This is a genomic window from Rhizobium leguminosarum bv. viciae USDA 2370 (assembly GCF_002008365.1).
Lineage (GTDB): Bacteria > Pseudomonadota > Alphaproteobacteria > Rhizobiales > Rhizobiaceae > Rhizobium > Rhizobium leguminosarum.
The window spans coordinates 518,107-574,650 of record NZ_MRDL01000059.1 but is presented as its reverse complement, the minus strand read 5'-3'; the positions used below and the strand labels follow the sequence as shown (position 1 = coordinate 574,650).

At 60.8% G+C, this 56,544-nt stretch carries 57 protein-coding genes (2 of these 57 cut by a window edge); 42 read left to right on the top strand and 15 right to left on the bottom strand.

Going from position 1 to position 56,544, the window contains the following annotated elements; genetic code table 11:
* The 3 genes from treZ to BS629_RS39450 form a co-directional block, all read left to right on the top strand.
* Window positions 1–552: the end of a malto-oligosyltrehalose trehalohydrolase gene (gene treZ, locus BS629_RS36790; protein ID WP_245268283.1), read on the top strand. The gene continues 1,209 nt to the left of window position 1, outside the view; 552 of the gene's 1,761 nt are visible here — the last part of the coding sequence; its start codon lies beyond the left edge, outside the window; its stop codon occupies window positions 550–552.
* Between the two features lie 29 nt (window positions 553–581).
* Window positions 582–2,435, top strand: coding sequence for a 4-alpha-glucanotransferase (malQ, locus tag BS629_RS36785; RefSeq protein WP_018245884.1), 1,854 nt, complete (start codon window positions 582–584; stop codon window positions 2,433–2,435).
* Between the two features lie 193 nt (window positions 2,436–2,628).
* On the top strand, window positions 2,629–2,790 hold the full coding sequence (locus BS629_RS39450; protein WP_012755472.1) for a hypothetical protein: 162 nt from the start codon (window positions 2,629–2,631) through the stop codon (window positions 2,788–2,790).
* 94 nt (window positions 2,791–2,884) lie between these two features.
* Here BS629_RS39450 and BS629_RS36780 read toward each other — a convergent pair whose 3' ends face one another.
* The 3 genes from BS629_RS36780 to BS629_RS36770 form a co-directional block, all read right to left on the bottom strand.
* Window positions 2,885–4,072, bottom strand: coding sequence for a hypothetical protein (locus tag BS629_RS36780; protein ID WP_018245882.1), 1,188 nt, complete (start codon window positions 4,070–4,072; stop codon window positions 2,885–2,887).
* Between the two features lie 393 nt (window positions 4,073–4,465).
* Window positions 4,466–4,822 carry a hypothetical protein gene (locus tag BS629_RS36775; protein ID WP_020493437.1) on the bottom strand — a complete coding sequence of 119 codons (357 nt, stop codon included), beginning with the start codon at window positions 4,820–4,822 and terminating at the stop codon, window positions 4,466–4,468.
* A 146-nt stretch (window positions 4,823–4,968) separates the two neighbouring features.
* Window positions 4,969–5,304: a DUF5086 family protein gene (locus tag BS629_RS36770; protein ID WP_245268278.1), complete on the bottom strand. Its 336-nt coding sequence runs from the start codon at window positions 5,302–5,304 to the stop codon at window positions 4,969–4,971.
* A gap of 149 nt (window positions 5,305–5,453) precedes the next feature.
* On the opposite strand from BS629_RS36770, the gene BS629_RS36765 reads away from it, so the two are divergent.
* The 6 genes from BS629_RS36765 (at window position 5,454) to BS629_RS36740 (ending at window position 7,762) form a co-directional block, all read left to right on the top strand.
* Window positions 5,454–5,744 (top strand): hypothetical protein, encoded by a 291-nt coding sequence (locus BS629_RS36765; protein ID WP_026188716.1) that lies wholly within the window; start codon window positions 5,454–5,456, stop codon window positions 5,742–5,744.
* A 124-nt stretch (window positions 5,745–5,868) separates the two neighbouring features.
* The gene (locus BS629_RS36760) at window positions 5,869–6,276 is read left to right on the top strand and encodes a hypothetical protein (protein ID WP_026188715.1); all 408 of its coding nucleotides are present in this window, start codon (window positions 5,869–5,871) and stop codon (window positions 6,274–6,276) included.
* 67 nt (window positions 6,277–6,343) lie between these two features.
* Window positions 6,344–6,592: a hypothetical protein gene (locus tag BS629_RS36755; protein WP_018245879.1), complete on the top strand. Its 249-nt coding sequence runs from the start codon at window positions 6,344–6,346 to the stop codon at window positions 6,590–6,592.
* Between the two features lie 124 nt (window positions 6,593–6,716).
* Window positions 6,717–6,947, top strand: a complete 231-nt coding sequence (locus BS629_RS40415; protein WP_026188714.1) for a hypothetical protein — start codon at window positions 6,717–6,719, stop codon at window positions 6,945–6,947.
* A gap of 132 nt (window positions 6,948–7,079) precedes the next feature.
* The gene (locus BS629_RS36745; protein ID WP_018245877.1) at window positions 7,080–7,340 is read left to right on the top strand and encodes a hypothetical protein; all 261 of its coding nucleotides are present in this window, start codon (window positions 7,080–7,082) and stop codon (window positions 7,338–7,340) included.
* A 71-nt stretch (window positions 7,341–7,411) separates the two neighbouring features.
* Window positions 7,412–7,762, top strand: a complete 351-nt coding sequence (locus BS629_RS36740) for a hypothetical protein (protein WP_018517832.1) — start codon at window positions 7,412–7,414, stop codon at window positions 7,760–7,762.
* A 148-nt stretch (window positions 7,763–7,910) separates the two neighbouring features.
* On the opposite strand, the gene BS629_RS36735 is transcribed toward BS629_RS36740, so the two are convergent.
* Together BS629_RS36735 and BS629_RS36730 are read right to left on the bottom strand one after the other, a co-directional pair.
* On the bottom strand, window positions 7,911–9,014 hold the full coding sequence (locus tag BS629_RS36735; RefSeq protein ID WP_018245875.1) for a LuxR C-terminal-related transcriptional regulator: 1,104 nt from the start codon (window positions 9,012–9,014) through the stop codon (window positions 7,911–7,913).
* 176 nt (window positions 9,015–9,190) lie between these two features.
* On the bottom strand, window positions 9,191–10,261 hold the full coding sequence (locus BS629_RS36730) for a LacI family DNA-binding transcriptional regulator (RefSeq protein ID WP_018245874.1): 1,071 nt from the start codon (window positions 10,259–10,261) through the stop codon (window positions 9,191–9,193).
* 182 nt (window positions 10,262–10,443) lie between these two features.
* Between BS629_RS36730 and BS629_RS36725 the strand changes: the two genes are divergently transcribed.
* The 3 genes from BS629_RS36725 to BS629_RS36715 all read left to right on the top strand — a co-directional run bounded on the left by BS629_RS36725 (window position 10,444) and on the right by BS629_RS36715 (window position 14,132).
* A complete protein-coding gene (locus BS629_RS36725; protein WP_018245873.1) occupies window positions 10,444–11,271 on the top strand; it encodes an ABC transporter substrate-binding protein in 828 nt (275 codons plus the stop codon).
* 90 nt (window positions 11,272–11,361) lie between these two features.
* Window positions 11,362–12,900, top strand: coding sequence for an amino acid ABC transporter permease/ATP-binding protein (locus tag BS629_RS40275; protein ID WP_018245872.1), 1,539 nt, complete (start codon window positions 11,362–11,364; stop codon window positions 12,898–12,900).
* Window positions 12,901–12,995: 95 nt separating this feature from the next.
* A complete protein-coding gene (locus BS629_RS36715) occupies window positions 12,996–14,132 on the top strand; it encodes an NAD(P)/FAD-dependent oxidoreductase (RefSeq protein ID WP_018245871.1) in 1,137 nt (378 codons plus the stop codon).
* A gap of 47 nt (window positions 14,133–14,179) precedes the next feature.
* On the opposite strand, the gene BS629_RS36710 is transcribed toward BS629_RS36715, so the two are convergent.
* Window positions 14,180–16,687: a methyl-accepting chemotaxis protein gene (locus tag BS629_RS36710; RefSeq protein ID WP_018245870.1), complete on the bottom strand. Its 2,508-nt coding sequence runs from the start codon at window positions 16,685–16,687 to the stop codon at window positions 14,180–14,182.
* Between the two features lie 420 nt (window positions 16,688–17,107).
* Here BS629_RS36710 and BS629_RS36705 point away from each other — a divergent pair, with 420 nt between their 5' ends.
* The gene (locus BS629_RS36705) at window positions 17,108–17,614 is read left to right on the top strand and encodes a hypothetical protein (RefSeq protein WP_018245869.1); all 507 of its coding nucleotides are present in this window, start codon (window positions 17,108–17,110) and stop codon (window positions 17,612–17,614) included.
* 23 nt (window positions 17,615–17,637) lie between these two features.
* Here BS629_RS36705 and BS629_RS36700 read toward each other — a convergent pair whose 3' ends face one another.
* Window positions 17,638–18,366 (bottom strand): endonuclease/exonuclease/phosphatase family protein, encoded by a 729-nt coding sequence (locus tag BS629_RS36700; RefSeq protein ID WP_018245868.1) that lies wholly within the window; start codon window positions 18,364–18,366, stop codon window positions 17,638–17,640.
* Window positions 18,367–18,488: 122 nt separating this feature from the next.
* Between BS629_RS36700 and BS629_RS36695 the strand changes: the two genes are divergently transcribed.
* Window positions 18,489–19,451, top strand: a complete 963-nt coding sequence (locus BS629_RS36695; RefSeq protein ID WP_026188713.1) for a lysylphosphatidylglycerol synthase domain-containing protein — start codon at window positions 18,489–18,491, stop codon at window positions 19,449–19,451.
* Here the strand turns inward: BS629_RS36695 and BS629_RS36690 are convergent.
* Window positions 19,398–20,924: a phospholipase D-like domain-containing protein gene (locus tag BS629_RS36690; RefSeq protein WP_018245866.1), complete on the bottom strand. Its 1,527-nt coding sequence runs from the start codon at window positions 20,922–20,924 to the stop codon at window positions 19,398–19,400. The two genes, BS629_RS36695 and BS629_RS36690, sit on opposite strands and share 54 nt — an antisense overlap.
* 104 nt (window positions 20,925–21,028) lie before the next feature.
* Here BS629_RS36690 and BS629_RS36685 point away from each other — a divergent pair, with 104 nt between their 5' ends.
* Window positions 21,029–22,273 carry a DUF763 domain-containing protein gene (locus tag BS629_RS36685; RefSeq protein ID WP_018245865.1) on the top strand — a complete coding sequence of 415 codons (1,245 nt, stop codon included), beginning with the start codon at window positions 21,029–21,031 and terminating at the stop codon, window positions 22,271–22,273.
* A 21-nt stretch (window positions 22,274–22,294) separates the two neighbouring features.
* Here the strand turns inward: BS629_RS36685 and BS629_RS36680 are convergent, their stop codons facing one another.
* From BS629_RS36680 to BS629_RS36665, 4 genes are all read right to left on the bottom strand, one after another.
* A complete protein-coding gene (locus tag BS629_RS36680; protein WP_018245864.1) occupies window positions 22,295–22,744 on the bottom strand; it encodes a pyridoxamine 5'-phosphate oxidase family protein in 450 nt (149 codons plus the stop codon).
* Between the two features lie 98 nt (window positions 22,745–22,842).
* Entirely contained in the window at window positions 22,843–23,760 is a 918-nt protein-coding gene (locus BS629_RS36675; protein ID WP_018245863.1) for a DMT family transporter, read from the bottom strand.
* A gap of 183 nt (window positions 23,761–23,943) precedes the next feature.
* Window positions 23,944–25,245: an MFS transporter gene (locus BS629_RS36670; protein ID WP_018245862.1), complete on the bottom strand. Its 1,302-nt coding sequence runs from the start codon at window positions 25,243–25,245 to the stop codon at window positions 23,944–23,946.
* Window positions 25,246–25,427: 182 nt separating this feature from the next.
* Window positions 25,428–25,880, bottom strand: coding sequence for a MarR family winged helix-turn-helix transcriptional regulator (locus BS629_RS36665; protein ID WP_018245861.1), 453 nt, complete (start codon window positions 25,878–25,880; stop codon window positions 25,428–25,430).
* Between the two features lie 201 nt (window positions 25,881–26,081).
* Here BS629_RS36665 and BS629_RS36660 point away from each other — a divergent pair, with 201 nt between their 5' ends.
* The 15 genes from BS629_RS36660 (at window position 26,082) to BS629_RS36585 (ending at window position 42,942) form a co-directional block, all read left to right on the top strand.
* The gene (locus BS629_RS36660; RefSeq protein WP_018245860.1) at window positions 26,082–26,621 is read left to right on the top strand and encodes a flavin reductase family protein; all 540 of its coding nucleotides are present in this window, start codon (window positions 26,082–26,084) and stop codon (window positions 26,619–26,621) included.
* 10 nt (window positions 26,622–26,631) lie between these two features.
* Window positions 26,632–27,864 (top strand): flavin-dependent monooxygenase, encoded by a 1,233-nt coding sequence (locus BS629_RS36655; RefSeq protein ID WP_018245859.1) that lies wholly within the window; start codon window positions 26,632–26,634, stop codon window positions 27,862–27,864.
* A 47-nt stretch (window positions 27,865–27,911) separates the two neighbouring features.
* Window positions 27,912–28,892 carry a gamma-resorcylate decarboxylase gene (gene tsdA / locus BS629_RS36650; RefSeq protein ID WP_018245858.1) on the top strand — a complete coding sequence of 327 codons (981 nt, stop codon included), beginning with the start codon at window positions 27,912–27,914 and terminating at the stop codon, window positions 28,890–28,892.
* Between the two features lies 1 nt (window position 28,893).
* Window positions 28,894–29,952, top strand: a complete 1,059-nt coding sequence (locus BS629_RS36645) for a maleylacetate reductase (protein WP_018245857.1) — start codon at window positions 28,894–28,896, stop codon at window positions 29,950–29,952.
* 19 nt (window positions 29,953–29,971) lie between these two features.
* Complete coding sequence (locus BS629_RS36640; protein WP_026188712.1) at window positions 29,972–30,820, top strand: dioxygenase family protein; 849 nt, start codon at window positions 29,972–29,974, stop codon at window positions 30,818–30,820.
* Window positions 30,817–31,113, top strand: a complete 297-nt coding sequence (locus BS629_RS36635; protein ID WP_018245855.1) for a YciI family protein — start codon at window positions 30,817–30,819, stop codon at window positions 31,111–31,113. The genes BS629_RS36640 and BS629_RS36635 overlap by 4 nt, the downstream gene beginning before the upstream one ends.
* 414 nt (window positions 31,114–31,527) lie before the next feature.
* On the top strand, window positions 31,528–32,556 hold the full coding sequence (locus tag BS629_RS36625; protein ID WP_077988805.1) for a substrate-binding domain-containing protein: 1,029 nt from the start codon (window positions 31,528–31,530) through the stop codon (window positions 32,554–32,556).
* A 69-nt stretch (window positions 32,557–32,625) separates the two neighbouring features.
* A complete protein-coding gene (locus BS629_RS36620; RefSeq protein ID WP_020493436.1) occupies window positions 32,626–34,164 on the top strand; it encodes a sugar ABC transporter ATP-binding protein in 1,539 nt (512 codons plus the stop codon).
* Window positions 34,165–34,192: 28 nt separating this feature from the next.
* On the top strand, window positions 34,193–35,185 hold the full coding sequence (locus BS629_RS36615; RefSeq protein ID WP_077988804.1) for an ABC transporter permease: 993 nt from the start codon (window positions 34,193–34,195) through the stop codon (window positions 35,183–35,185).
* A 1-nt stretch (window position 35,186) separates the two neighbouring features.
* Entirely contained in the window at window positions 35,187–36,191 is a 1,005-nt protein-coding gene (locus BS629_RS36610; protein ID WP_011649510.1) for a sugar-binding transcriptional regulator, read from the top strand.
* Complete coding sequence (locus tag BS629_RS36605) at window positions 36,188–37,183, top strand: aldo/keto reductase (RefSeq protein ID WP_018245850.1); 996 nt, start codon at window positions 36,188–36,190, stop codon at window positions 37,181–37,183. The genes BS629_RS36610 and BS629_RS36605 overlap by 4 nt, the downstream gene beginning before the upstream one ends.
* A 12-nt stretch (window positions 37,184–37,195) precedes the next feature.
* Complete coding sequence (locus tag BS629_RS36600) at window positions 37,196–38,944, top strand: glycerol-3-phosphate dehydrogenase/oxidase (protein WP_018245849.1); 1,749 nt, start codon at window positions 37,196–37,198, stop codon at window positions 38,942–38,944.
* Window positions 38,917–39,759, top strand: coding sequence for a class I fructose-bisphosphate aldolase (locus BS629_RS36595; RefSeq protein ID WP_032981299.1), 843 nt, complete (start codon window positions 38,917–38,919; stop codon window positions 39,757–39,759). Before BS629_RS36600 ends, BS629_RS36595 begins: the two co-directional genes overlap by 28 nt.
* Before the next feature lie 31 nt (window positions 39,760–39,790).
* Entirely contained in the window at window positions 39,791–41,320 is a 1,530-nt protein-coding gene (locus BS629_RS36590) for an FGGY-family carbohydrate kinase (RefSeq protein WP_018245847.1), read from the top strand.
* Window positions 41,317–42,942: a GMC family oxidoreductase gene (locus BS629_RS36585; RefSeq protein WP_026188711.1), complete on the top strand. Its 1,626-nt coding sequence runs from the start codon at window positions 41,317–41,319 to the stop codon at window positions 42,940–42,942. Before BS629_RS36590 ends, BS629_RS36585 begins: the two co-directional genes overlap by 4 nt.
* A gap of 95 nt (window positions 42,943–43,037) precedes the next feature.
* Here BS629_RS36585 and BS629_RS36580 read toward each other — a convergent pair whose 3' ends face one another.
* The 3 genes from BS629_RS36580 to BS629_RS36565 form a co-directional block, all read right to left on the bottom strand.
* Window positions 43,038–43,241, bottom strand: coding sequence for a cold-shock protein (locus tag BS629_RS36580; RefSeq protein ID WP_003550088.1), 204 nt, complete (start codon window positions 43,239–43,241; stop codon window positions 43,038–43,040).
* 112 nt (window positions 43,242–43,353) lie between these two features.
* Window positions 43,354–43,866 carry a hypothetical protein gene (locus BS629_RS36575; RefSeq protein ID WP_018245845.1) on the bottom strand — a complete coding sequence of 171 codons (513 nt, stop codon included), beginning with the start codon at window positions 43,864–43,866 and terminating at the stop codon, window positions 43,354–43,356.
* Window positions 43,867–44,471: 605 nt separating this feature from the next.
* Window positions 44,472–45,395: a LysR family transcriptional regulator gene (locus BS629_RS36565; protein WP_020572889.1), complete on the bottom strand. Its 924-nt coding sequence runs from the start codon at window positions 45,393–45,395 to the stop codon at window positions 44,472–44,474.
* A gap of 100 nt (window positions 45,396–45,495) precedes the next feature.
* On the opposite strand from BS629_RS36565, the gene BS629_RS36560 reads away from it, so the two are divergent.
* The 12 genes from BS629_RS36560 to BS629_RS36505 all read left to right on the top strand — a co-directional run.
* Window positions 45,496–46,521 carry a YeiH family protein gene (locus BS629_RS36560; protein WP_050566319.1) on the top strand — a complete coding sequence of 342 codons (1,026 nt, stop codon included), beginning with the start codon at window positions 45,496–45,498 and terminating at the stop codon, window positions 46,519–46,521.
* 99 nt (window positions 46,522–46,620) lie between these two features.
* Complete coding sequence (locus tag BS629_RS36555) at window positions 46,621–48,171, top strand: acyl CoA:acetate/3-ketoacid CoA transferase (RefSeq protein WP_018245842.1); 1,551 nt, start codon at window positions 46,621–46,623, stop codon at window positions 48,169–48,171.
* The gene (locus BS629_RS36550) at window positions 48,168–48,974 is read left to right on the top strand and encodes an SDR family NAD(P)-dependent oxidoreductase (protein WP_018245841.1); all 807 of its coding nucleotides are present in this window, start codon (window positions 48,168–48,170) and stop codon (window positions 48,972–48,974) included. The genes BS629_RS36555 and BS629_RS36550 overlap by 4 nt, the downstream gene beginning before the upstream one ends.
* Window positions 48,971–49,822, top strand: a complete 852-nt coding sequence (locus BS629_RS36545) for a MaoC family dehydratase (RefSeq protein ID WP_077988803.1) — start codon at window positions 48,971–48,973, stop codon at window positions 49,820–49,822. The genes BS629_RS36550 and BS629_RS36545 overlap by 4 nt, the downstream gene beginning before the upstream one ends.
* On the top strand, window positions 49,819–50,586 hold the full coding sequence (hutC, locus tag BS629_RS36540; RefSeq protein ID WP_018245839.1) for a histidine utilization transcriptional repressor HutC: 768 nt from the start codon (window positions 49,819–49,821) through the stop codon (window positions 50,584–50,586). Before BS629_RS36545 ends, hutC begins: the two co-directional genes overlap by 4 nt.
* Window positions 50,583–52,088: an HAL/PAL/TAL family ammonia-lyase gene (locus BS629_RS36535; protein WP_018245838.1), complete on the top strand. Its 1,506-nt coding sequence runs from the start codon at window positions 50,583–50,585 to the stop codon at window positions 52,086–52,088. Before hutC ends, BS629_RS36535 begins: the two co-directional genes overlap by 4 nt.
* Window positions 52,089–52,158: 70 nt before the next feature.
* Window positions 52,159–53,091 carry a glycine betaine ABC transporter substrate-binding protein gene (locus tag BS629_RS36530; protein WP_018245837.1) on the top strand — a complete coding sequence of 311 codons (933 nt, stop codon included), beginning with the start codon at window positions 52,159–52,161 and terminating at the stop codon, window positions 53,089–53,091.
* A 119-nt stretch (window positions 53,092–53,210) separates the two neighbouring features.
* Window positions 53,211–54,215, top strand: coding sequence for an ornithine cyclodeaminase family protein (locus BS629_RS36525; protein ID WP_026188710.1), 1,005 nt, complete (start codon window positions 53,211–53,213; stop codon window positions 54,213–54,215).
* Window positions 54,216–54,220: 5 nt separating this feature from the next.
* Window positions 54,221–55,039, top strand: coding sequence for a phosphate/phosphite/phosphonate ABC transporter substrate-binding protein (locus BS629_RS36520; RefSeq protein WP_018245835.1), 819 nt, complete (start codon window positions 54,221–54,223; stop codon window positions 55,037–55,039).
* Between the two features lie 37 nt (window positions 55,040–55,076).
* Complete coding sequence (locus BS629_RS36515) at window positions 55,077–55,709, top strand: ABC transporter permease (protein WP_018245834.1); 633 nt, start codon at window positions 55,077–55,079, stop codon at window positions 55,707–55,709.
* Window positions 55,706–56,341, top strand: coding sequence for an ABC transporter permease (locus tag BS629_RS36510; protein ID WP_018245833.1), 636 nt, complete (start codon window positions 55,706–55,708; stop codon window positions 56,339–56,341). Before BS629_RS36515 ends, BS629_RS36510 begins: the two co-directional genes overlap by 4 nt.
* Before the next feature lie 22 nt (window positions 56,342–56,363).
* Window positions 56,364–56,544, top strand: the 5' portion of a protein-coding gene (locus tag BS629_RS36505) for an ABC transporter ATP-binding protein (protein WP_018245832.1). It continues 761 nt past the right edge of the window; the window shows 181 of its 942 coding nt (coding positions 1–181); the start codon lies at window positions 56,364–56,366; the stop codon falls past the right edge of the window.

The window sequence follows — 56,544 nt, the reverse complement described above, 5'->3', positions numbered from 1 at the left end:
GCTGATGTCGTCAAGGCTGTCGCTGCGATCTACCTGCTGGCGCCCGAGATCCCGATGCTGTTCATGGGCGAGGAATGGGGCGCCAGAGAACCTTTCCCCTTCTTCTGCGATTTCGACGAGGACCTGAACGAGAAGGTCAGGAAAGGCCGTCGTGAGGAGCTCTCCCGTCTGCCGGGCTTCGACGCCGACGACCTTCTCGACCCGACGGCGCCATCGACCTTCGCGGCTGCCAAGTTGGACTGGTCGAAACTCGCCTCCTCCGATGTCTTCGATTTTTACAGGACGCTTCTCGACCTCCGACACCGGAGGATCGTGCCATTGCTCAAAGGCGCTGGCGCCGGAAACGCGGTCTATCGCTCGGCGGGAAGCGCACTCGCGGTGGATTGGACCCTGGCGCAAAACCGGCGTCTGCATCTGCGCGCAAACCTCGGTACCGAGGCGGCGACGCTCGCCTCGCAGCAGGACGACGGCGAGACGATCTTCCGTCTCGGCGGTAGCGATGGCGGCAATCTCGCGCCCTGGACGGTGATCTGGAAAATCAGCGAGGCGTGACGGCTTGCTGACAGGAAGGCGATCGGACGATGAAATCTGCTGAGCTCGACAAGCTCGCCCGCCGGCACGGCATCAGCCCGACCAGGCCCAGTCCCGACGATCGGGAGGTGGCGATATCAGGCGAGACCAAGCGCAAGATCCTCTCGGCATTGAAGATCGACTTGCCGGGAGCGGCCGATCACGAGACCGGCGCGATGCGGCGGGAGCCTAAGCCGGCGGCTAAGAAGATCGCCAGGTCATTTCTGCCGGAGTTCTTTTCCAGCACGCGGGTCTGGGGTGTGAGCCTGCAGCTTTACGAACTCCGTTCGGGACGCAACTGGGGCATAGGAGACTTCGAGGATCTGGCCGATATGGCGGATCTCCTGGGATCGCTGGGCGGTGATTTCATCGGCCTCACCCCGCTTCACGCACCGTTTCTCGCCGATCCCGAGCGTTGCAGCCCCTATGAGCCATCGAACCGCCAGCATCTCAATCCGCTCTATATCGCGGTTGACCGGCTACCGGGTTTTGCCTGTAGTCCGGAACTCGAACGGCAATTGGCACGCCTTCGCCAAACCGATCTCGTCGATTACGCCGGCGTCGCACAGATCAAGCTTAGGGTCCTGCGCGATCTCTGGCCGGCCTGGCGACAGTGCGATACCTATGATCCGGCCGATTTCGACGCTTTTATCGCGCAAGGCGGTAACAGCCTGCGGCTGCACGCGCTTTTCGAATGCCTCTCTCTTTCAATGGTCGAGCGCGGGGCAGGCGCCGGCTGGCAACGGTGGCCGGCCGATTTCCAGCGCTTCGACAGCGCCGCTGTCGCCGAATTCGAGCGCGGACACGCGGAGGATGTCCGCTTCCACATGTGGCTGCAGTGGCTCGCCCACCGCCAGCTGATGCAGGCGGCGGACCGGGCCGGGAAGGCCGGCCTGCGGATCGGGCTCTATCTCGATCTTGCCGTCGGGGAGGCCGTCGATGGCTCGGCGACATGGAGTGAGCCGGATATCTATGTCTCCAAGGCCACGATCGGCAGCCCTCCTGATCCCTTCGCCATAGATGGGCAGGACTGGCACCTTGCCGGATACCTGCCTTCCGCGATCGCCGCAGGAGAGATGTCGCCTTTCCGGCGTATGCTAAGTGCTGCCATGCGATATGCCGGCGCCATCCGCATCGACCACGCCGCAGCGCTTCGCCGCCTCTTCCTGGTGCCATTGGGCAGCAGGCCGGACGGCGGCGCCTATGTCCGCTATCCACAGGATCGGTTGCTGCAGATCCTCGCCGACGTATCCGCCGAGCATCGGTGCCTCGTCATCGGAGAAGACCTGGGACTGATCCCCAAGGGATTGCAGGACGACCTGGCCGCGGCCCACATTCTCTCCTACCGCATCCTTTCCTATGAACAGGATGAGAAGGGCTTCAAGCCGGCGGACGTCTATCCAGTCCTGGCTTTGGCCTGCATTTCGACGCACGACCACCAGACCCTTGCCGGCTGGTGGCGCGGCGCCGACATTCAGGCCCGGTGCGAGCACGGCATCGTGCCGCCCGATCTCACCGAGGCACATCTCGAAGACCGCAAGCGCGAGCGGAGGAACCTGAAAGCGGCGCTGAAGGCTGCCGGCCTCGACCTGCCGGCCAGGCTTTCCCAAGCGCGGGCAAGCGAGGAGACGCTGAGGGAATTCACCGTCAGCGCCTATCGCTTCATCGCCAGAACGCCCTCGCTTCTCGCCGCGATCCGTCTCGCCGATCTCACCGACGAAAAAAGGCCAACCAATGTGCCAGGCACCAGCGACAGCTATCCGAACTGGAAGCCGAAGCTATCGGTTTTGCTCGCGGATCTGATGTCGAGCCCGCTGCTGAAGAGCGTGACGGCGGCAATGCGGGAGGAAAGGCCGCGGGAGTGACCGATGCCGGGCGGCCATCAGCTTCGTCATTGTCGTTCGATCGGGCTCGTCGCGCATGTGGAAATCGATCGAGGAGGGAACGAATAGGAAGCCGGCGAATTTTGAAGGAATAGGGACAGGCATTGCCGAGATGAGGACCTGTCCGCTTTCGCCGCTTCAGTTGCGGCGACCAATATTGATGGAAAACAAGACCATGACGAGCGCATTCATTCTTATCGCATTGGCTCTCATCATCATCTACGCCGGTCCGACATTGCTGTTCATCTGCGTCGGATATGCCGATTATATGCTGGAGCGGCGAAGGCATATGGTGGCGTTGAAGCACGCCGTGAAGCGTCGCAGCGACGAGTTTTAGTTGGACGTTGCTCGGCTTTCCCAGGGGTTCCAGAGGCAGGTCGGCAAAACCCGCCTCCGGCAGCCGGCGCTTCGTGAAGCGTCTCTGCTATTCGTTAGTCGTTCGCCGTGACCTTGACGCCGAGCACGGAAGGAATGGTGTTCGGTGCGCCCATGGCCGCGCCGATGATCATCGGGACGGGAACCGGCTTTTCCGGTGCGGCGCTGATTGTCAGGCTTTTCGGTCCGTCGAGATAGGCGTTGACGGCAGCCGACACCTGGTTTTGCAGCTCGGGCATGTTGAGCTGTGCCATCATCATCGGCACGAGACCTTTCAGCGATTGCGCCAGCTGGTCGCCCGTGACGCCCTGCTGCGAGCCGGCATAATCGAGCGCCTTCTTGGTGATCGAGGCATCGTCGAAGCGGATCGAGGCACTGTTGATCGTCAGCTGCTGCATCAGCCCCAACATCGCAAGGCCCACGGCCTGGTTGGCCTCTTCCTTGTTCGGATTGGCCTCGGCGGTCTTCACCGCCTCCTGCAGCGACTTGATGAAGCCCAGCGTGTAACCGGAGAAGTCGACGGCGAAATTCAGCCGGCCGATATTCTTGAAGTCGAAAGCATATTCGTCGACAGCGACCTTGCCGCTTTCGATTTCCCAGATGCCCTTCATCGTCACCGTGCCGTCGAGCGTCGTCAGGCCCAGTTTCTCGATGGCCTCCTTCGCATTCGCATCCTCGACCTGCGACAGGTCGGCCTTGAGACCGGCGACATTGGCGTCATAGGAAAAGCCGCCATCCTGGCGTCCCAGGTTCGACTCGATGCTCTCGATCGCAAGCACGTCCTTGCCCTTGATGTTGAGAGCGATCGGTCCGGTGCTGACCGTTTCATAGAGGAGGATGTCGTTCAGCGTATCGCCCGTCGCATTGGCGGGGATCGTGAGGCCGGTGATCTGGATCTCCTTTGTGGAAAAACGTCCTTCCTCCTGGCTGATATCGATATCCGGGAAGGAGACGGTCTTGGCGTGATAGCCACCGCCTTCGATTTCCTCAACACCCTCGAAGGTGAGATCGCCGATCTTCAAAGTATCGCCGGGCAGGCTCGAAGATCCTACCTGGACACCGGTCGCCGTTACCGTGTCGCCATCGGCTTCCGCCTTCTCGAAGGTGATGACCGTACCGCCGGCACTGGTTGCGGCATTGAGCTTCTTCATCATGTCGGTGCCATCAAGGGCAAGCGCCGGGCCGGCCAACGTCAGAAACGCGGTGCTTGCCATCATCAGGTGGAGATTACGCATATGCTTCATGGAGATGTCCTTATGTAGAAAATAGATGCGAGGATTTCGAAATTCCCAGATGTGCCACCTTCCACTCTCAGATCGGAAAGGCGGGGGACACGAAGAGCGCCGCTGGATATCACGGCTTTCATCTGGTCAGCTAATTTGGGGGTGGTGCAGTTAGGATCAGCCGGAACGCTCGGACTGAAAAAATATAGTCATCCTTCCGCCGGCGACGGGCGGCAGCATTTTCTCTAGCAGGGGTAGCGTTTCGACTCATCCGCTACACAGAAAGTGTATTTCCTCGATTCTTGCAACCCTTCGAATCGGATGCCAAACCGGGAAGTGTTCGACTGGATTTAGTGCGCATTTCGAACGCCCGCGGAAACGGCCAGTCCGGCTGAATGCCACCTTCCAGTGTCCCTATGCCTGCGACACTCGCCCGCGCAACAAATAGGCGAGCGAAAAGATGACCAGGAAGGGGTAGACGAGCACGATCAGCGGCAGACCGGCAGCCAGCGCATCGTCTTGAAGATAGATGTTGAGGACTCCGGCTCCGAGCACCAAAGGATAGAGTGGCGCAAACCTGTCGAACCACATCCTGAAAGGCCCCGCCAGGAGCAGAACGAACGCCGGCAGAATAAAAATGCCGAGATTTCTCGCAACATTCAGGAACTCAGGACCAAACGGTTCAGTGAGGGAATAAAGTCGGCTGACTTGGCGGGCCGCCCACAGAGCAGCGATTGTGGCCCCTACATATCCTGCTGGTCTTGCCAACATGGCCGAACCTCCCTTTTGTTCACACTCCCTCGTCGATGCGGCCCGTTCCTGTGACCATATCCGCGCGCCTACAGCGCCGCGCGTCTTTTCAGTATGCACTGACGTTCATGGGTGCATATTGTCAGCGGCGCCAACGCATTCAAGAATTATCGTGCGGCAAACGCCGGCCTCCTGCCGCATGACAGGTTGCGCGCGCCAGGCCCGTAGGCGATCCGGAATTCGATGTCCTTGTAAAAATAGGTCCTGGCTTTTCGTCTCAGGCGGTTCCTGTCCAACGCGTCTGCCGTTACGACAACGAGCGCGGCAAGCCGTTTGAATTGCCATGGCGGCGAACCTCGCTCCTTCTCGACCACCTCGACATGGTAATAAGGATCGTGATCGGCGGGCTCCGGATGTTTATGGGCGGTGGCCCAACGACGGTCCGTGGTGAGACGGAGAGAATGACGGTGAAAACATCTGGTGGTTCCACCGCTCCGGCACACGCGAAGACCGGTGCGCCCAAAATGGTTGCGACAGCCAGAAGGATAGCTCCAGGACTTATTCGCATGTTCTGGAACAATGTCTGTCGTCCCCTGTTACATTGACGATGAAAACGAGTGCCGCGCGAAAGACGAAGCAGCTGGAGGGCTCGATGAAGCGGAGCATAGGATTTGGGCTGGTTTTTGCCGTTGTGCTGACCGGCTGCACGACCAGCGCAGGCAGTTATTCGTCGGCGGGACTGGCCCCCATTCCCGGCAGCATCACGTATAATGGCCAGCCTCGCACGAAGTTGACGAAATCGCCCGTGGGTTCTTCCTTCCCGCATGATTTCACAGATCAATGGGGACGCCAGGTTGAGGAGATCTACATCATCCGGCCCGACAGGAGCTTGCTGATCGCCGAGCGCCACTACCGGCCGGTCTTCGCCCTCGACGATGACTAGACAGGATGACTTTAGGCCCGGTTGGCTAGTCTGAATCCTGTTTTAAATTCGTTAGTTAGAGCATGATGTCGCCCGAAAATCGCTGACATTTTTCGGCGTCATGCTCTAGGAAGGAGAAATGATCATGCCGCGCCGCAAGAGCACTGAGACGACGACCCTCGATAGCAGAGGAGCCAAGATCGGCGAGCCGGTTCCGAAAGCCGTCATCGATACGAACACAGCCTCCGTCGGCGTTCCCCGGCAGCCTGATCATGACCTGGGCGAAGAACTGAGCGTGCTGCGAAAGCAGATCGGCGCGCTTCAGGATCAAGTCCTCGATGCTGCCCGGTCGGCAAAAGGAAGTGCCGGGAGAGCAATGCGTCAGACGGAAGCGGCGGTGAAGCTCTACCCGGCCTCGACGCTCCTCCTCGTCGCGGTGATCGCCGGCGCGCTCGCATTCGCCGGACGTCGCGCCGCACTACCGCGCCATCGGCCCCAACCCGCACTGCGTGAGTTGAGGGATCTCTACGACATGATCCGAGGCCGCGTCTGACAAGATTTCAGGATTGTCAGCGTCACGATTATGGCCGACGCTTCGTTATCGAAGCGAGGGGACATTCATGTTGGATATCATCATACGCAGCGCTCTTGATGTCGTTGGGCGCACTGAGCGCCTCGTCGAAGCAATGAGGCGACTGCTGCAGAGTGACGACCTCGACGAAGTCGAGGTCTATGAGCTCGATTATGAGATCGAGCGGCTCGGGGACGTGGTTTTCAATGTGGACGAAGCCGTTCGATCGCTGGCGCGCACGGTTGAATGCTGGTCGCAAACCGCTCTCGCACACGAGATCCGTGGGACATTGCATTGACGGCTGATTCTGCGTGTCACGCTGATGTCACGCGACCGTCGCAGCAATATGTGCTTGATTGGCGCAGTTAGGCTCAGACCAGGGCAGGGTCGAGCCAAAATTGCTTTTTCGTTGGGGCATCGCAATGAGCTTGAACACTTCGGGGGAGGAATCTCAACCCCATGAATTCATCTTTCCGGTTCACACCCGGACGATCGCAGAGATCAGATACGATAGTCTGAGCCGCGTCATGACGGTGGTCTATCACGACGGCCACTCTTGCACGACTTCCGGCATACAAGGCCCGGCGATGCTGAGAATCCTCGCCCAGCGTCCGTTGGAGCGCTCTCCGTTTCTGTTGAAAACGGTCATCTGAGGCGGAAAGACGTCGCCAGTCGTAGCCGGTATGGCGGGGCAGGGCATCGGTTTGTTAAATCAGCATGGTCGTGCATCCATTTCCGCTGGGCCGCGTTCATCCACAATAGCCGGACCTATGGAGGGAACGCCGATGACCTTTCCACCGCCGAAGACCGAATCTCCCGCGAAGCGCTTCGAAGAGGCGACCGTAGCCGCGCGCGACGCGTTGGAAAGGCTGATTGCAGCCGCCAATGAAGCCGGATGGGGCACCGAGGAGATAACCGCGGCACTCCTTAAGGCCGCGCAGTTTCTGAGCGATGCCAACAAGAGAGAGCCAGATCCGGCCGACGACCCCTCAATCAGCGATGCGCCTGCCAGGGAGCAGATTGGTCACGGCGAGCTCTATGACTAGTGTAGACGGTGTTCCCAGGCCACGTCTTCGAACGGTTAGTTCACAGACTAGAAACTTGTGAAGTTTCGTAAATGTGGACAATAACTGATCTTATACCGTGGGCGTTTGCGCTGCCTCCCGCTCTTTGGGAATTACGGAATGTGTGGAGACGGCATGGCTGGATTTTGGGAGCCGGTGCAGGCTTAATCGTCTTCGGCGGCATATTCGTCTGGATTTATGTTGTCCAGCAGTCAGTTCACAATATGAACTATGGAGCGCTAGGTGTTGTGCAAGCGCTCGGTTTGCTGCTTGGACCACTAGCTGCCGCAATCGTTATCACCAAAAGGACGAGCTTGGCTGCTGGGTTTTTTGCTGGGGTAGCCGTTGGATTCTGCGTTTACGTCGCCACTGCCACCATTGGAATTGCCATCTACGGCGAGTGAAGCCCAGGCGGTTCTACTGGGCTGCGGGTTCGAGCTTTGCGGTATAGGCCCACGGTAACACTAGCCGTGTTCCAGACTTGCTAGGTCGTATTAACCCGTTCGCAATATGAGCCATGCGGGCGGTAGGAGACGAATTGCAAGTCTATCGTCAGCGCATGAGCAGCGCGACCAAACCAACCCGGGAGTTTACCCCGAGCTTGGAATAGATGTTTCTGAGGTGGGTTCTGACCGTTTCGTAGCTGATGTGATCGGCTATGGCCACCTCCTTTGGAGAATGGCCGGAGGCAATGCTTGAGGCGATCCGAATCTCCGTCGCAGTCAGTTTGTAGGATTCCATTAAGAAGTCTCGCCGCTCATTGAGTGGCGTGGCCACCATCGGCTCGACAATGACGGCCACAGTCGGCCCCTCCAAGAACTCGGTGAATGCATCGGACTGGAGCCGAAGGAGTGTGATCCGATAACTAGCCTTGTCCTTCCCCTTTGCGATCGCCGTATGCGGCCTTGTTTGCACACCCTTTCTTGACGTCAGGAAATCGAGAACGGCAGTCGACTTCTCGCATTGAAGTTCGAGCTTGCCGCTTGGGGCGACATGCATAGGAAAGCCAGCCGCCATTAAGGCTTCTGCGCTCTTATTCCATTGGCGTGCTCGCCCATGCTCCGAAACGTAGATCAGTCCGACGCCGATGCTATCAAACAGCGTTTGCGTTGTCTGTCTTTCCGGGGCGAGCAGATCGCGCTTCCGGATGAAATCGAAAGCCCTTTTCAAATGGGGAGCGAGTATCGTGTAGCGCCCGGCTGCTTCTTTGTTGAAATCGGGGTCTGCTGACGACGTGCAGGTCGATAGGACGAAGGTGCGGGTTTCCTCCCGAATGATGGAGACACCAATGCTCGTCTCGCATTGGGCCTGTCCCTTCAGCCAATCATTGTAGAATTCCGATTTGAGCAAGTCCTTGCGTGGAAAGATTTCGTCTCCGCAGACACCCTGACCGACGGGCACAAAGCTCAATCTCGGAATCCAGGGGTTCACAGCGGCAAAGTGGCTGCTGAACTGGTCGACCTCGGTCCTCGAGAACCCCGATACGTAAGGAACATGGGCCACAGGCGAGGCCAGATCGTGGTAATGGAGGGCGGCCTTTCCATTTGGCGAAGTTTGCGCCACGCGATCCAGAAAATCCTGCCAATCGCACTCACCGAATAGACTTCCATAGATCAAATCTATCAGCTCAGATGAAGCGTCTTTTGACTGGAGCATGATCTTTCTGAAAATCCCACAGCGAGTATTTCCGGTATTAAATAACGTTGCTCAGGCAAAGACAACAGCAGCCCCATGTAATATCAAATCGGCGGCCATGGGCATTCGTGACCAATCGCAATGCGGTACTACTCGCTGCTTCGCAAGCGATGCAGGTATGGCCAACTCCATAGTTCTCACCGGTCGATAGTTGCGACGGAGCCGCGCACGACGAGGCTCGTGCTGACGCGCAGGCGTTCGACGGCAAGCGGGGCGCGTTCGATGCGGGCGATGAGCCGCTCGCCGGCGAGCTTGCCCATCTCATAGACGCGTTGGTCGACGATGGTGATCGGCGGAACGGTAACGCTGGTCCAGTCGGCGTCGAGAAACGAAATCATCGAGACGTCCTTGGGGATCGACAGGCCAAGCGACTGCAGCGACTTGAAGATGCGCAAGCCGACGAGGCTGTCTGAAGCCAGCAGTGCCGTTGGCGGCGATCCCTCCGAGAGCAGGCGTTTGATCACGCTGTCCGTCTGTTGATGGTTCGTGGCGCCGAGCCTGATATAATGAAGAGGGTTCGGCAAACCCGCCTCGGTCAGGACGCTGACAAAACCCTCCACGCGTTCGCGGACGGCGGAATTCGAGATCCGCCCGATATCGGTGAGCCCACCATCCTCGGCATCCATGGCAGAGACGTAGGCGAGGCGGCGATGTCCTTGCGCGATCAGATAGCGGGTCGCGGTGATGGCCGCATCCCGGTCGTCGCCGGTCACGGCGTCGACATCGAGTTCCGGGATGGCCCGGTCGAACAGGACCAGCGGCACGCCGGCGCGGCGGACGTGCCGCAGATGTTCGATGCTGTCGCAGCGGGCTGGAGTGACGATCAGGCCATCGACACGTTTGCCGATCAGGAGGTCGACGGCCGATTTTTCCGCATCGAGCTCTTCGCCCGAATTCGCGATGATGACGTTGAATCCAGCAAGACGGGCCGCGTCGCTGATGCCGCGTACCGCCAGACTGAAGAAAGCGTTCTCGATATCGCCGACCACGACCCCGATGATGCCGGACCTTCCGGTGCTCATGCTCCGGGCGAGCTCGTTCGGGCGGTATTCGAGGGCGGCGGCCGCCGCCATGACCTGATCTGTGATCTTGGCGCTGACCACGCCGTAGCCGCCGAGCACACGGGCGGCCGTCGCCTTCGAAACCTTTGCGGCCTTGGCGACGTCGGCGACCGTAACTGCACGTTTCGAATGAGCGGAATCTTCCATGAGCCGAGGACTACAAGAGTTGTTGACGACCGGTCAATTGACGGATATCAAATATGTTGTGAGACCGGTCTCTTTATACAGGAGACCGGTATCTTGTCCAGAAATCTCTATCGCAATGTGCGGTGGGGCAGGGCGACCCGACGATGCCGACAAGAGCATTCCTTTCAGAGCGGAGAACGAACATGAAACCTTTTGAATCATTCGTGGCCACCCTCGCCCCATTGCGGGCTGGCCTTTTGACATGCCTTCTTGCGATGGGCGCAGGCTCTGCGGCCGCCGCCGACAATCCCTATAACCTCATCGAGCCCGGGGTGATCAGCGTCGGGACGATGGGCGATTCCAAGCCCTATACGTTTGCGACGGCGGACGGCCAGTTCACCGGTTTCGATATCGAGCTGTTTCTCAACGTCGTCTCCCGCCTCGGCTTTCAAAAAGACAAGGTGACGTTCACGGGCCAGGAATTTTCAGCACTCCTGCCGTCGGTCGCAAATGAACGGTTCGACGTTGCCGTTGCGGCGATCGGGACAACCGAAGCCCGCAAGAAGACCGTCGATTTTTCCGACGGCTATCTTGCCGGTTATCTCTCTGTCCTGACCCCGGATGCCGGTATCAAGGATGCCGATGGCCTCAAGGGCAAGCGTCTCGGCGTCGTGCAGGGGACCTTGCAGGAAGTCTATGCAGCCAAGAATTTCGGGGGGACTGATCTGGTGAAATTCCCCGACAACAATTCTGCCGTGGCCGCGCTCAACAACGGAACGGTCGATGCGCATTTTCTCGACTACGAGGCCGCCAAGCAATATGGCGAGCGCTATCCCGCTCTGAAGGTTGCCGTGAATATCCCGTCCTTCGATGCGCCTGCTGGCTTCGTGGTCCGAAAGGGAAATGATGCCTTTCGCACGGCGCTGGACGGCGCGCTTCACGATGCGATGCAGGACGGTACCTGGAAGACCCTTTATGAAAAATGGTTCCCCGGCTCACCGATGCCGGAACAGTATCTTCCCAAGAAGTGACGCCGCAAGCCGCCCGCTCATGGCGGGCGGCTTACCAAGGCTCTGCCGGACGGCGGCGTCTGCGCCGAGCACGAATTCATGGGGATCTGAATGAACTGGCTTGAAAATCTGCGCCGCAGCTTCCTGGACTGGGATGCCATGGCGGAAGTTCTGCCGAGCATGATCAGCGTCGGCCTGAAGAATACGCTGATCCTGGCCGCCGCCTCGACCGTACTCGGTGTCGTCATCGGCATGACTCTCGCCGTGATGGGCATCTCGCAGTCACGCTGGCTGCGGCTGCCGGCACGCATCTACACCGATGTTTTCCGCGGGCTGCCGGCGATCGTCACGATCCTGATCATCGGCCAGGGTTTTGCCCGGATCGGGCGTGAGATCTTCGGTCCATCGCCATTTCCGCTCGGCATCCTGGCGCTCAGCCTGATTGCCGGAGCCTATATCGGCGAAATCTTCCGATCGGGCATTCAAAGCGTCGAGCGCGGCCAGATGGAAGCCTGCCGGGCGCTCAGCATGAGCCACGGGCAGGGCATGCGCCTGATCGTCATCCCGCAAGGCATCAGGCGCGTTCTGCCGGCGCTGGTCAATCAATTCATCGGAAACGTCAAGGATTCCAGCCTTGTCTACTTCCTGGGATTGCTCGCCTCCGAGCGGGAGATATTCCGTGTCGGGCAGGATCAGGCTGTCGTCACGGGCAATCTTTCGCCCTTGTTGCTGGCGGGCGTCTTCTACCTCGTCATCACGGTGCCGCTGACCCACTTCGTCAATTATATCGATGCGAGACTGCGGCTCGGAAAACAAGGTCGCGGCTCGGGTGCTGCGAGCGGATTAATCGAGGTGAGCGAGCTGCAGGCCGCCACCGGCCCAGGTCCCACAGCCAAGGCGGCGGAGGAGAGTACGCCGCGCTTCAAAGGCGGCGCCCTGAACATCCGGGACCTCACCATGGCCTATGGCGATCTCGACGTGCTGAAGGGGGTCGATCTCGACATCGCCGCCGGTACCGTCACCTGCATCATCGGCCCTTCCGGCTCGGGCAAATCGACGCTGCTGCGCTGCATGAACAGGCTTGTCGAACCGAAGGGTGGTGACATCCTGCTCGATGGCGAGAGCATCCTGGCGATGAAGCCGGAGAGGCTGCGCCGGCGGGTGGGGATGGTGTTCCAGCACTTCAACCTGTTTCCCGACCACACGGCACTCGAGAACGTCATGCTTTCGCTGACCAAGATCAAGAAGATGCCGAGGCAGGAGGCGCGGCGCATCGCCGAGGCACGTCTGGCCGATGTCGGTCTTGCAGGGCGTAAGGATCATCGGCCCGCAGGTCTGTCGGGTGGGCAACAACAGCGCGTCGCCATCGCACGCGCGCTGGCCATGGATCCGGAGGTCATGCTGTTTGACGAAGTGACGAGTGCGCTCGATCCCGAACTGGTGAAGGGCGTGCTCGACCTGATGGCCGCCCTCGGCCGCCAGGGCATGACGATGGCCGTGGTGACGCATGAGATGGGATTTGCGCGCAGGGTGGCCGACCAGGTCGTCTTCATGGATGAGGGCCGCATCGTCGAGGCCGGCTGCCCGAAGCAGATCTTCGACAATCCCCGAAGCGAGCGGCTGAAGCGCTTCCTTGCGGAAGTTCTCTGAAGCGCCCGAGGCAACGCATGGTGCCCCGGTCGTCCTCACACCGGCTGCGCCGGATTTCACCCGCTGTAGCAAGAGCAGAAAACAAGGTTATCGACATGAATGCTTCCACCAAACCCTTGAAGGTCGTCGTCATCGGTGGCGGGATCTTTGGCGTCTCGACATCAGTCCATCTGGCGCGGCTCGGGGTCCGCACCGTGCTCATTAACGACGGTCCGCTTGCCAACGGCGCCTCCGGCCGTTCGCTTGCCTGGCTCAACTCGGCGCGTAAACGCGCCGATGCCTATCACCGGCTGCGTCTGGCCGGCATAGATCGGTATCGCACGCTGGCCGCCCGATATCCCAATGCGCCGTGGCTGCGCTTCGACGGCGGCCTGACCTGGGATGCGGACGATGGTAGCAACGAGATCGCCGAGATCTTCGACTATGAGCGCGATCTCGGCTATCACGCGCAATGGCTCGCCCCGGCAAGGATTGCCGCGACGACGCCGGGTGTCGACGCAAGCGCCGTGACGCCGCAAGGCGCGATCTTCAATCCCGGGGAGGGCTGGGTCGATCTTCCGTCCTTGATCGGCACGCTTACGGAAGAATTCCGCACGCTGGGCGGCGAGATCGTCACGGACGCCGGTCGCGCGACGGTCGATATCGAAGGCGGGCGTGCCCGTGGCGTGATCACGGCCGACGGCATGCGCCGCGATGCGGATGCCGTGCTGCTTGCTGCGGGCGGTGACGTTCCCGCGATCGTGGCTGAGGTCGGCCAGCATATCGGCGATGCAACGCCTATTGCGCTTCTCGTCAGGACCAAGCCGCTCCGCCATCCGCTGAAGGCGGTGCTCAACACACCTCGCATTGCCATCCGCCCGACGCCCGGCGGCGGCTTCGCGCTCGATTCCGCCTGGTCCGAGGAAGAGGTGAGCGTGAAGCCCGACGGCAGCTATGATGTCAGGCAATCGACGCTGGAGGGGCTGCTGCGCGAGGCCTCAAGGGTTCTCGAAGGCAATCCGCAACTGGAGATCGAAGATTATGGGGTCGGTCCGAAGCCCATTCCGGGCGATGGTGAGCCGGTCTTCGGCGAGTTGCCGTCAATCCCTGGTTATTTCGTTGCCTTCAGCCATAGCGGTGCCACCCTCGGCCTGATTGCCGGCGAACTGCTGGCGGACGAGATCGCCACCGGACGCCGCCATCCACTGCTGGCGGACTTTCGGCCGGAGCGTTTCAGCGCATCGCGACGGTGAAGGTCGCGATGCGGAAGCTTGAGCCGCTCGCCAAGCGGATGACCGTTCTATGCCGCGGCGGTTCGACGAAGCGCCCCCGTTTGCTCCAATTGGAACTGATCGATCAACTGGAGGAGTATCCTCGTCTCGTCGGCAAGTTCCTTCGTCGCCGCGCTGGTTTCTTCGACCATGGCCGCATTCTGCTGCGTCATCTGATCCATCCGGTTGACGGAAGAATTCACTTCATGGAGGGCGTTGTACTGCTCTCTGCTCGAGCGAGCGATGACGTCCATCTGCTCGGAGGCGGTGACCACTTTCGCCGAAATGCTTTCGAGGACTTCGCTCGTCTCGCGGACGACACGCGCTCCGTTGGTAATCTCCGTCTGCGAACGTCCGATGAGCTGTTTGATCCTTTGGCCGGCCTCCGCGGAGCGTTGAGCCAGATCGCGCACTTCCTGGGCCACGACCGCAAAGCCTTTTCCGGCCTCGCCGGCGCGGGCCGCTTCGATGCCGGCGTTCAGGGCAAGCAGGTTCGTTTGGAACGCGATTTCATCGATGACGCCGATGATTTGAACGATCTCGTCGGATGCCGCTTCGATCTTGCCCATCGCGTCGATGGCGCTTGCAACGACCTGGGATGACGAATCGGCCACCTGTTTGGTGTCCGTGATGATCTGGTGGGCATCATCGGCGCAGGCCGCCGACGAACGAACCGTAGTAGTGATCTCTTCGATAGCTGCGGCTATCTCTTCGAGTGCGACGGCCTGTTGTTCGGTGCGCCGCGCAAGATCGTTCGCGGCAAGATCCATCTGACCGGCGTTCCCTTCGATCATCCGGGTGTTGGTGCGGATCTGGTCGATCGTTTCCTGCAGCCGGAGGAGCGACGAGTTGAAATCGTTACGAAGCTGCTCCAATCGGCCGAAGAAGGGGGTTGCGATCGTCTGAGAAATGTCGCCCCGTGCCAGACGTCCGAGACCTTCCGCCAGCGCCGTAACCGCGAAGTCTATCTGCTCTTCGACCGTGCGTTTTTCTTCATCATTGCGATGCCGCTCCTCCTCGGCCCTCGATCGCTCGACCTCGCTACGCTCCTCGATCTCGACTTTGGCGATGGCATTATTCTTGAATACGCCCAGGGCGCGGGCCATATCGCCGATTTCATCGGCTCGGCTGTCACCGACGATGGATGTTTCGAGTTTGCCGTCCGCCAAGCGCCTCATAGCCGAGGTGATCTGATTGATCGGCCCCTTGAGCGTAACGGTCAGCCCGACGCCTGCGAGGATTGCGATCACCACGCCGAGGATCGTCGTTCCCAGGGACATCGAATTGGCATCCGCGCGTTCCTCAGCAGCATTCTGCCGCTGCACTTCGGCGAATGCAGTCAACTGAGACCACATCCGGTCCACGTCGGCCGCGGCCAAATGGAATTCGTCCTGGCGCTGCGCGCTGATGCGAACGAGGTCGGTGGCAGCCTTCTGCATTTTGTCCAGCGCCGGCAGAAGCTTGGCTTTGAGATTATCGAACTGCGCGACACCGCCGGCATTGGAAATCAGCGTGTCCAGGCCCTTTCTGACAGCCGCGATTTCCTGCGAAAGCCGCTGGAGATTGGCGTCCGTTGGCGCCAAGGTCAGTTTCGCCATAACGATCTGAATCACGTAAGCCGAGGTCGTGAGTTTCTGGCCGTCTCTCTGGCTGGTTTTGGCGCGCTCGACCGTTTTGGCGGTCTCGGCCGCCTTATCCGTAACCGCCTTCACGCGCCGTGAGGCGACCTCCTGCAATTCGGGCAGCCTGCCGACGATATGGCTCGTCGCATTCCTGAGACCGGCTGTACGCTCCTCGGTCTGGCTGGAGGCTTCGACAAGCGGCTTCAACGAAGCAATGGCATCGTCAATCGCCTTTTTGGCTTCCGGTGCCTCGCCGCCGAGCGCCATTCCCACGATGCGCTGCTGCCGGGTGAGTTCCTCCATATCGGGGCCGCCGATAGGGGCGGCGGCTTGAGCCTTGTCGTTTAGCGATTGGGCGAAGGAGGCGAAGTCCGAAATGCGCTGTGCATCGCCCAACGTATTGCGGGCTTCATCTTCCTGCATGTCGGCGGCGCGCTGGAGGACCTTGGAGCCTTCAACGATATCCGTCTGGGACGACACGACGACGCTCTGCGCCTTCTGTAGATCGGTAAAGAGCGCCGACCGAGTTTCCTGAAGTTGCCACAGTGTATCCATGCGGGCCGAAATTCCGTCGATGGAAGACAGCGCTTGCTCCAGCTCCTGCTGACCGCCGCGATCCGCGGTGAGCCTATCGATGCCGGATTTCAGAAGAACGCGCTGATCGGCAAGTTTGCGGGTGACAACATCGCGGTTTTCTTGCGTGGCATTGGCGAGGAATTCGCCCATCGCGGCCGACAAATCGCGAAATCCGCTCAACGACTGCAGAACGGAATTGGAAATATCCATCCGCCCCTGAAGCAAGCTCGACGCATAAAAACCGGTCGCACCCACGGCCATGATGCTGAAGACGAAGGGAACGATGAACACCATCACCTGCGTCTGGATGCGAACACGTGACAACAGCCTTCCCAACATGAGTCCCTCCTCGGCTCACAGTCTCGTTGCGGCGCCTTGGCGCAGGGCTGTTGCAGATCGCCTCCCTTCGAGTGAAATCCTCCTTCCGCCTGAGGCGGCAGCCACGGGTTTGCTCGCAACCAACGGCTGCTCGCCCCTCCTCTTGACCTTCCGAAATTCCTAGATCCGTCGGAAGGAAATGGCTTGAAGCAGACAATCAATCTCGGGTGAAGATACCGGTCCCCTCGAACCGGCTCTGCACATAATCCCTGCCGGACGCATGACGCATCAGTGGAATAAATATTTCATACTGCACAACTCGTGAAATATTCGTTTCAATATTCGCCGAAACCAGCATTTTGTCCAGCCCGAGGGCGGGCAGCCGATGCATCCTTCTGAGCCGTCGGGCGTTCTATCGCCAGGAACAACTGGAGACGCATCATGTTCAAGGACGAACGCGGGGACATCGGCACAGACAAGGGTATGCGCGACGGTGTGGAAACCGCACCGGCCTCCTTCGAAGAGGCGAATATCAACCCTGATCTCATCAGACGTGAGGGTTTTGCCAGCGAGGCCGAGTATCGGGCGTATATTGCCACGCTCGGTGGTCATGCCCCGGTTGAAGGCACCGTCGAGGAACCTCTCCTGGTCTCCGATGGTCATGCCCTCGAAGGCCGGCTGCGAGAACTGAGAGAAGAGATCGAAAACCTTCGCGCTCGCCTTCACGTGATCCAACAACAGGCCGCGACCGTCGTTACAGAGAACGTCCGATGGGCCGATGCAAGCGCTCATGCGCAGCTCGGCAATCAGCCCTGGCTCAAGCTGGCAGCCGCAATGGCGGCGACCTTCGTCGTCACGAGGGGCATCAGGCGACTGCCTCTGGGTGCCGTGGCGACGACGGCGTTGCCGTTGGTGGCGGCGGCGATGAACCGGAAGTTCGCCAGGTGAAAATCGTCAGCAGCGATGACTGATCAGGCGAAACCGATTTCGGCAAACAGAGGGAGGTGGTCAGAGGCAACCCTTGTCAGGCGGTTTTGCAGGACCGCCGCTTGCTTGACGATGAGATCGTCGCTGACGAAGATGTGGTCGAGGCGCATCAGCGGGTAACGGGAGGGAAAGGTCGCTCTCGGCGCGGCGTCGCCTGCGAGCTGGGCGTCCTTCAATGACCGCGTGGCAAGTCGGTAAGTCGCTGATGACGGAATGGCGTTGAAATCGCCGCAGAGAATGGTGGGAAGAGGCTCGTCCGCCGTGCCGCGCAGCCAGCCCGAGTTCAGCAGCGTCGTCATCTGCCGGATGCGCTCGCGGCCGCGAAGGCCGAGATGGGTGTTGATGACCAGCAGTTTTCTGTCGCCGACCAGTATTTCGACGGATAAGGCGCCCCGCTGTTCGCCGATGGACGGCAGCGGGCCGGCCTTGACCGCGCCTGTCGGCAGCGAGGTGATGATCGCATCGCCATACTGCTCCTCGGCAATCGACAGGGCCGGATGGAAATGCGCCTGCATCTTCAGAAGCGAGGCGATCGCGTGGGCCTGGTCGACGCCGCCGGTCCTGCGCCTGAGGACATCGACCTCCTGAAGCGCGACGATATCGGCCTCAGCTTCAGCGATGACGGAAGCGATGCGGCCGGGATCGAGCTTCCGGTCACTGCCGATGCAACTGTGGACGTTATAGGTCAGGAGTCTGATTGATTTATCCGGCATAGGCCCGCTGAAAGCTCGTTCCCCCGGGGAACATAGAACTTGTTCCCCGGGGGAACACGGAACTCGTTTGATCGTTCCAGATGATCGAGCCGTGGCGCTCGCATCTCGGAAATGGACAATCGATGAGCTTGAAAAGCATAATCTGGAATGGACTGCTCGTTGCCGCCCTTTGTCTCGCGGTCTTTCTCCTCTGTCGGATCTTCGAGCAGTATAGTCTGGGAGAGATCGTCCAATCGGTCCGCAGCATACCTCTTTCGACCTTTTGCACAGCACTGCTCTTCGCGGCGGCATCCTATCTGTGCCTCGGCTGTTTCGATCTCCTGGCGATCCGTTCGCTCGGCAAATCCTTGCCCTATTCCAGGATTGCGCTGGCGTCCTTCATCAGCCTCTCGCTCGGCCACAATATCGGCTTTGCCGGGCTGAGCAGCGGCGCCTTCCGTTATCGTTTCTATTCGCGCTGGGGACTGACAGCGGAGGACGTGGCGAAGATCATCCTGTTTTGCGGTGTCACCGTGGGGCTCGGGCTGATCACGCTGGGTGGTCTTGCGATGATCGTCAATCCCGGCGATGCCGGACGCCTGCTGCGCATCGATCCTGCAAGCGTCCGCATCTTCGGTGCGCTGGCGCTGGTCGTGCCGGTCGTCTATTCGGGCCTGGCGTTCTTCATCCGCGGCACGTTGCGGCTGTGGCGCTGGTCATTTCAGCTGCCGCGATTTTCGATCGCGGTCGCGCAGGTCGGGGTCGGGACGGTCAACTTCATGCTCGTGTCCGCCTGTCTGCACCAGATGCTCTCTGCCTTCGGCGACGTCGCCTTCTTCAGGTCGGTGACGGCTTACGTCCTCGCCAATTCGGCTATTCTCGCAACGCATGTTCCAGGCGGTCTGGGCGTCCTCGAGGCAACCGTCTCCTATGCCGTGCCGAAGGAGGCCTCGATCGGCGCGCTGATTGCGTTTCGCTGTGCCTATTTCTTCATTCCGCTGGTGTTCGGCACAACGCTTCTCGTCATCAGCGAGGTGATCTTCCGCTGGAGATCACGCGGGGCGGATGAGGAGGCGGACGAGCGCGCCGAGGCCCAGTCGGTCTAGAGGGGCGAAGGGTCGAACCGGGTCGAAGAGCGCGGTGCCTGAAATCGGCGAAATGCTGCCCGGCAGCTCGACGGTGAATTCCCGCAAGCCCCGAGGGCCATCATTGAGCGCGTCGACCGCCTCGATCAACGAGCCGCTTTGCATAAAGGCTGCGGCAAAGCTTTCCGGGGTGGTTCCGAGATATTCCGAAAGCAGGCGATTGCGCAGATCCGCGATCGCGCGGCGATGCTCGTTGTTGCCGGCCTCGAACAGCATGTCGCATTCGCAATCCAGTCCTTCCGAGCGATTGTTGAGGTTGGAGGAGCCGATGCGGACCAGCTCGTCATCGGCGATCATCAGTTTGGAATGGACGAGCACCTCGACCTCGCCATTCTCTCCAGGCGGGACTGGCTCGGGTACGATTGGCCCGGGCACGACGGCATAATAGACGCGCAGGCGGTCCGCACGATCGGCGCGTTTCAGGCGGCGGATGACCCGGTCGCGATTGCCGCCCATGACAAGCTTTTCGATCAGCCCGTGAGAGCTGCGCGTGCAGATGATGACGACTTCAGGCCCGTCTTCCTCCTGCAGTCGCGCGGCAATGGCGTCGGCGACGCGGAAGGAGGCGAGATATTGCGCCTCGATGTAAAGCTGCCGCCGAACCCGGGCGATGACGTCCAATGTCATGGCGATGCCGTCGCTGATGCCGGGGCGAAGTGCGGTCGACGGCTCCGTCAGCGCGAAGCTGACCGCGATCTCCCTCATCGAAACGGCGAGATCCTCCGGCCAGGCGAAAGGGACGTCTTCGGCCAACGACAGGTGGTTTTCGCCGGTAGCGTTTTCCCAGCGCTGCCTGACGATATCGCCGATCAGCCTTGCGGCGTCGCCGGTGACCATTGCCTGAACGTCATGCAGCGGATCGTAGGAAACGCCCTTGGGGTCACGTCGCAATTTATCCTTGGCGCGGTGGAGCCAGGTGTCCCACCGGCGCGACGTCAGGTCTATGCCGCCGATGAAGGCGACGGCATCGTCGATACAGACGAGTTTCTGATGGTGACAACCGCGCAATGTTGGCTGAGGCTCGAAGCGTAAATCGATCCGCCCATTTCTGGGAAAGTTTTTCTTCCGCAGCACCCGCAGGGACTTGTCAGAATAGACGGGGCCGAGCGCCCAGATGAGGATGCGTATTTCGAGCTCCGGATTTACCGCTGCCAGGGCATGCAACAGGTCGGCCAGCGTTTCGTCGGACTTCTCGGGTTCCAACCGGATGTTCGGATTGAAATCCCACCCGACGATCCAGATGGTGCGCCGCGCCTGCCGCAACGTGCGCGCCAGCTCGGCGAAATAGCTGTTGCCGTTGATCAGGAAGGCCGCCTTGGCAGCACTCCCTTTCAGGCGCAAGGCGCTGCCCTCCTGTTCTTGGCGGTCGCCCGGCCGTTGTGATTTTGTCTGGGGTAAGCTCGGGTTATTGAAGATGGTTTCGAATGTCGTCATGATTGCCTCGGCCTCTAACTGGAGCACAAACGCCCGGAATTTGCCTGGGTTCCCCGATGGCGTCGGACGACGGCCGCCTGCGATGCAGAATGCAAGGAAACGAGATGTCACAACGAGCAGGCAGCGCCGATCTTCCCCTTCACGGGGGACGCGTGCCGCATTGGCTGGGCGACCGGATGACGCGGTTGGGAACACTGATCACCGAGGCGATCGTCCATCACTACGGCCGCGACGAATTCCTGCGCAGGCTCGCGCATCCCTTCTGGTTCCAGTCCTTCGGCGCGGTCATGGGCATGGACTGGCATTCTTCCGGTATCACGACCAGCGTTCTCGGCGCGCTGAAGCGCGGGCTGAAGCCCCGCGCCGGCGAGCTCGGCCTGCATGTCTGCGGTGGTCGTGGCGCGCATTCTCGCAAGACGCCGCAGGAGCTCGTCTCGATCGGCGAGCGTGTCGGCCTTGACGGGGAGGGGCTCGCGACCACGAGCCGTCTCATCGCCAAGGTCGACAGCGCCGCCCTTCAGGACGGGTTCGACCTCTATCTGCACGGGTTCATCGTCGCCGATGACGGCCATTGGGTGGTTGTTCAGCAAGGCATGAACGGCGACAAGCGTCAGGCCCGGCGGTATCACTGGCTGTCCGAAGGGCTGGAGAGCTTCGTCGACTCGCCGCATGCGGCAATCGAGGGACGGAGCCAGGGCGAGATCGTCAATCTTGCCGACAGGCGCGCCGAACGCTCGCGGCGCGGTCAGCTCGATCTGCTGGCGACCCTCGGTCCCGACCGAATCATCCGTGAAGCCGCCGCACTGCTGCGTGCCGAAGCGCCGGCGCCCGAACCCGCCGAACAGCCGATGCTGCCGCACCTGATCATGCCTGCCCATCACGATGTCCGCGAGAGTGACGTCAACATGCGGCGCCTGCACGGAAATCTGGCCGCCGCCGCCGACCGCGGGCCAGCGGATTTCCAAGAGTTGCTGCTCGTTCCCGGCGTCGGTGCCCGCACGGTGAACGCTCTGGCGATGGTGGCGGAAGTCGTGCACGGTGCGCCCTGCCGATTTTCCGATCCGGCGCGCTTCTCGATCGCCCATGGCGGCAAGGATCGCCATCCTTTTCCGGTCCCGCTCAAAGTTTATGACGAGACGATCGCCGTGATGAAATCGGCGGTGCAGAAGGGCAGGCTGGGACGCGAGGAGGAGTTGCAGGCGCTCAAGCGCCTGGACGACCAATCCAGGCAGCTGGAACGCTATGTGACGGGTCCCGACCTCAAGGAAATCATCGCCTGCGAATTTCGCCAATCCGCAGATTTCGGCGGCCGGAGCGTCTTCGGCTGGGAGGAGCCGTCCGCGGAGTAGGGCACCCTTTATGCCATTACCTTAACTCGCTGAGCGAGCCAGGGCGACCTCGCCGTTTTCCTCACCATCCCAGTACCGGATGGAGGACGCTGAAACCTTGATGAGAACGATCCCAGGAGTGTCCACTCCGTCAGGAAACCACCGCTCGAGATCGGGGATCCAATGTTCTTCGAGTGCCGCCTTATCCCGTACCAGCGAAGCGACGCCCTCGACAGCAATGAAAATCCCCGGCTTGCCGAGGAGGCTGGGAGGCGCCGTGAACGTCAGCGAGACGGTGCCGACGCCTTCGATCTCCGTGATTTTTCTGCTGTCTTCATAGGAAAAGAACCAGGAATCCCCATCATATTCGACGTCGCCGTTGTTGCTCATCGGTCGGGCCGAGATGCGGCCCGACCCGGCGTTCGTCGACAGCATGCAGAAATCGATCTTCTTCAGTTGCGAGGATAGGTCTTCGAGGGTCATGGATGCCATTGAAATCTCCCATGTTTGAATGCTCGGGAGTAGCGTGCAAGCGTCCAGATTGTTCCGTGGAAAGTCCACGGAAGCTACAGATACGCAGCGCTATAGCTTCAATGGCCGTCGGGCGGGACGGCCTCAGTCGGAACCGTCTCTTTCAGATTCTTCCGGTGGAAGATGAACAGCCCTGCAACGACGATGATCGCGGCACCGATGATGATCTGCATATCGGGAACATCGTTGAAGAAGAGGTAGCCGAGGACGATTGCCCAGAGCAGCAGCGTATATTGAAGCGGCGCGAGCAGCGATGCCGGTGCGAGCTTCAGCGAGCGCGTGATGAGCAGATGCGCGCAGGAGGCGACGATCCCGAGCAGCAGCATGCCGGACCAATCGACGAGCGTTGCCGGCTGCCAGTGGCCAATGCTCAAGACGATACCGATCGCGAGGGCCGCAATCGTCTGCCATGTCACCAGAGTGGTATCGCTGGTCGAGCGCAGATAGCGGCTCATCACCAGAGACAGCGCAAAGGCAAAGCTGCCTACAAGACCGAAGAGCGATGGAAGCGACAGCATCGCCGTGGATGGACGCAGCGCGATGACGACGCCTGCAAAGCCGATCAGAACAGCCAGCCAACGGCGCCAACCGATCTTTTCTCCGAGAAAGAAATGCGAGAGCGCCGCGATATAGATCGGTCCCGCCATATAGAAGGTCATCACATCTGCGAGCGGCAGATAGGCGACGGCAGCATAAAACAGCGCGACATCGCAAGTCGCCATCAAAACACGTATGAACTGGAGGCCTTTCTGCTCGACGCGAAACAGGGCCATCGGCCCTTGCCGGAGGATCATTGGTCCGAGCACGATGAAAGCGCCGACCGAGCGGATCACCAGCACCTGGCCGACGGCAAAGCTCGCGACCAGCCATTTGCCCATTGCATCGTTCAGTGCAAAGAGCAGATCGCCGAGCAGCATCAGCACGACGCCTGTTATGATCAGGTTTCCGGCGTTGGCGACACCCGTCTGGGTCTTCATCTGTGGCATCCTCGCAAAAACGGCCGCGCATGCGCGGCCGAATGCGGCTTCTGCCTTAACACTGCCGATGTCAATGGTCAGTTTGAAGCGATTGCACTCGAATTGGGCAGCGAGATGTCTCTTTAGGCACTTGTGCCCACTTGTCGGCAGGTTCTGGATGCAGGCCTGCCGACAACCTGGCCGTCAATCAGCCTTTTTTCGATACAGCAACGTCATGAGTGCGAGCATGCATCCCAAGGCTGCTACCGATGCGAAGATGTAGAAGTTCCACTGCGGAGCCAGGCCTGCACCCAGAACCGCACCGCCGATGGCCGGTCCTATCATGCCTCCGATACGGCCGATGCCGAGCGAGAAGCCAAGGCCGGTTCCACGGATTTCGACCGGATAGAGGTTTCCAACGAGAACGTTGGCGAGGATCTGCGTGCCGATCGTTCCCGTACCTGCAAGTGCGACGAGACCATAGACCTGGAGGCCCTGATCCACCTGCGTCAGCAACCAGATCGAGCCGGCTCCGACAAGAAACATCCCTGCAACGACTATCTTGACGTTTCCGCGGTCGGCAATCCTTGCGCCGATCAGGAGGCCGACTGCGGCTCCGAGATTGAGCGTTACCGAGAAGAGCAGGGCAGAACCGAGGTCATAGCCCATCTTGTTCATGATGGTCGGAAGCCAGTTGACCATGCCGAATGTGAGCAGAAGCGAACAGAAGTGGATGCCCCATGCGTTCAATGTCGGCAGCAGGCGACCTTCGGAAAACAGCGACCGGATGCCGACCTGGCGTGACGCAACAGGCCTGGCGACGGGATCGGGCAGCCCGTACTGGTTTGCAATCTGATTGGCTTCGGTCTGGCGGTTCTTCGTTGCCAGCCATTCAGGGGATTCGGGGATGAGGCGGATGAAGAAGGGCAGAAGCAGGATCGGTGCGCCGCCGATGATCATCAGTGGACGCCATCCGTATGTCTGCACCAGCAGCATTCCGAGGATACCCGAGATGATGCCGCCAGCCAGATAACCGAGAAGAGCAATCGAGTAGGCTATTGCCTTCCGCTTCGGCGGAGAAAACTCGATGATTAAAGCGGTTACCGTGGGAAAAAGAGCTCCAAGGCCCAGACCGGCGAGAAAGCGTGTTCCCTCGAAAATGAGAAAGCTCGGCGCAAGACCGCTGCCGATCATCATAACGGAGAAGCTCAGCAGGCTGCCTATGATGACCTTGCGGCGACCTATCCTGTCAGCGAGTGTTCCGGCAACGAGAGCGCCCAGCAGCATACCGAACAGGGTGATGGAGGCAGCGCGTCCCACCAGGCCGGGCGTCAGGCCCCAGCTGGCTTCGCCGAGCAATGCCGGCGCGACGGCGCCGTAGACGATCAGGTCATAGCCGTCGAACAGGATCAGCAGACCGCAAAGAGCGATGATGATATTCGGGCTGCGAACGTGTTCCTTGATAATAGCGAGATCTTGTATGGCCAATTTTCCCTCCCCATACATTTGAGTACAAGAAGTACGCTCCTGCCAGCGGCAGGTCCGCGTCGATCCATGTACAAATCCTCCTGGATCGTTGCCGGCGTGGTTCCTCCCAGCGCCAGACTCGCCCGTGAGAGGGCGATGTCAAGACAACGATGACACGCTATTAAATACTTGCGAATAAAATATTTGCAACTGCAAACTTTTCAGCTCGCAACTTTTCCTTTTCCGGATATTGCCGGCAGGTTGCTGTGCATGCGGCGCAGCGCCTTCTTCAGGGCTGCGACCTCTTCGTCCGACATGTCCTGCACCGCGGTGCGTTCAAGTTCCACGGCAAGCGGCATAAGCCTTTCCGTCATCGCCTCGCCCTGCGGGGTCAGCCTTACGATGACGATACGGCCGTTATCTTCCGGACGTGTTCGCGACACCAGCTTGCGCTTGGCCAATGTACCGACGAGGCGCGAAAGCGTCGAAATCTCGACAGAGACGACGTCGGCGAGATCCCCCAGGGTGCTCTCCCGGCGTTCCTTGAGCATGGCCAGGACCCGGTACATCGCCACGCTGAGATTGTCTTCGGCGATTCTCTGCGCGAATACCTCGGCTATCCGCACGCCGGCGCGATTGAGAAGATAGGGAACGGAATCGGTAAGTTTGTACATGTCTCTGTCTGCTGGCGGGATTCGGCTTGCTGAGGGCTCCCTCCGACATGCACCTAAATTACCGGGATGACAACACGATTGGCTTTCTGCTGCCGAGAACGGCTGGGTAGATCAAGCATTTTCCCGTCTAATTTCTAAATTTGCATTGACAATAGTTGCAAATGCAATAATTTGGACACCAAGGAGACACGGGAGGAAATCATGTCTGCCACTGCTGCCCTCGGCATAGCGCCGGCCCCCGCACCGATCAGCGATGCGTTTCGATCGACCATGCGCCGTTTCCCGGCAACGGTGACGGTCATTTCCGCCTGTCGCAACGGTGCCGATCATGGAATGACGGCTACTGCCGTCACATCACTTTCGATGGATCCGCCATCTCTCATTATCTGCCTGAACAATCGCACCTACCTGCACGACATGCTGCTCGAGGTGCCGGAATTCGCAGTCAGCGTTCTGACCGACAGGCAGGCAGCCGTATCGGAAGGGTTCAGCGGCAAGATTGCGCCTGAGCGTCGCTTCGATGCTGCCGATTGGGTTCGCCATGAGCGCGGCATGATGGTGCTGGGCTCCGCTCATGCCTCGGTTGTCTGCCGCCGTATGGGCGCGGTTCCCTATGGAACGCACACGATCTTCATCGGGCAGGTGGTGGATACACGCCATTCCGACGACACGACCGCGCTGATGTACGAGAACTCGAAATATTGCGCGCCACAGCACGCGCTTCCTGCATCCCAGAACTGAAGGTAGTTCCATGAACAATACAGCTGCCCTGTTTCCCGCCTCGGCGCGGGTTGAGAACGCATGTCTTGCAGATCGTATCGCCCCGGTGTTGGACGAGATCAGTGCCGGCGCGCGCGACACGGAAAAATCCGGCCGCGTGCCGGCACGCAATATTGATCTGCTGCGCTCCGCCGGCTATTTCGATATCGTCAAGCCTGCCCGTTTCGGTGGCGACGAAGGATCGTTTGCCGAGCTTGTCGATGCAAATATCCAACTGTCGTCGGCCTGTGCCTCCACCGGCTGGGTTGCCGGCCTCCTTTCGGCGCATCAATGGCTCCTCGCCATGTTCGATGAAAGGGTTCAGCAGGAAGTGTGGGGCAGCAATCCGGATGCGCTGCTCTGCGGTTCCTATGCGCCGGTCCGCATGGCGGAACGCGTCGACGGTGGCTTCCGGTTAACCGGCGATTGGGCCTTTGCAAGCGGATGCGAAAATGCCCAGTGGGCGCTCTGTGCGGCGATCATTCCGCCAAATGGCGAGGGGGAGCGTCCTGTGCCGGCGTTCCTTCTGGTTCCCGCCAGCGATTATGCCATTGCCGAGACCTGGGACGTTGTCGGCCTCGCGGGCACCGGCTCAAAAAGCCTGATCCTCAAGGATGTCTTCGTTCCGGAATACCGCATGCTGAGCTTTCCGGATGCGACCTCCGGCAGAACGCCGGGCGGACGTGGCTACAAGGGTATCGGCCTTTTCAACATTCCGCTGCTCATGGGGGTTCCGTTCTGCCTCGGCAGCGCAGCCGTCGGTGCGGCGAAGGGCGCATTGGAGAGCTATATCGACCATATGGGGGCCCGTGTGACACGTGGTGCAGTGGCCGGTGGCAACAACAAGATCGCGGAATTTCCGACGATCCAGCTTCGCGTGGCGGAAGCCTCCGCATCCGTGGATGCCGCCCGCGAAATCATTCTGCGCGATATTGCCCGGGCGCAGCAACTGGCCCAGGCCCGCGAGGATGGCACCGGCGAGATCACCGAGGACGATCGGATTCTCGCCCGTCGTAGCCAGTCCTTTGCGGTCAGCCTGGCCCTTCGGGCCGTGGAAGCACTCAATGCATCGACAGGCGGCCTCGGCCTCCAGATGTCCAATCCTGTCCAGCGGGCATGGCGCGATGCAAATGCCGTCGGGCGCCATATTTCCATGAACTGGGATGCCGTGGGCACCATGGTCGGCCAGCAGCTGCTCGGTCTACCGCCCAAGGGACAATTCTGATCCGCCATCCCCATTGTTTCGACTTAAGACAGGAAAGAGAGCATATCGTGCAAGGCAAGATCGCGCTTGAAGAACATTTCGCCATTCCCGAGACGCTACAGGATTCGGCTGGATTCGTGCCGGGCGACTACTGGACGGAACTGTCCGCCCGTCTTCTGGATATCCAGGACAAGCGTTTGCGGCTGATGGATGCCCACGGCATTGAGAAAATGATCCTGTCGCTGAACGCTCCGGCCGTGCAGGCGATCCCAGATAAGGCAAAGGCCCTGGAAATTTCCCGGCGCGCCAACGACTTTCTGGCGGAGCAATGCGTCAAGAACCCGAACCGTTTCCTGGGATTTGCAGCTTTGCCCCTGCAGGATCCAGATGCGGCCGCGCAGGAATTGCAGCGCTGCGTGACAACGCTGGGTTTCGTCGGCGCACTGGTCAATGGCTTCTCGCAGGAAGGCGACGGAACGACGCCGCTCTACTACGACCTGCCGCAATATCGTCCGTTCTGGGCGGAAGTCGAAAAACTCAACGTTCCCTTCTATCTGCATCCGCGCAACCCGTTGCCGCAGGATAGCCGGATCTATGCCGGCCATTCCTGGCTGATGGGTCCGACATGGGCGTTCGCGCAGGAGACCGCTGTTCATGCGTTACGTTTGATGGGATCCGGCCTGTTTGACGAACATCCGGCTTTGCGGATCATCGTTGGTCACATGGGCGAGGGGCTGCCGTACATGATGTGGCGCATCGACAACCGGAATGCGTGGGTCAAGGTGGAAAAGAATTATCCGGCCAAACGCCCGATTGCCGATTATTTCAACGAGAATTTCTACATCACGACGTCGGGGAACTTCCGCACGCAATCGCTTATCGATGCTATGCTGGAAATCGGCGCGGACCGAATTCTGTTCTCGACAGACTGGCCATTCGAGAACGTCGACCATGCTGCAAACTGGTTCGACAGCACGACCATCTCCGAGGCCGACCGTCTGAAGATCGGTCGCACCAACGCGGTTTCGCTATTCAAACTCGATCGATAGCATGGTTGCACCTTTCAGATACACGGCCAGCGCGGCCCAGGTCTTCTTCGGGAGCGGCTCGTTGAACCGTCTCGCCGAGGCGATTGCAGGGCAGGGCGGCAAGCGCGCGCTGATCCTTTCGACCCCGCACCAGAAAGCGGAGGCCGAACGGATCGCTGCTACCCTCGGTCCGCTTGCGGCGGGACTATTCCACGATGCGACGATGCATACGCCGGTCGATGTGACCGAGCGCGCGATTGCGGCATACAACTTGGCCGGCGCCGATTGCGTGGTCGCAATCGGCGGCGGATCTACGATCGGTCTCGGCAAGGCGATCGCCTATCGCAACGACGCGCCACAAATCGTGGTGGCGACGACCTATGCGGGATCGGAGGTTACACCGATCCTCGGCCAGACAGAAAACGGGCAGAAGACGACGGTCCGCGGGCCTGGCATCCTGCCCGAAGTGGTGATCTACGACCCAGAATTGACATTGGGATTGCCGGTCAACATCAGCGTCAGCAGCGGGCTCAATGCAATGGCGCATGCGGTCGAAGGTCTCTATGCACAGGATCGCAATCCAATTTCGTCGATGATGGCGGTCGAGGGCCTGCGCGCGCTGAAGCAGGCTTTACCTCAAATCGTCAATGCCCCTGGGGACATCGAGCCGCGAAGCGAAGCGCTTTACGGTTCCTGGCTGTGCGGCACGGTGCTCGGAGCGGTAGGCATGGCCCTGCATCACAAGCTCTGCCATACGCTAGGCGGTAGCTTCGATCTGCCGCATGCGGAAACCCATGCGGTCATTCTTCCCCATTCTGCCGCCTACAATGCGGAGGCCGCAGCGGATGCGTTAGAACCCGCTACCGATCTTTTTGGCGGCTCGCTGGGCGGCGGTCTTTATGATTTTGCCGCTTCGATCGGCGCCCCCTTGGCGCTGCGCGATCTGGGTATGAAGGAAGCCGATCTGGACCCTGCGGCGGAACTCGCCGCCCAGAACCCCTACTGGAACCCGCGCCCGATCGAACGGGAAGCGATCCGGGTTTTGTTGGAGAGCGCCTGGGAGGGCGCGCGGCCGCGTTAACGCTTTGGAGGATGGCCACGTGCCCGAATATTTCAGCGAAGAGAGATCCGCGGAGGCCGTCAACTCGCGGATGGGGCGGGACATTAATCCGCGTCTGGCCGAAATCATGGCGTCGCTTGTCAGGCACCTGCATGCCTTTGCCAAGGATATCAGCCTGGCCCAGGAGGAATGGGAGTTGGCCATCGGCTTTCTGACCCGAACCGGCCATCTCTGTCATGACGAGCGACAGGAGTTCATCCTGCTCAGCGATACGCTGGGTTTGTCGATGCTGGTGGATGCAATCAACAACCGGCGTCCGCCGGGCGCCACGGAAAATACCGTGTTCGGGCCGTTCCATGTCGACGGCGCGCCCATACGGCAGATGGGTGAAAACATCTCTCTCGACGGCAAGGGCGAGAGCTGTCTCTTCATCGGGCGAGTGCTGGATCTTAACGGCAATCCGATCGAGGGAGCCCAGATCGATGTATGGTCGGATAATTCCGATGGCTTCTACGATGTCCAGCAGCCGGACATCCAGCCGAAGTGGAACAACCGGGGCATCTTCGTCACCAGCGCAGATGGCACCTATAGTTTCGTCGGCATAAAGCCGGTTTCCTATCCGATTCCGGATGACGGCCCGGTCGGCCAGATGCTGACCTCCCTCGGCCGCCATCCCTACCGTCCTGCCCATACCCATTACCTGATCACGGCTTCAGGTTATCGGAAGCTGGTAACCCACACCTTTGTCGGCGACGATCCCTATCTGGGATCCGATACGGTGTTTGGGGTGAAAAACAGCCTGGTTGCGCCTTTCGAGCGTGTCGATCGTGCGACGGTCTGGCGTTCCGATTTCGATTTCGTGCTGACGCCAGTGGAGAGTGGAGAATGATCGTTGCCCGCTATGCGGTATCCGACCCCGGCAAGGCTGCCGAACGTTCCCGATTGATCGACGAACACAAGGCCTATCTGCGAGGCGCGGCGATCCGCATCCTGCTTTCCGGACCCTCTACACCGTCGGCGGAGGGCAAGGGTTCTACCGCCTTGGTGATCGCGGAAGTCGAAACGCTCGCGGAGTTCGAGGCGTTCAGCGCAGGAGATCCCTTCGTCCAATCCGGTGTTTACGGCAGCGTCGATATCTACGAATGGCGGCCTACTTTTGGGGTTCTTCTAGAGAGTCTCTGACCAGCGTTTCGACCTGCCGAAGGCGATGAAATGCAGAACTTGCGGAGCCCAGACAATCGTCCATCAAAGGCTCCGGCGGTCTTAGTCTTTACCCTTCAGATTCTTGCCAAAACGGCTGCGCGTGCGAGGAAGGTCCGCTTCGGCCTTCGAGCGACCGTCTTCAGGCAAATCGATGCAGCGACATCAATGCCGCTTCTCGATGTCTTCGAGCGCCGGAAGGCGGCATCAATCGCCATTCAGAACGTCGATACCTGAAATATATTTCACAGTATGAATTATATTGACAGAGCTCTGCCGTTGCGATTATCTGCCCATACCGGACTTCGAGGAGGAACTCCGGTCTTCAATGGATCATCGGCAGCCGCTGAGGCGCCGCCGGATATTTGGGAGGGGCTTCGGCCTCGAGGAGGAAACTTGCGCAAATTTCTAAGCACGACCGCGTTGGCGGTCCTTGCATCGACGCTTTTGGCCGGCGTGGCCAGCGCGGGCACGGAAAATCCGTTCCGCTGCAAGCCGGGTGAAAAATACGTCATGAACGTCATGGTATCGGGCGTCGAATATTGGTTCCCGGTCTATGAAATGTTCAAGCAGGCCGGTCAGCAGCTCGGCTGCGAGACCGCCTATACCGGCACGCCGGAATATGACGTCAACAAGCAGATCGCCACCTTCGACCAGGCGCTGGCCCAGAACCCGGCCGGTATCCTCGTTCATCCGATGAACTCCGATCCGTTCATCGAGCCGATCAACCGGGCGATCGACCAGGGCACGGCGGTCGTGACCTTCGCGGCCGATGCGCCGCTTTCCAAGCGCATCTCGTTCGTCACCTCGGACAATACCCGCGAAGGCACCTATGCGGCCGACGCGATTGCCGAAAAGATGGGTGGCAAGGGTGAATATGCCGTTCTGGAAAATCCGGGCCAGGACAACCACGACAAGCGTATCGCCGCCTTCATCGCCCGTATGGAGGAAAAATATCCTGATATGAAGCTGGTCGGCCGCGCTGCGTCCAACCAGGACCCGAACAAGGCCTATCAGGGCCTGATGAGCTTGGTGCAGGCCCATCCGAATATTGGGGCCGTCTTCATGCCGGAAGCGAATTCGGCCATCGGCGCTTCGCAGGCCAACAAGGAAAGCGGCGGCAAGATCATCGTGATGTGCGCCGACGTCAATGCCAACATCCTCGACATGATCAAGGCGGGCGAAGTGTTCGGTTCGATCAATCCGAACCAGGGCATGCAGGGTTACATGGGCTTCATGCTTTTGTGGCTTGCCAAGCATCCGGAACTCATCGACCCGATGAACGACGCCAAGCGCGCCGGCTTCAACCCGATGAGCATTCCGTTCGTCGACAACGGCCTGTCGATCGTCACGGCTGATAATGCCGACGATTTCTACTGGGACAAGTATCTGAAGCGGCGGGGCACCAAAGGCATCGAGGAGTAAGCCTTTGTGCCGGCTGTCCGGGGGCAGGAAACTCCGGACAGCCACCGCGAGCGTGAGGAGGAGACGATGATGGCGTCGGTGCCGGTTCTGGAAATCCGCAATGTCAGCAAGCACTTCGGGGCGGTGAAGGCGTTGACGGATGTGAGCTTCAGCCTGGAGAAGGGCGAGGTTCATGCGCTTTGCGGCGAAAACGGCGCGGGCAAGTCGACGCTGATGAACATCATTGCCGGCGTGCTGCAGCCGACCGAGGGCGACGTTCTCGTCGATGGCGCGCCGGTAAAGGTGACGTCGCCGGCCGTGGCGCAATCGCTCGGGCTTGGCCTCGTGCATCAGGAAATCGCGCTCTGCCCCGATGCGACGGTGGCCGAGAACATGTTCATGGCAGCGACCAACCGCCGCCGCTCGCCTTTCATGAATTATGGCCGGCTGGAGCGGGATGCGCAGGTCGTGATGAATCGTCTGGCACCAATCGACGTGCGCCGCAAAGTCGGTGATTTGTCGATTTCCAGCCAGCAGCTTGTCGAGATCGCCAAGGCACTGACGCTCGATTGTCGCGTGCTGATCTTCGACGAACCGACGGCGGCTTTGACGGAATCGGAGACCCAGATCCTGTTCGAAATCATCCGCGACCTCAAGGCGCAGGGTATTTCGATCATCTATATCAGCCACCGCATGGCCGAAATCTTCAGCCTGTGCGACCGGGTCACCGTCTTTCGCGATGGCCGCTATGTCTCGACGGAAATGGTGGCGGAATTGACGCCGGATGATGTGGTGCGCCGCATGGTCGGACGCGAGATCACCCAGCTCTATCCGGAAAAGCAGGCGCTGGCGGAGCGGACCGACGAGATCATTTTGAGCGTCCGCGATCTCGGCGACGGTAGCCGCTTCACGGATGTGAGCTTCGACCTGCGCAAGGGTGAAATTCTCGGCATCGGCGGGCTCATCGGCTCGGGCCGCACCGAGATAGCCGAAGGCATTTGCGGATTGCGGCCGGTAATCGACGGCGAGGTGCAATTGCATGGACAGCGGCTGTGGGCGCACTCCTATGCGCAGGCCGCGCAGGCGGGTGTCGTCTATCTGTCGGAAGATCGGAAAGGCTCCGGCATTTTCCTTGATCTTTCCATCGCCCAGAACATTGCCGTTCTCGATTTGAAATCGCTGACCGGACCGCTGGGACTGTTGAATTCCAAAGCCGAGGCGGATCGGGCCCACGACCTAGTCCGGCGGCTCGGCGTGCGGATGGGTGGCATCGACATGCCGGTCTCGTCGCTGTCGGGCGGAAACCAGCAGAAAGTGGCGATTGCCAAGCAGCTGGCGGTCAATCCCAAGGTCATCCTGATGGACGAGCCAACCCGCGGCATCGATGTCGGCGCCAAATCGGAAATCCATCGGCTGCTGCGCGATCTCGCGGGCTCCGGCATCGGCATCGTCGTCATCTCGTCGGAACTGCCGGAGCTTCTTGGTCTGTGCGACCGGGTGCTGGTCATCCACGAGGGCACGGTTGCAGGCGAGGTCGAGGGCGAGACGATGACGGAAGAAGCGATCATGCGGCTCGCGTCGGGTATCGGCGGTCATAACAATTCGAAGGCATCAGAGCATGCCGCATAAAGAAAACGCAGGGGCAGGAGACAAGGTCATGGCGGACGCTACGTTGGCAGCTGTACATCAGGCACGCACGCCCGGCTGGAAACGGCTGGGAACGATGCGCGAGGCGGGATTGATCGCGATCATCCTGGCGCTCTGCATCGTCATGAGCTTTGCCTCGCCGCATTTTCTGACGCTCGGCAACTTCCGGGCGATGCTGATGTCGTTCTCGGTGGAAGGGATCGTCGTCGTCGGCATGACCATCCTGTTGATCGTCGGCGGCATCGACCTGTCGGTCGGCTCGGTCGTCTGTTTCTCGATGGTGCTGTCGGGCTCGCTGTTCCTGATGGGGCTCGATCCGTGGAGCGCTTCCCTGATCGGGATCATTGCCAGCGGCCTGATCGGCTGTGTCATGGGCTTCTTCGTCACGGTGGTCGGCCTCAACCATTTCATCACCTCGCTTGCGGCGATGGTGATCGTACGCGGTATCTGCCTGATCATCACCAAGGGCACGCCGCTGTCGCTGTTCACCTTGCCACCCTCGTTCAAGGCGGTCGGGCAGGGCACGTTCTACGGCGTTCCCTATGTGATCCTGATTTTTGTCGCGGTCGTCGTGCTGTTCGATTTCCTGCTGCGCCGGGCAACCGCCTTCCGCAAGGTGTTCTACACCGGCAGCAATGAGAAAGCGGCGCTCTATTCCGGGATCAAGACCAACCAGGTGACGTTCTGGGTGACGGTGCTCTGCGCCACGCTGTCCGGTGTTGCCGGTGTGATCTACATGTCCCGCTTCGGTGCCGCGACCCCGACCTTTGGGGTCGGCATGGAGCTCAACATCATCGCAGCCGCGGTGATCGGCGGTGCATCGCTGAATGGCGGCTCCGGCACGATCTTGGGGGCAATTCTCGGCATTGCCCTGCTGTCGGTCGTAACAAGCTCGTTGATCTTGCTCGACGTGTCCGTCTATTGGCAAGACATGATCAAAGGCTGCATTCTGCTTGCCGCCGTCTCGATCGACCATTTCCTGCACAAGCGGAAGGCTGCCTGATATGCCGATAGCCAAACTCAAACCCGCAAACGCGCCGCGCGAGGAAATCGTCATCGCCCGACAGATGCACCAGGCTCTGGTTCTGCATTTCCTCGAGGGACTGACACAGGCGCAGATTGCCGATCAGCTGGGCATCTCGCACGCCACCGTCAACCGCCTGATCAAGCGCGGCCGCCAGCTCGGCCTGGTCGAGATCAAGATCAAGTCGCCGGTCGAGCCGCTGGTCGACATGGAAGAACGGCTACGGGCGCTTGGCGGCATCGGCCGCGCCGTGGTGGTGCCGACCGTGTCCGACAATCCGCAGACGGCGCTCCAGGCCGTCGGCGAAGCGGCAGCAAGGTTGCTGCTGGAAGAGATCACCGACGGCGATACGATCTGCATCACCGGCGGCAAAGGGGTGAGCGCCGTCGTTGCCGGTCTGCAGCCGCCGCGTCGGTTCAATGTCGAGGTCATTCCAGCAACCGGCTGCGTGCAGGGTAAACACTATACCGACGTCAATCATGTCTCGACCTTGATGGCCGACCGGCTTGGGGGACGTTCCTACCAGATCCATGCGCCTCTCTTTGCCGATGATGCCGAGCAGCGGGCGATGCTGATCAACATGCGTTCCGTCGCTGACGTTTTCAAACGGGCGCGCGAGGCGAAGGTGGCGGTGGTCGGCATTGGCTCGATCCTGTCGGACGATTCGAGCTATTACGACCTGCATCCGTCCTCAAGCACCGACCGCGCCGCGATCGAGCGGTCCGGCGCCTCCTGCGAATTGCTGGCGCATCTGCTCGATGATCATGGCCAGGTCTGCGACTACAGCCTCAACCGTTCGCTGGTGTCGCTGACGCTGCCGGAATTCGCCTCGATCCCCACCAAGATCGGTGTGGCGAGCGGGCCGAACAAGGCAGGCCCGATCCTCAGCGTTCTCAGGGGCAATCATCTCGATACGCTGGTGACCGATGAGGCGACGGGTGCGCGGGTGCTGGCACTGGCGAATGGCGAAGGAAAATGGGCATGAGCGGGCAGCAATTGAAACGTGAGATCGGCAAATCCGGCGTTTCCGCCTCGGCGGTGGGACTGGGCACCTGGGCTATCGGCGGCTGGATGTGGGGCGGGACCGATGAGGCCGAATCCATTGCTGCGATCCAGGCATCGCTCGATGCCGGCGTGACGCTGATCGACACGGCGCCAGCCTATGGGCTCGGACGTTCCGAGGAGATCGTCGGCAAGGCACTGGCTGGGCGCCGCGACAAGGCTGTCATCGCCACCAAATGCGGCCTTGTCTGGCATACGCAGAAGGGTCGTCATTTCTTCGATCAAGACGGCAAACCGGTCCACCGTTATCTCGGCCGCGACGCGATCCTGCACGAGGTCGAGGAAAGCCTGAGGCGGCTCGGGACCGACTATATCGATCTCTACATCACCCATTGGCAGGATCCGACGACCTCGGTCGAGGAAACGATGCGGACGCTGGAAGACCTGCGCACATCGGGCAAGATCCGGGCAATCGGCGCAAGCAATGTCAGCCCCGACGACCTCAATGCCTATATCGCTGTCGGTGGTCTCGATGCGATCCAGGAGCGGTTCAGCATGATCGACCGGGAGATCGAGGCGGAGCTTCTGCCACTGACCAAGGCCAACAGCATTGCGACGCTGAGCTACTCGTCGCTGGCGCTGGGGTTGCTGTCCGGCACCATCGGTCCCGACCGTGTGTTTTCCGGCGATGACCAGCGCAAGGACAATCCGCGCTTTTCAGTCGACAACCGCCAGAAGGCGACGGCGCTGGCCAACGCCATCCGGCCGGTCGCAGAAAAACACGGCGCGAGCATCGCCCAAATCGTGATTGCCTGGACGCTGGCGCAGCCGGGCATCACCTTTGCACTTTGCGGGGCGCGCAATCCGGCACAAGCGCTCGACAATGCGCGGGCCGGGACCATCCGGCTGGATGCGGCCGATCTTGCGACCATCGATACGGCCATAGCGGCGAAACTGACTGACATGGACAGGTAGCGGATCGCCATCATGAAACGGCAAGAGATTTTGGACGGGCTCAGCCAGAGCCCGAAGGTGGACGTGTGCGTCATCGGTGGCGGCATCAACGGCATCAGCGTCTTTCGGGAACTGGCGCTGCAGGGACTGAGTGTGCTGCTCGTCGAGAAGCACGACTATTGCTCCGGGGCCAGTTCGGCGCTGTCGCGCATGGTGCATGGCGGGCTTCGCTATCTTGAGAACGGCGAATTCAAGCTGGTGCAGGAATCGCTGGTCGAGCGGGACCGGCTGTTGCGCAACGCGCCCCATTATGTCGCGCCGCTGCCGACGACGGTGCCGGTGTTCGATAACTTTTCCGGCCTCGGCAATGGCATCGTCCGCTTTCTGGGCCTCAGCCGTCGCCCGAGCCGGCGTGGCGCCGTCGCCATCAAGGCGGGCCTGAGCATCTATGATTTCCTGACGCGCAAGCGGGCACTGATGCCGCGCCACCAGTTTCGCGGCCGGCGCACGACGCTTGCCAAATGGCCGGCGCTCAATCCCGACATCAAGAGTTCCGCCACCTATTTCGACGCCTGGGTCAGCCATCCGGAGCGGCTAGGCATCGAGCTTCTGCAGGATGGTCTTTTAGCAAAGTTCGGGGCGATGGCGCTGAACTATGCCGAATTGCAGCGGACAGAGGATGGCCAATATCGTGTCGAAGACCAGATCGGCGGCGCGTCCGTTAGCGTCGAACCGGCGCTGATCATCAACGCCACCGGCGGCTGGATCGACCTTGCCAATCAGACCCTGTTTTCGCCGGAAGCGCGGCCGTCACCGCTGATGGGCGGCACCAAGGGCTCGCATCTCATCATCGACAATGCGGACCTGCGCGATGCGCTCGCGGATCACATGATCTACTACGAGAACGAGGACGGGCGGATCTGCATCCTGTTTCCTTATCTCGGCAAGGTTCTCGTCGGTTCCACCGATATCCGCGTCGATGATCCGGAAACGGTGCGCTGCGAGGCGGACGAGCGGGATTATATCCTGCAGTCGCTCGCCTTCGTGCTGCCGGGCATTCCCATCCGGCCCGAACAAATCGTTTTCCAGTTTTCCGGCGTGCGGCCGCTGCCGGCCAGCACCGACAGTTTTACCGGCCGCATCCCGCGCGATCACTTCTGCACCGTGCTGGAGCCTTCCAAGGGTGGTCCGCCGGTATTCTGCATGATCGGCGGCAAGTGGACGACATTCCGGTCCTTCGGGGAACTGGCGGCCGACATGGCTTTGGCAAGGCTCGGCAGGCGCCGCCGCGTTGCGACAACCGATCGGCCGATCGGCGGCGGGCGGGCATTTCCGGCCAACGCGTTCGCCTGGCTAACGCAGATGGCAGCCAACAAAGGCCTTTCCGGAGGGCGCATGGCTGAGCTGTTTGCCCGATACGGCACGGATGCCGAGGCAATTGCCGGCTTCACCGCGGCAGGCCCCGATGCGGCGCTGCCGCACGCCGGCTACTCGATACGCGAATTGCAGTTCCTGATCCGCGAGGAAGCGGTGGAACATCTCGACGACCTGCTTTTGCGGCGCACGACGCTTGCCGTTTCCGGCGAGCTTACGCTCGACATGATGGATGCCGCACTCGACCTGCTGGCGCAGGAAAAGCGCTGGACGCTCGCGCATCGCGCCCGTGAGCGCGACCGTTTTCTCACCCTTCTCAACCAACGCCACGGCGTCGACGAAGACATGCTTTCCGCAAGGAACGAACCAAGGAGCACAGAATGCGACACAACAGCAAAGTCCGGATGAACCGGCTGTTCGGCGGCGGCCGCTGCCTCGATGTGGCGATCGATCACGGCGTCTGCAACGAACCATCCTTCCTCAACGGGCTGGAGGACATTCAGGCCGTCGTCAAGGCGCTGGTTTCTGCAGGGCCGGACGCGATCCAGATGAATTACGGCCAGGCCGACCTGCTGCAGCATGTGCCCGGCAAGGACAAGCCGGCGCTAGTCATGCGCATCGACATGGGCAATCCCTATAACCGGGTCCGCCACCGCGACATGTGGGCGGTGCTGCAGAACGAGGCCGAACCATTGATCGGCGCGATCGAGATGGATGCAGCCTGCGTCGTCGTCAACCTGTTCATGCTGCCGGACGAGCCGGACCTGTTCCGCCAGTGCGTTGAGAATATTTCCCGCGTCCGGGCCGATTGCGACAAGTATGGCATGCCGCTGATGATCGAGCCGTTGGTGATGCAGCCGGTGACGGAAAAGGGCGGCTACATGGTCGACGGCGATGCCGACAAGATCGTTACGTTGACGCGGCTCGCCCGCGAGATAGGTGCGGATATCGTCAAGGCGGACCCAACCACCAATGCCGAGGATTTCCACAGAGTGGTGGAAGCAGCCCGTTGCCCGGTTCTCGTGCGCGGCGGCGGCAAGGAGGATCTTGGTGCCGTCTTCGACAAATCCGCGGCCTTGATGCGGCAGGGTGCAATGGGCATGGTCTATGGCCGCAACATCTATCAGCACGCCAATCCGAGTGCCGTGGTGCGCGGGCTGATGGCGATCGTGCACGAGGACGCGAGCAGCGAACAGGCCTTTGCGCTCTATCAGCAGGGCTGAGCAGCGATTTCGAATCTCGGGAGGGTTCTGCATGGGAGAGTATCTTTTGGGGCTCGACGCCGGAAACACCGTTATCAAGGCGGTGATTTTCGACCGGCACGGCAACGAGATCGCGGCTGCGTCCGAAGAAGGACACAGCCGCATGCCGAGCCCGGGGCATGTCGAGCGAGGGTTGGACGAACTCTGGACAAATGCACGGCAGGTCATCCGCGCCTGCATCGAAAAGGCAGAGATCCAGCCGGAGGAAATCGCCGCGATCGGTTGCGCCGGGCATGGCAACGGTCTTTATGCGCTTGATCGCGACGGCGCTCCGCTCATCGGCATCCAGTCGCTCGACACGCGGGCGGCCGGGTTGGTCGATGAATGGCGAGATGCCGGCGTTGGTGACCGGACCTATCCGATTGCCCGCCAGCGTCCGTGGCCATCCCAGACGCCGACATTGCTTGCCTGGCTGAAGCGTCACCGGCCGGATTTGTTTAACCGCATCGGTACGGTGTTCTTCTCCAAGGATTTTGTCGTCAACCGCCTGACCGGCCTGCGTGTCAGCGAAGTGTCCGACATGTCGGGGGCCGGTCTGCTGGATCTTGCCGCGCGCCGCTACGACAAGGCGCTGATGGAGGCCTATGGACTGGACGATTGCATGGACCTCTTGCCGCCGCTCATCGAAAGCGCCGACATTGCCGGGACGGTGACGGAAGAGGTGGCGGGGCAAACCGGGCTCGCCGCTGGTACACCTGTGGTCGGCGGACTGTTCGACGTCGTCGCCTCGGCGCTCGGCTCCGGCGTTGCGCGCACCGGCAGCGCCTCGATCATTGCCGGCACCTGGAGCATCAACCAGGTCATCATCGACATCCCCGACCTCGACGAGCCAGTCTTCATGTCCTCGACCTTCGATCGCAGCCGCTACATGGCGATGGAGAACAGCGCCACCTCGGCTGCCAATCTCGAATGGCTGGTGCGGGAGTTCTTCGAAGGCGAGCATGCTGAAGGCGTTTCGCCCTTTGATGCCTGCTGCGCGCTGGCCGGGGCGATCGAGCCCACGACAGACGATCCGATCTACCATCCATATCTCTATGGCGCCCAGCAGGACGGCCACGCGCGCGCCGGCTTCTACGGTCTTGCCGGTTGGCACACCAAGGGACATCTCGTTCGCGCGCTTCTCGAAGGTGTCGCCTTCGGTCATCGCCAGCACATCGAGACGATCCGAAAGGCGGGCGCGGTCTTCAACGAAGCCGTGCTGTCCGGCGGCGGCTCGCGCAGCCTGATCTGGCCGCAGATCTTCGCCGATGTGCTCGGCGTTCCGGTCAGCGTTGCCCGCTCGCGTGAAACCGGTGCGCTGGGAGCGGCTATTGCGGCCGGAACCGGCGTCGGCATTTTCGCGGACTTCGGCGCTGGTGCTGCGGCCATGGTTCGGGCAGAGCGGTATTATCGTCCGGATGTCTCGCTCGAGGCACACTATGCGCGGCGTTACGCTCTCTATCAGGATATCGCCGAAGCGATGGCACCGCTCTGGCGGCGTCTGACAGCGGTTCCGCCGGCGGCAGCGGGGGCGGCGGCATGAACATGCGTATGAATTATGCGGCCATTGATGCGGGAAGCTACGATTTCATCATCGTCGGCGCAGGATCGGCGGGATGCGTTCTGGCCAACCGGCTGTCGGCCGATCCGAAAACCCGCGTCCTGTTGCTCGAAGCCGGCGGCAGCGACCGGTATCATTGGGTGCATGTGCCGATCGGCTATCTCTACTGCATGGGCAATCCACGCACCGATTGGATGATGAAGACGGCGGCGGAGGCCGGACTGAACGGCCGGTCATTGCCCTATCCGCGCGGAAAACTGCTGGGCGGCTGCTCGTCGATCAACGGCATGATCTACATGCGCGGCCAGGCGGCCGATTACGACGGTTGGCGGCAGGCGGGCAATTCCGGCTGGGGCTGGGACGACGTGCTGCCCTATTTCCTGAAATCCGAGGACAACTATCGCGGCAAGTCGCCTATGCACGGGGCAGGCGGCGAATGGCGGGTGGAAAAGCAGCGGCTTTCCTGGCCGATCCTCGATGCCTTTCGTGATGCCGCAGAAGAACTCGGTATCCCGAAGACCGACGATTTCAACGATGGCGACAATGAGGGCTCAGGCTATTTCGAGGTCAACCAGCGCGGCGGCCTGCGCTGGAATACGACCAAGGCCTTTTTGCGCCGGGCAATGAAGCGGCCCAATCTATATGTGCTGACCAGCGCCGAAACCGAGCGGCTGGAATTCGACGGCAGAATGGTGACCGGCGTGCGATTCCGGCTGAACGGGCAGAATCATCTGGCTCGCGCCGGTCGCGAGGTCATTCTGTCTGCCGGTGCGATCAATTCACCGAAAATCCTGGAGCTTTCCGGGGTCGGTCGCCCGGATGTGCTGTCGGCTGCCGGACTCGACGTCGTCCATGAACTTCCGGGTGTCGGCGAAAACCTGCAGGACCATCTGCAAATCCGTACGGTCTTCCGCATCGAGGGCGCAAAGACGCTGAACCAGCTCTATCACAACCTGTTCACCCGGGCGGGCATGGGGCTTGAATATATGCTGCGCCGGTCAGGGCCACTGTCGATGGCGCCGAGCCAGCTCGGTATCTTTGCCAAGAGCGACCCCGCTGTTGCGACCGCCGATCTCGAATATCACGTACAGCCCTTGAGCACCGACCGGCTCGGCGAGCCGCTGCACAAATATCCCGCCGTCACCGTCTCCGTCTGCAATCTGCGGCCGGAAAGCCGGGGGACCGTGCATGTTGGCGGCCCGGACCTTTCCGTGGCGCCGGAAATCCGCCCGAATTATCTTTCGACCGTCGGCGACCGGTTGCTTGCGACGAAATCGGTTCGGCACGCCCGCCGGCTCATGGAGGCCGGCGCCATTCGCAAGTACCGGCCGCAGGAAATGCTGCCGGGCCTGGAATACCAGAGTGACGAGGAACTGATCCGTCGCGTCGGCGATATCGCCACAACGATCTTCCATCCGGTCGGCACCTGCAAGATGGGCAACGACGTGATGGCGGTTGTCGATCCGCAATTGCGGGTGCATGGGCTGGCGAAACTGCGGGTGGTCGATGCATCGATCATGCCGACGATCGTGTCGGGAAACACCAACTCGCCGGTGATAATGATTGCCGAGAAGGCCGCGGAGAGCGTCCTATCAGGGGCGTAATTAGCCCCTCGCATTCTCTAAAGTGAATGCGTGGAATTGCGGCTCGTGACGATGAGCCCAACCCGCTCAATGCAGGTTGGGCCATCGATTTTCGATCAGAGAGTCGAGACGTTCTCAGCCTTCGATTTTCCGGTCTTGCGATCCTGGCCAACTTCGAAGCTGACCTTGTCGCCTTCGCGGAGCGACCCGCCGCTTTGCAGCGCAGACACGTGAACAAAAACGTCCTGCCCGCCACCCTCAGGGGTGATGAAGCCGAAGCCCTTGTCGTCATTGAAGAATTTAACGGTACCTGTCGGCATGAGATAAATATTTCCTTGTATCGTTCGACGATTTGCGAAGGCGAAACTATAGCTTCGACGCTTCTCTATCAACCCTTTAGCACACTCGTGGCTTTTTGAACGCAAAAAGACGTCAGCTCCGACGAAGCTCAATGCGGCTCGTAACAACCGATCGACCGGTAGCAGGGTCGGTATCGATGGTTGTGAGGCGCATGCCCGATGCTCCGGTTTTTTCGATCGTCATCTGCGCACGCCGATCGCCGTTGACTTCTTTCGCCCATCTGATCGCGAGACTTATGGCATTACCAGCGCGCTTTCCGCCAAGACCCGCGGTGCCGGTGCCCGCGCCCACGTAGGAGCCAGTGTAGGTGTCACCAGTGGCCTTGAGGTTCGCGCTGATGACGCGGGAAAAAACGACAAGGCTGGTACAACGCCCATTGAGTGCGAGGGAGCTTGCATTCGCATCCGATTTGAAACGGCAAGTGACTTTAATGGTGGGTGCATTTGTCCGCACTTTCACGGTCCCGTTACCGCTCCAACTTCCCGCCAGTGTTTTCAAGAAGGCGGATTCGTCGGCGTGGGCGGCGCCTGCCGTTGCCATTGCGGCCGTCGCAACGGCGATGGAGCATGCAAGGACTTTGATCATGTGAATCACTTTCGATCGCGCTACATCAGGACCGCCACGCTCGGTTGTTGAGGAGGAAGGCGGTCATATAACCGCCGCACGTGGTTTTCGTTCCATACGGGAAGCATCGATTGGGCTCGCAGCCACCACCATCTCCCGAGCAGGAACCTTCGCCGGGGCCTTCGCGGGCTCGTCCGCACGGCAGCCTGAAATCAAAAACACCCATCAGTCGCCTCGGCCTCAACCGAGACAACCTCTTGAGGATCCACACCTAGAGCCTTTCCGGGTTAGATTGAAGCATTCTGTTGGCTCAAACGGAGTCGGATGGTCGACCGGCCGGCGCGCGTCGTAGCCCAGCTCTACGGCCAAGCCGGCCGGTCGATCAGCCGGCCCGTTTCAGCCAACCCGAAGGGCCGGGCATCTTTCCGCCAGGGCAAAGGCGATCGGCTCGGACGTACCAAGAGGTATGCCCGTCGCCAATNCAGCCAACCCGAAGGGCCGGGCATCTTTCCGCCAGGGCAAAGGCGATCGGCTCGGACGTACCAAGAGGTATGCCCGTCGCCAATCGCCTTTGCCCTGACGAAAACCTGCTCCGGCAGAATGCTTCAATCTAACCCGGAAAGGCTCTAGAGCGCCCAGTCCTCCCCATTTTTGACTTCGGCAGCTTTATCCTCGCGGCAAATCGTTTCCAGCGCCAATGAGGCACGGCTGGAGTGCCTTTGCTTATGCCGCAGGATTGCAAATTGCCGGGACGGCAGATGAAAGCGCACCTTCACCAGAAGACCTTGCGTCAAGAGCGGCGCCGCCACGGCACCTGAGACGACCGTCGCGCAGAGGCCTTCTCTTGCTGCCGATATGACCGCCTCGTTCGACGGCAGTTCAAGCGCGACAGCCAGATTTCCGGGGGCTATGCCGAGATTGGAAATCGCCGCCTCGAAAGCCGACCGGGTTCCGGACCCTCTTTCCCGCATGACCCATTTCGTGCCTGAAACCAGGTCCGTCGGTGCAATTGCCTTGCCACGCGCCCAGGGATGACGCGGACCTACGACGACAAGCAGTTCGTCCTCGGCAAGCGGCTGAATATTCAGCGCCGGCTCGTCAACGCTGCCTTCGACGAAGCCGACTTCGGCCAATCCATCGAGAACCGCTTTTGCCGCCGTGGTCGTGTTGCCAATCATCAGCTTCAGGTCAATGCCCGGGTAGCGGATCTTGAAACGCATCAGCATCGCCGGCAGCCAGTAGCTTGCGATCGTCTGGCTTGCAAAAACGACCAGTTCACCCTTTTGCAAGCCGCCGAGATCGGACAAGACAAGCGCCGCGGCCTTGGCGCGCGCCAGCGTCGCTCTTGCCTCCCCTAGAAACACCCGTCCTTCATATGTCAGCTCTATGCGGCGTCCGACGCGGTGGAAAAGCTCGACGCCATAGGAGGCCTCGAGATTGCGGATCGCCGAACTGACGGCCGATGGCGTCAGCCCGATCGCGGAGGCAGCATTGGTCAGATGCTCGCGTTCCGCAACCGCGACGAAAATGGAAAGCTGTTCAAATGTCATGATCAATCGTTCGATTTTACCGAATGAATCATAATAAACTATTCAATGGAAGTCGATAATTGAGTGTGGGACAGTGCAGTCCTTGCGCAAGGTCTTGCCGATGCTCGTTTCCGCCTCCCGTTCCCCGTCGTTTCCTGCTGTCCTGCCGGGACTCGTTCTTTGTGCGGCGGTCACGCTCGCTGCGCATCTTGTTGAGCGGCTGCAGTTGATGATTTTCGGCTCGCATTGGATCGAGAGCCTCGTGCTTGCCATTCTGATCGGCATTGCCGTGCGCTCCTCGGTCTGTCTGCCGCAGACTTTCATTCCCGGCATCCAGTTCGCCGCCAAGACGCTTCTCGAAATTGCCGTCGTGTTGCTTGGCGCCTCGCTCAGCACGGCTGCCATTCGGCAGGCTGGGCTCCCGCTTGTCGGCGGAATTGCCGTTCTGGTTGCTCTGTCTTTGGCCGGCAGCTTTCTGATCGGACGGCTCTTCGGACTGTCGGCCAGCCTGGCGACCTTGGTTGCTTGCGGCAACTCGATCTGCGGCAATTCTGCGATTGCCGCCGCAGCGCCCGTGATCGGCGCCAAACCGGATGATATCGCGGCCTCGATAGCCTTTACCGCGCTGCTCGGCATCGGGGCAGTGCTGACGCTGCCGCTTCTTCATCTGCTCTTGGGTCTGAGCGCCGTACAATATGGCGTTTTCGCAGGCCTGACAGCCTATGCCGTCCCGCAGGTATTGGCGGCCACGGCCTCTGCCGGAGCCGTCAGCGCCCAGGTGGGCACGCTCGTCAAACTGATCCGCGTGATGATGCTCGGACCGGTCATCCTTCTGCTCGGTGCAGTTCATGGCCGCCGTGCTGGCGGCTCTGCAGTCAATCTCCGCCATGTTCTCCCCTGGTTCATCCTCGGTTTTGCAGCCATGGCGACACTTCGTTCTCTCGACGCGATCCCGGCGCCGCTGCTGCCCGGGGTGTCGGCTGTCTCCGCCGCCTTCACCGTCACCGCCATGGCCGCTTTGGGTCTCTCCGTCGATGTCAGATCCGTCGCCCATACCGGCGGTCGTGTCCTCGCGGCGGCGGCGCTGTCGCTATTGGCGCTGGCGGCTCTTGGGCTTTGCCTGATCGGACTGCTGAATATCGTCTGATCGAAGGTGGTGTGCCTAAAATACTGGCAAAGATTCCAGTTGCCTTACAAACGATCGGCGGCTAGCCTGTATATACAGGCCGGGGAAGCAAAGATCGTCATGCGGGTCATCTCTTCACAGCAAGCTGCGGATCTCCTCGAAGATGGGATGACTGTCGCTGCTTCGGGTTTTGGAGGATGCTGTCATCCCGAAGCCATCACGGCGGCCGTCGAGGAGCGTTTCCTCGCCTCTGGAAAACCCCGCAACCTGACACTTCTGTTTGCTGCCAGCACGGGCGATCGTCAGACGCGCGGCATGGGGCACTTTGGCTATGAAGGCCTCGTCGCCTGCGTGATCGCCGGGGGATGGCGCGGAACGCCGCGCCTTGGCAGGCTGGCGATCGAGGAGAAGATCGAAGCGCATTGCTGGCCGCAGGGCGTCATCGCGCAGCTCTATCGGGCGATTGCCGCCGGTCAGCCTGGAGTGGTCACCCATATCGGGCTCGGCTCCTTCATGGATCCGCTTCATGGCGGCGGCCGCATGAATGCGACGGCGCCGCGTGCGCTTGTCGAGCGTGTGTCGTTGCGCGGCAAGGAATGGCTGCTTTATCCGTCGATGCCGCTCGACTGCGTGCTGTTGCGCGGAACGACGGCCGACGAAGACGGCAACATCACCCTCGAGGACGAGGCGTTCCCGCTCGACGTGCTCGCCATGGCGCAGGCGGGCCGAAACTCCGGTGGCATCGTCATCGTCCAGGTCAAGCGGATTGCCGAACGCGGCTCCCTGCCGCCGGGCGATGTTCGCATCCCGGCGGTGCTGGTCGATTATGTCGTCGTCTGCGATGATCCGGCCCAGCACGGCGTCAGTTTCGCCGAGACGGACAATATCGCCTATACCGGGCGCGTCCGGATGGCGATGAGCCGCCTGCAGCCGGCGCCACTGTCGGTCGATAAAATTATTCAGCGACGTGCCTTCCGGGAGCTGGCGCCGCTCAATCGCCCAACCATCAACCTCGGCATCGGCATTGCCGCCGGGATCGGCCGCATCGCCAGCGAAGAGGGATTCGACGATTATACGATGACGATCGAATCCGGCGTCATCGGCGGCGTGCCGGCCGAGGAGCTGTCCTTTGGCGCCGCCGTCAATCCGACCGCCATCATCCCACAGGCATCGCAGTTTGATTTTTACGACGGCGGCGGCCTCGATATCGCCTTCCTCGGCATGGCCGAGGTGGATCGGCACGGTGCGGTCAATGTCAGCCGCTTCAACAATTCCATCGTCGGGGTCGGCGGCTTCACCAATATTTCGCAGACGGCCAAGCACGTTGTCTATCTCGGCGCGTTTTCGGCCGGTGGCGCTGAAATTGCCGTTGCCGACGGCACGCTCGACATCATCCAGGACGGCCGCTTCTGCAAGATCGTCGATGATGTCGACCAGATCAGTTCGAGCCCCGCCTTTGCGCCGGAAGGGCAATCACAGCTCGTCGTCACCGAACGGGCTGTCTTTCGGGTAATTGACGGATGCCTGACGCTGACGGAGTTTGCCCCCGGCATCGATCTTGCCGCCCATGTTCTCGATCGCCTGCCGAAGAGCGTCGCGGTGTCAGATCGGCTGAAGCAGATGGATGCGCGTCTGTTTTCGCCCCACGCCATGAAGGACTTTGCCCCATGAAAATCGATGGAGCCGCCATCATCGTCACAGGCTCGGCAACGGGCGTCGGGGCTGCATGCGTCAAACAATTCGCCGCGGGCGGTGCCAGGGTGGTCGTCAACTACAGCCGCAGCAAGAAAGAGGCCGATGAGACTGGCGATATCTGCCGCAGCCTGGGCGCGGAGGTGGAGATCGTCCAGGCCGACGTTGCCGATGACGCGGCTTGCCGCCGAATGGTCGCGATTGCCGTCGATCGATGGGGGCGGCTCGACGCCTTGGTGAACAATGCCGCAATGACGGTCAAATCCGATCCTTTCGATCTGGAGACATTGTCGGCCGAAGATTTTCAGAACGTTTTCGGTGTCAATGTCATCGGCGCCTATCAGATGTGCCGGGCGGCAGTGCCTGCGATGCGTGACAGCGGCGGCGGTGCGATCGTCAATGTCTCATCCAATGTTGCCTTTACTGGCGGCGGCAGCTCGCTTGCCTATACGGCCTCCAAGGGCGCGCTGAATGCGCTGACCTTGGCCCTGGCGCGCACCTGCGGTCCCGATATCCGCGTCAATGCCGTTTGTCCTGGCATCATCGATACGCGCTGGATGCGCGACACGCTCGGGCCGGACGCCTATGGAGCCACTGCCAAGCGATTTTCGGACGCCGCGCCGCTCGGCCGTGTCGCGACACCGGAAGACGTTGCCGGCGCCATTGTCTGGCTTGTTCAGGGTGCCGACTTCGTCACCGGTGAATTGCTGTCCGTTGACGGCGGCATCCGCCTGTCCGGAGGCGTTCGCAAACCCGCGACATCTGGGGGCGCCGCATCGTGACGCTGCCGGCCCAATCCATCCTCGACTTCCCGGTGCCGCAAGCAACACATGTGGTCACCGCAAGAGATGCCATCCTTTACGCCCTGTCGGTTGGCTACGGCACCAACGCGCTCGACGAAAAGGCATTGAACTACGTCTATGAACGCGATCTCGTGACCGCGCCGACCCTTGCCAATATCGTAGCGCATCCAGGCCCATGGATGCGACAGACAGGCGTCGACTGGGCGCGTCTCGTGCATTCCGAACATCGCCTGACGATCCACCGGCCGGTCCCGCTTGATGTGCCGCTGACCTCTCGCTCACGCGTCCTCTCGGTAGTCGATCGCGGTGTTGAAAAAGGAATGTTCGTCAGCTTCGAGCGCCTGATCGCAACCGCGGACGGTGACGAGCCCATCGCGACGATCGTCCAGACGAACGCGTGCCGCGGCGACGGTGGATGCGGTTCGGCGGGATTTGCGCCTGAACCCTTGCCCAAAGTCCCGGACGGAGAGCCGGACTTCGAATTCAATGTCGACATCCCTGGTAACGCCGCTCTCATCTATCGCCTGAACGGCGATCTTAATCCGCTGCATGTCGATCCGCAGGCAGCCGGCAAAAGCGGCTTTGACGGGCCGATCCTGCATGGGCTGTGCAGCTTCGGCCATGCGGGCTACGCCATCGTCGCTGCCATCGATCCAGGCATGGCGACTGGCTTGAGCGCAATCGCGGCGCGTTTCAGCGCACCGATCTTTCCCGGAGAAACGATCACCCTGCAGATATGGCGCAACGGCGCCGAGATTCACTTCAGGGGGCTCGTTGCTTCGCGGAGCGCTATCATCCTCGACAATGGCGTGGCGAGGCTGTCATGACGAAAGCAGTCAAACCGGCCGCCGGCGAAGCGCGCCATTATATCAGGATCAAGGAGCAGATCCTGGCCGACATCGCCGAGGGCAAGCTGCAGCCGGGAGACCGGGTATCCTCCGAAAGCGAACTGGTGGCGGCATTCGGCGTCAGCCGCATGACGGCGAACCGGGCCCTGCGGGAGCTGATGTTCGAGGGCGTTCTCAAGCGATCCGCCGGGATCGGAACGTTCGTGTCGCCAAAGCACCTCGACGTCGATCTGCTTCAAATCCGCAACATAGCCGACGAAATACTGGAACGGGGTCACACGCATAAGGCGGTGGTCGTCAAGGCCGGGCTGATGAAGGCGGATGCTAACGTTGCCGACGCGCTCCAACTGATCCTCGGCGCTGAGGTGATGCATTCGCTGATCGTGCACATGGAAAACGACCAGCCCATTCAGGTCGAGGAGCGCTATGTCAATCCGCTGGTGGCGCCCGATTATCTGTCTGCCGACTTCTACAGCATGACGCCGCACGAATATCTGACGCAGGTCGCACCGATAACGGCGTTCGAACATATCGTCCAGGCCGTCAAACCGGATAGGGCCATACGCAAATATCTCGGCCTGAAGAATGATCACCCTTGCCTGCGCGTCTTTCGACGGACCTGGTCGGGCGAGGCCGTCGTGACCTGCGCGCTTTTATACTATCCCGGCGCGCAATATCGGCTGGAAGCACGGTCCAGCAAGGGTCCCTCTAAGCCCGTCGCCATTCTCGGAGAGAAACAGTGAGCGCCACCCATTCTCCATCGATCATCTTCAGCGCGGCTCCGCCGACGATCGAGGACATCGCAGCGGTTGCCCGTCGTCATGCGCGGATTGAGATATCCGCCGAGGTCGAAGCCCGGATTGTCGCGGCGCGTGCCGTCGTCGATCGCTATACGGCAAACGATCTGCCGGTCTATGGCCTGACGACGGGACTGGGAGCCGGTGTCGACACGCGACTTGCAACGGAAGACCTCGTGGCGTTCCAGATGCGTGTGCCGCAAGCCCGCGCCGTCGGCGTCGGACAACCGCTCGCACAGGAATCCGTGCGGGCGATGATGGCCGTCAGGGCTGCCGGCATGGCGGCTGGCGGTTCCGGCGTTTCGCTGAAAGTATTCCACGGTCTGATCGCCGCCATCAATGCAAGTGTCCATCCCGTCGTCCCATCATTGGGCTCGATTGGTGCGGCGGATTTGGCTCCGCTTGCCCATATGAGCCGCGGCCTTCTCGGCTTCGGCGAGATCGAGCTTGGCGGCGAAGTGCTGCCGGCCGCCATCGCTCTTGAAAGGGCCGGCCTGAAGCCCCTCGAATTGGCGCCGAAGGACGGGCATGCGCTTGTTGTGGCCAACAGCCTCTCCATCGGCCTCGCCTGTCTGGCGCTTGAGGAGATCGAGCGGCTCTTCGATTGGTCCCTGAAGGCGATTGCCGTTAATTTCGAAGCGTTCCGGGCCAATGTCAGCGTCTTCGACGATCGCGCTCTGGCTGCAAGACCCGCCTTCGGGCAACGCCGTGTCGCCGCTCAACTGATGGAGCTGCTTTCGGGCAGCTCCTTGCTTGCCGCCGATGCAGCAAGACGTCTCCAGGATCCTTTGAGCTACCGTTGCACGCCGCAGGTCTGGGGTGCGTTGAGGCATGCGATCGACGAGGCAAGGCAGGCGACCGAGATTGAGCTCGTCAGTTCCGGCGACAATCCTGTCGTGATCGTATCCGAGGGCGTCATTCTTTCACACGGCAATTTTGACATGACCGCGTTTGTGCTCGCCTGGGAAAGGCTGGGGCAGGCCATGGCGCATTGCGCGGCAGGCACCGCCTATCGGATCATGAAGATCATGTCGCCTGCCATGTCCGACCTCCCGCGCTTCCTGACCGCGATGGGCCAGAGCCGCACCGGCTTTGCGACCGTGCAAAAGACCGTCTCGGCCATGGAGGCCGAAATCCGCCATCTGGCCATGCCGGTTTCGCTTTCGCCCATTCCTGTTGCCGATGGCGTCGAAGACCAGGCGTCGATGGCTCCGAGCGTTTTGGCAAAGACGCAGGCGATCGTCGAGCGCCTGCGCTATCTCACTGCCATCGAACTGATCGCCTCGGTACAGGCCGTCGAGCTGCGAGGGGTCTCAGGCGAATTGGGCAAGGGATCGGCGGAAGCCTATGCTTTCGTCCGCACCCAAGTCCCGGCGCTCGAAGAGGATCGCGCACAAGGGCCGGATTTTGCGACGATTGCCGCATTGATCGGGCTCGGCCCGCAATAAGCCCGGTTCGCCACTGCCCCGGCAAGAAGGGCAGGGCACTGACCGGTCATGCCGGCGGTCATTCTGGGGAATGCCGTCGGTTCGTTCATTGAAAAGTCAACAAGAGGGAATGGTTATGAAAAATTGGACAAAAGGCATCTTTGCAGCCGGCATCATGGCAGCCGCCATGTTCCAGCCTGCATCCGCAGAGACCATCAAGGTCGGCAGCAAGAATTTCACCGAGCAGTTTATCCTCGCCGAAATGTACGCCGCCGTTTTGGAAAATGCCGGCATCACCGTCGAGCGCAAGATCAATCTCGGCGGCACGCTGATTGCTCACCAGGCATTGGTGGCCGGCGAGATCGATCTCTATCCGGAATATACTGGCACAGCGCTCGCTTCTGTCGTCAAGGGTGAGATGTCGACCGATGCCGACAAGGTCTACACTGAGGTCAAGGATTTCTACGCCAAGCAGTTCAACCTCACATGGCTGAAGCCGAGCGGCATCAACAACGGCTACGTCATCGTTGTCCGGCAGGAAACGGCGCAGGCCAGCAATCTGAAGAGCCTGTCGGATCTCGCCAAGGTTTCCAAGACCCTGGTCTTCGGCGGCGGTGCTGAATTTCCCGACCGCGCCGATGGCCTGCCCGGCCTGAAGCGCGTCTACGATGCCGAGTTCAAGGAGTTCAAGCAGTTTGCCAAGCTTGGTCTTCGTTATGATGCACTGGACCAAAAGGACATCGACGTCGCCAACGGTGCAGCGACCGACTGGCAGATCGGCTCGAAGAACCTCGTGCCGCTGGCAGACGACAAGGGTCTGTTTCCGCCCTACTACGTGGCCCCCGTTATCCGCCAGGACGTGCTGAAGGCCAATCCGAAAGTTGCCGAACTGCTGGAAGCGGTCGGCACCCATCTCGACAACGAGAAAATGCGGGTCCTCAATGCCAAGGTCGAGACCGACCACGAGGAAGCCAAGGACGTGGCGGTCGATTTCCTCAAGGAAAACGGCCTGCTGCCGAAATGATTGTCATGCCCCGCGGCCGGATATCGATCCGGCCGCGACCTGGCGTGGCGATCCTTTCACGGTGTCTGTTCGAAAGTCCGTCCGCTCAGCAGCCGGACAGGAATGTGGAGAAGCGGGAAATGCAGGAAATCTGGATCGATTATCTCAATGCCCTTGATGCCAAGGCGCTGGCGTTGACGAATGACGAGGTTCTCGATGCAGTGTCGAAGGCGCTGGATGCGCAGGGCAGGGGCGAAACCGTCATCGAGCCGCGCGTCCATCTTGTGCCAGAGAGCTCCGACAAAGGCCATTTCAACGTGCTTCGCGGCTATGTCAAAGCGCTGAACTATGCCGGCGTCAAAGTTGTCGGTGACTTCGTCGACAACTATAAGGTCGATCTGCCCTCGGAGCTTGCGGTCCTCAACCTGTTCGACCCGAACACCGGCGTGCCGAAGGCCATCATCGACGCAACTGCTATCACCGACATGCGCACCGGGGCCGTCACCGCTCTTGGCGCAAAATATCTCGCCCGCAAGGACAGCAAGATTCTCGGTCATATCGGTGCGCGCGGAACCTCTTACTGGAATGTCCGGCTTCTCGACCATCTCTTCGACTTCGAGGAAATCCGCGTGCATTCGCGCCGGCCGGAAAGTCGCGATGCCTTCGCAAAGCGTCTTGAGGCGGATCTCGGCAAGAAGATCGTTGTCACCGACAATTGGCAGGATTGCCTCAAGGGCGCCGACATCATGGTCGAGGCCAGCCGCCTGCCGGAACCAGCGCCGCTGTTCAAGACCGAATGGGTGAAGAAGGGGGCCTTCGTCGTGCCCTATGGCACGATGAGCGCGCTTGAATTCGATCTCACCGATATCATGGACAAGGTCGTCGTCGACGATTGGGGACAATGCGGCCCCGGCAAACCTTTCGGGGCGCTTCGCCGTCACGTCGACGAGGGCAAGGTGACGGCCGAGAACTTGCATGCCGAAATCGGCCAGATCGTCTGCGGCATGAAGCCCGGCCGCGAAAGTGATGAGGAGACGATCCTGTTTTGGCATCGCGGCCTCAGCACGACCGACGTGGCGCTCGGCGCCGCCATGGTCGACAAGGCAAAAGAGATGAACATCGGCCAGCGGCTTCGGTTCGCATAGTCGCCATGGTGATGTCCAAGCCGATCGCCTGTTCGAGAATGTATAATCTCAGCCCGCGCATTCGCGGCCTGTGGGACGCGCTGTTTGCGCTGGTCAGCTCGCAGTCCAGCATAGAACTCGAGATCATCGCTCATGCAGCACCAGCCCCCCTGTCGGAATTATGGGCGAGGCCGGACATGGGCGCGGTCTTCATGTGCGGCTATCCGTTTTCGCGCATGCGCGAGGCTGCGCGACCGACGATGCTTGCCGCACCCGTCTCGAGCGAGGCATGGTCTTTGGACCAGCCGCTCTATGCCAGCCACATTCTCATCGCCTCCACCGGGCCAGTCAACGCGGTGGCCGATCTCGCTGCGGCACGCTGGGGCTGGACCGTGCGCGATTCTCAATCGGGCTACCACGCGGCGCGCTCCTTCCTTGCCGGCCAGTTTGCCGGGAAAATGAAGCAGAGCATGACGGTCGGACCGCTGCTCAACCCTTCAGGCATCGTCGCCGCCCTCAAGGATGGCAGGATCGATGCGGGCGCGATCGACGCTTACGCCTTCCAATTGTTGTCGATGCACGAACCCGACGCGATCGATGGTCTTCGTATTCTGGCGACGACCGAGCCGCTTCCCGCGCCGCTATTGGTTGCCGCGCAGACATTGCCTGTGGACATCACCACAGCGTTAAAGCAAAGCCTCGTGGCATTGCATGAAACGCCTGAGGGAGCGGCGGTTTTGGAACGGCTCGGCCTCAGGCGATTTTCGGCGGTCACTCCGTCCGCCTACGATATTCTGCCGCAGAGAGCCGACGACGCCGATCGCAGATTGGGGATCCCATGGTAGACAGGCGAATGAGCGCCCGGACGCGGAGGTCTCGGCGATGAAATGGGTCCCTAAACATCTCGACCGGCTATTCGAAGCGCTGTTGGAGCACCTGTATCTCGTTTTTTCATCGGTCGGCATTGCCCTGGTGATCTCGCTGATCGTCGGGATATGGGCGGCAAGGCGACCGCGAAGTTTTGCGGCCATCGTCATCTTCACCGGTATCCTGTTCGCCGTGCCCAGCCTGGCGCTGTTTGCGCTTCTCATTCCCATCATGGGTATCGGGGCGGCGCCCGCTATAACAGGTCTTGCCGCCTATTCGCTGATGATCCTGATCCGCAATATCGGCATGGGATTTCAGGCTATTCCGCGTGACATACTCGAAGCTGCCGACGGCATGGGCTACGGCACGGCGCGGCGGATCTGGGAAGTCGAGCTGCCGCTGGCGATGCCCTATATTGTCGGCGGCATCCGCATTGCCGTGGTAACAGTGATCGGCATCGCGACCGTTGCCGCCTATATCAATGCCGGCGGGCTCGGCGTCATCATTTTCGAAGGCATCGACCAGCGGTTTCCTGAAAAGATCATCGCAGGCGGGCTGCTGACGTCATTTCTGGCGCTCTTTGCCGACTACTGTTTTGCGTCGTTCGAAAAGCTGCTGCGCCGCCGCAGTGGAGGTAAAGCGGCATGATCGTGATCGATGCATTCAGCTGGATCTTCGACAACTCCGGCACCTTCTTCAACGCTTTCAATCGCCATCTTCTGATGTGCGTCCTGTCGCTCGGCATCGCTTTTGTCATTGCCGTGCCGCTCGGATTTGCCGTCGCACGGGCACCCCGCGCCGCCTTTGCAGTGGTCAATATCGCCGGCGCCTTGCGCTCCATACCGAGCCTTGCGATCCTGTCGGCGACGATGCCTTTCCTCGGCATCGGATTGTTGCCGTCGGTGATCGCCCTCATCGTCCTTGCCGTGCCGCCGCTGCTGTTGAACACGATCATCGGCATTCGCGAGATCGACGCCTCGGTGATCGATGCGGCCGATGGAATGGGGATGAGCGCCGGGCAGATGCTGTGGGAGATCGAACTTCCTCTGGCCGTTCCCGCGATTCTGTCAGGCGTCAGGACGAGTGCCGTCCAGGTGATCGGCGGGGCGGCACTCGCCTCCTTTATCGGCGGCGGCGGACTTGGCGATTTCATCAATGCCGGCATTGCGATCATGAACATGCCGCGCCTTCTCGTCGGAGCGGTCCCGATAGCCCTGCTCGCAATCTTTGCGGAATTGGCGTTCGGCGCCCTGGAGCGCGTCTTCACTCAACGGCGCTAAGCGGCCGAAAGCGGATATCAGGATGATTCATCTCGATCATGTTACGAAGAATTACGACGGAAGCGGCCAGCATGCGGTCGACAATCTCGATCTCCTGATCGAGACCGGTACGACGGTTGCCCTGATCGGTCCTTCGGGCTGCGGCAAGACCACGACCATGCGCATGATCAATCAGTTGGAGACCCCCACGACGGGACGTGTGC

Bases quoted from the DNA above. Each gene is read 5' to 3' on its own strand.
- hutC (WP_018245839.1), top strand. From the start codon at position 49,819: ATGACGAAAGCAGTCAAACCGGCCGCCGGCGAAGCGCGCCATTATATC.
- BS629_RS36555 (WP_018245842.1), top strand. From the start codon at position 46,621: ATGCGGGTCATCTCTTCACAGCAAGCTGCGGATCTCCTCGAAGATGGG.
- BS629_RS36765 (WP_026188716.1), top strand. From the start codon at position 5,454: ATGAAGCGGAGCATAGGATTTGGGCTGGTTTTTGCCGTTGTGCTGACC.
- BS629_RS36560 (WP_050566319.1), top strand. From the start codon at position 45,496: ATGCTCGTTTCCGCCTCCCGTTCCCCGTCGTTTCCTGCTGTCCTGCCG.
- BS629_RS36730 (WP_018245874.1), bottom strand. From the start codon at position 10,261: ATGGAAGATTCCGCTCATTCGAAACGTGCAGTTACGGTCGCCGACGTC.
- BS629_RS36515 (WP_018245834.1), top strand. From the start codon at position 55,077: ATGAAATGGGTCCCTAAACATCTCGACCGGCTATTCGAAGCGCTGTTG.
- BS629_RS36600 (WP_018245849.1), top strand. From the start codon at position 37,196: ATGAAACGGCAAGAGATTTTGGACGGGCTCAGCCAGAGCCCGAAGGTG.
- BS629_RS36745 (WP_018245877.1), top strand. From the start codon at position 7,080: ATGACCTTTCCACCGCCGAAGACCGAATCTCCCGCGAAGCGCTTCGAA.
- BS629_RS36740 (WP_018517832.1), top strand. From the start codon at position 7,412: ATGTGGACAATAACTGATCTTATACCGTGGGCGTTTGCGCTGCCTCCC.
- BS629_RS36565 (WP_020572889.1), bottom strand. From the start codon at position 45,395: ATGACATTTGAACAGCTTTCCATTTTCGTCGCGGTTGCGGAACGCGAG.
- BS629_RS36660 (WP_018245860.1), top strand. From the start codon at position 26,082: ATGTCTGCCACTGCTGCCCTCGGCATAGCGCCGGCCCCCGCACCGATC.
- BS629_RS36755 (WP_018245879.1), top strand. From the start codon at position 6,344: ATGTTGGATATCATCATACGCAGCGCTCTTGATGTCGTTGGGCGCACT.
- BS629_RS40415 (WP_026188714.1), top strand. From the start codon at position 6,717: ATGAGCTTGAACACTTCGGGGGAGGAATCTCAACCCCATGAATTCATC.
- BS629_RS36700 (WP_018245868.1), bottom strand. From the start codon at position 18,366: ATGCCGGATAAATCAATCAGACTCCTGACCTATAACGTCCACAGTTGC.
- BS629_RS36685 (WP_018245865.1), top strand. From the start codon at position 21,029: ATGTCACAACGAGCAGGCAGCGCCGATCTTCCCCTTCACGGGGGACGC.
- BS629_RS36780 (WP_018245882.1), bottom strand. From the start codon at position 4,072: ATGAAGCATATGCGTAATCTCCACCTGATGATGGCAAGCACCGCGTTT.
- BS629_RS36725 (WP_018245873.1), top strand. From the start codon at position 10,444: ATGAAACCTTTTGAATCATTCGTGGCCACCCTCGCCCCATTGCGGGCT.
- BS629_RS36530 (WP_018245837.1), top strand. From the start codon at position 52,159: ATGCCGTCGGTTCGTTCATTGAAAAGTCAACAAGAGGGAATGGTTATG.
- BS629_RS36610 (WP_011649510.1), top strand. From the start codon at position 35,187: ATGCCGATAGCCAAACTCAAACCCGCAAACGCGCCGCGCGAGGAAATC.
- BS629_RS36715 (WP_018245871.1), top strand. From the start codon at position 12,996: ATGAATGCTTCCACCAAACCCTTGAAGGTCGTCGTCATCGGTGGCGGG.
- BS629_RS36615 (WP_077988804.1), top strand. From the start codon at position 34,193: ATGGCGGACGCTACGTTGGCAGCTGTACATCAGGCACGCACGCCCGGC.
- BS629_RS36760 (WP_026188715.1), top strand. From the start codon at position 5,869: ATGCCGCGCCGCAAGAGCACTGAGACGACGACCCTCGATAGCAGAGGA.
- BS629_RS36550 (WP_018245841.1), top strand. From the start codon at position 48,168: ATGAAAATCGATGGAGCCGCCATCATCGTCACAGGCTCGGCAACGGGC.
- BS629_RS36680 (WP_018245864.1), bottom strand. From the start codon at position 22,744: ATGGCATCCATGACCCTCGAAGACCTATCCTCGCAACTGAAGAAGATC.
- BS629_RS40275 (WP_018245872.1), top strand. From the start codon at position 11,362: ATGAACTGGCTTGAAAATCTGCGCCGCAGCTTCCTGGACTGGGATGCC.
- BS629_RS36710 (WP_018245870.1), bottom strand. From the start codon at position 16,687: ATGTTGGGAAGGCTGTTGTCACGTGTTCGCATCCAGACGCAGGTGATG.
- BS629_RS36670 (WP_018245862.1), bottom strand. From the start codon at position 25,245: ATGTATGGGGAGGGAAAATTGGCCATACAAGATCTCGCTATTATCAAG.
- BS629_RS36695 (WP_026188713.1), top strand. From the start codon at position 18,489: ATGAGCTTGAAAAGCATAATCTGGAATGGACTGCTCGTTGCCGCCCTT.
- BS629_RS39450 (WP_012755472.1), top strand. From the start codon at position 2,629: ATGACGAGCGCATTCATTCTTATCGCATTGGCTCTCATCATCATCTAC.
- BS629_RS36525 (WP_026188710.1), top strand. From the start codon at position 53,211: ATGCAGGAAATCTGGATCGATTATCTCAATGCCCTTGATGCCAAGGCG.
- BS629_RS36575 (WP_018245845.1), bottom strand. From the start codon at position 43,866: ATGATCAAAGTCCTTGCATGCTCCATCGCCGTTGCGACGGCCGCAATG.
- BS629_RS36605 (WP_018245850.1), top strand. From the start codon at position 36,188: ATGAGCGGGCAGCAATTGAAACGTGAGATCGGCAAATCCGGCGTTTCC.
- BS629_RS36655 (WP_018245859.1), top strand. From the start codon at position 26,632: ATGAACAATACAGCTGCCCTGTTTCCCGCCTCGGCGCGGGTTGAGAAC.
- BS629_RS36690 (WP_018245866.1), bottom strand. From the start codon at position 20,924: ATGACGACATTCGAAACCATCTTCAATAACCCGAGCTTACCCCAGACA.
- BS629_RS36665 (WP_018245861.1), bottom strand. From the start codon at position 25,880: ATGTACAAACTTACCGATTCCGTTCCCTATCTTCTCAATCGCGCCGGC.
- BS629_RS36620 (WP_020493436.1), top strand. From the start codon at position 32,626: ATGGCGTCGGTGCCGGTTCTGGAAATCCGCAATGTCAGCAAGCACTTC.
- BS629_RS36520 (WP_018245835.1), top strand. From the start codon at position 54,221: ATGGTGATGTCCAAGCCGATCGCCTGTTCGAGAATGTATAATCTCAGC.
- BS629_RS36585 (WP_026188711.1), top strand. From the start codon at position 41,317: ATGAACATGCGTATGAATTATGCGGCCATTGATGCGGGAAGCTACGAT.
- BS629_RS36580 (WP_003550088.1), bottom strand. From the start codon at position 43,241: ATGCCGACAGGTACCGTTAAATTCTTCAATGACGACAAGGGCTTCGGC.
- BS629_RS36510 (WP_018245833.1), top strand. From the start codon at position 55,706: ATGATCGTGATCGATGCATTCAGCTGGATCTTCGACAACTCCGGCACC.
- BS629_RS36590 (WP_018245847.1), top strand. From the start codon at position 39,791: ATGGGAGAGTATCTTTTGGGGCTCGACGCCGGAAACACCGTTATCAAG.
- malQ (WP_018245884.1), top strand. From the start codon at position 582: ATGAAATCTGCTGAGCTCGACAAGCTCGCCCGCCGGCACGGCATCAGC.
- BS629_RS36675 (WP_018245863.1), bottom strand. From the start codon at position 23,760: ATGAAGACCCAGACGGGTGTCGCCAACGCCGGAAACCTGATCATAACA.
- BS629_RS36775 (WP_020493437.1), bottom strand. From the start codon at position 4,822: ATGTTGGCAAGACCAGCAGGATATGTAGGGGCCACAATCGCTGCTCTG.
- BS629_RS36595 (WP_032981299.1), top strand. From the start codon at position 38,917: ATGCGACACAACAGCAAAGTCCGGATGAACCGGCTGTTCGGCGGCGGC.
- BS629_RS36705 (WP_018245869.1), top strand. From the start codon at position 17,108: ATGTTCAAGGACGAACGCGGGGACATCGGCACAGACAAGGGTATGCGC.
- BS629_RS36635 (WP_018245855.1), top strand. From the start codon at position 30,817: ATGATCGTTGCCCGCTATGCGGTATCCGACCCCGGCAAGGCTGCCGAA.
- BS629_RS36735 (WP_018245875.1), bottom strand. From the start codon at position 9,014: ATGCTCCAGTCAAAAGACGCTTCATCTGAGCTGATAGATTTGATCTAT.
- BS629_RS36645 (WP_018245857.1), top strand. From the start codon at position 28,894: ATGGTTGCACCTTTCAGATACACGGCCAGCGCGGCCCAGGTCTTCTTC.